This window comes from Parvimonas parva (assembly GCF_016552165.1).
Classification (GTDB): Bacteria; Bacillota; Clostridia; order Tissierellales; family Peptoniphilaceae; genus Parvimonas; species Parvimonas parva.
Map to the genome: position 1 here is coordinate 1 of NZ_JACVDA010000002.1, position 57671 is coordinate 57671.

Sequence of the window (57671 nt, forward strand, 5' to 3'; positions counted from 1 at the left end):
TTTTTGTCAATTACTATTATACCTCTTTGAGATGTTTTTTTCTATTCTTACTGGCTAACTTAATTTTACAATATGGGGTTCTTTCAAAATCTCTTTTTACATCTTTTATTATTGGAGTTCCGAATGTCCAAACGGCACATTCAAAGTGTAGGTATAGACTTCTGTAATCTAAGTTTATGCTACCTATTACTACAAATTCATCATCGCAAACAAAGTTTTTTGCGTGAATAAATCCTTTTTCAAACTCATAAATTTTTACTCCATTGTCAATAAGTCTTTTGTAAAAAGAACGTGTTAGTAGATGTACATATTTTTTATCTGGAATATGTGGAGTTATTATTCTAACGTCAACTCCGGTTTTTGCTGCGCTTATTAGTGCGTTTTCCATTTCCCAAGTTATGATTAGATAAGGCGTTGTAATGTAAATATATCTATTTGCACGTCTAATCATATTTAAGTACATATTTTCACTTGTGGACTCTTCGATTGGGGTTTCTGAAAATGGAATTACAACTCCAAGTTCTTCTTTTATATTTGAATTTTTTTCAATATCTTTTTTATCATACAAATTATTTAAATCTGTATTTTCTCCTGTCGAGTAATCCCAGAGAGATATGAACATATTTATAAAAGAGGCAACGGCATGTCCTTCAAGCTTTAATACAGAATCTTTCCAGTAACCGTATTTTTCGATTACATTTATATATTCATCAGCTATATTTATTCCACCGGTATAAGCTATTTTTCCATCTATTATAGTCATTTTTCTATGTGTTCGGTTATTGTGTTTTGGCAAAATAATTCCATGTATTTGATTAAATTCTACAATTTTTATTCCGTAGCTTTTCATTTCTTCTATTTTTTTGTTGGATAGAGTAAAAATACTTCCAACATCATCTAAAATTATTTTTACATCTAATCCTTTTTCAGCTTTTTCTTTTAAAATTTTTAAAATAGAATCTAAGAAAAAACCTTCAGAAATTATAAAGTATTCCATAAAAACAAATTTTTTTGCACTCTTTAAGTCATTCAAATATTCTTCAAAACTTTTTTCCCCCGATGAAAAATATTTTGTCTTAGTATTAAAGAATACCGGACTACCGGTAGCCGTATTTACATATTTTGCTTGTCTATATACATTCATATCAGAGTCATTTAAGTTTTCTATATCATAATCTTTTGTTAAATCCATTGAGTCTTTGAACTTTATAGAAAAGTTAAAAAGTCTTTTTTTAACTGATTTCAAAAGACGTTTTTCCCCAAAAGTTAGATATATCATACCGCCTAAGAAAGGCAGAGCGATAGAAATTAATATCCAAGTTATCTTAAAAGCAGGATTTATATTATCATTTATGATTATAAATGTAAAAATCATACCAACAATTAAATTTAAACCATACAAATAAATAAAATATTTATTAAAATATAGTAAAAATATAATTAAAAGAGTTAGTTGTATTAAAAACATACAAGTTATAAAGAAAATCCTACTAAAAATAAAATTAAAAAATTTTTTCATTTTTTCTCCTAAATTATAATAAAGGTAAACAAAAAGTACATTTTAAAATGTACTTGATTTTTGGCGTTCCCGGGGGGAATCGAACCCTCAACGGTCCCTTAGGAGGGGACTGTTATATCCATTTAACTACGAGAACATACTAAAGAAAGCTTATGAGCTTTCTTTTAATTTTTTAAATTCTTCTCTTTCCATTTTTGAAAAGATGCAACCACAATAATCTTGTCGATACATTCCAAACATTAATGAAAGTTCTACACTTCTTTTATATCCATTTCTTTTTTTAAAATCAGATGGAAGGTGCTTTACTCCGATTTCTTCAGCAACTTTTTGTCCGATTTCGTTTAAAATTTGTGAATTTTTATGTGGACTTATAGTAAGTGTTGTCGTGAAGTAGTCAAAATTTTCTGATTTTGCTAAAATTCCTGCCTCTCTAAGTCTTAATTCATAACAATTATGGCAACGGATTGAGCCTTCTCTCATCTTTTCCATTCCCTTAACTGTTCTGTAAAATCTATCTACATCATATTTTCCAACGACCATATTTATTGGATATTTTCCTTTTATTTTTTCGATAAGTTTTCTTTGTTCTTCAACTCTGAAAAAATATTCTTCCTTTGGATAAATATTCGGATTGTAGTAAAAAATTGTAATTCTAAAATAGTTAGACAAATATTCAAGGCAATAGCTACTACAAGGTCCACAACAGGAATGTAGTAGAAGTGTTGGAGCATATTCTTTTTTTTCGTTTTCTTTTATTATATTGTCCAACAATAGTTGATAATTTTCTTTCATATCTGCCTCCTTATGAATTTATTTTATCATAACTGTTATGAAAAATCAAATATTTTTAATGTTGACAATAATATATATGTGCAGTATAATGTACATAAGGAGATGGTTTTATGATTAATACAACTATAACAAATTTTAGAAAAAATTTATTTTCTTATGTTGAAAGTGCTGTTGAGTATAATGATATTTTAAATATAAGTACAAAAAATGGAAATGCGATTTTAATAAATGAAGAAGAGTATAGAGGTTTGATTGAAACTTTATATTTAATTTCTAATCCTGAAAGTAAAGAAAAATTAGATTATGCGATAGATTTGAAAGCGGAAGATTGTGAAGAATTTTCTTGGGAATAGTTATGGAATATAGGATACTTATAAGTAAAAAGGTAAAGAAAGATGTTGAGTTAATAAAATCTTTGCCAAACTTAAAGAAAAATGTGGATAATCTTTTAAAATTGATTTCAAAAAATCCATTTCAAACCCCGCCGACTTATGAAAAATTTGTTGGAAACTACAAAGGAATGTATTCCAGAAGAATAAATAGACAACATAGACTGGTTTACAAAGTTGAAGAAGAAAGTAAAGCTGTAATTATTGTAAGTTTTTGGAATCATTACGAATTTTAAATGAATGGAGAGAACTATGAGAAATATTATGCTCACTTTAAGTTATGATGGTAGTTTGTTTTTTGGTTTTCAAAAGCAAGATGATGTTGTAACTGTTCAAGGAGAGATTGAAAAGGCTTTGAAAAAAATTACCGGAGAAGATATAAATATTATTTCTGCCGGAAGAACGGACAGGGGTGTTCATTCTTTAAGGCATATTATAAATTTTCATACTGAAAGTAGTGTTGGAGTTTTAAATTTTAAAACTGCTTTGAATCACTTTTTGCCTATGGGTGTTAGAGTTTTGGATTCTAAAGAGGTTTCAAAAGATTTTCATGCAAGATTTGATGCAAAGATGAAAACTTATAAATACATTTTAAATTTAGACGAAGTTATGGACCCGATTTATTATAATTACAAGGCGAATTTTCCTTATCCATTAGATATTGAAAAAATGCAAAGAGCAAAGGAAAATTTTATCGGAAGAAAGAGTTTTAAATCTTTTATGGGGCCTAGAACGGACAATACCAATCCTGTTAGGGAGATTAAGTCTTTTGAAATCTACAAAGAAAATAATGATGTAATTTTTTTGATTAAGGGTCAAAGTTTTATCAGAAATCAAGTTAGAATAATGGTTGGAACTCTTGTAGATATCGGAAGAGGTATGATTTGTGAAAATGAACTTAAAAATATTTTAAAAAGTGAGGACAGAACAAAGGCGGGAGTTACTTTAAGTCCTAATGGTCTTTACTTAATGGAGATTTTGTATGACGAATTTTAAAGATTTAGATTTTTTAGTTGAAAGTTTAAGAAAAGTAGATAATGGAAAAAATCATATTTTTATTACAGGAAATATAAAAGTTGGGAAAACTACACTTTTAAAAGCCTTTATAGAAAAATATTACAAGGATTCAAAAATTGATGGAATTATGACCGAACTTGTTATAACTGATTTATTTAGAATTGAGCTTTTTAGATATGGAACTGATGAAAGATTTGTAATCGGAGAAAGAAAAAACGAAATGGAATTTTTTGATGATGTTTTTTTGAAAAAAAGTTTTGAGTTTATGGAAGATTTTAAAGATAATGATATTTTAATTTTTGATGAAATTGGAAATAAGGAATTACACTTAAGAGAATATTCAAAAAAATTGCTTTCTCTTTTTGAAAAAAATCGTATTTTTGCAGTATTAAAAAAAGCGGGTAATCCAATTTTTGAAAATTTAAAAAACCTTAATAATTTTGTGATTTTTGATTTGGATAAGTTTTATGAATAGAGATAAATATTTTATGAGCCTTGCTTTAAAAGAGGCAAAGAAGGCTTATGATAATGGAGAAGTACCGGTCGGTTGTGTCATTGTAAAAGATGATAAAGTAATTGCAAGAGGGCGTAATAGGGTTTTAAGTAAAAAAAGTGGAGTTTATCACGCAGAGATTGTTGCGATTAACAAAGCTGGACAAAAACTAGGAGATTTCAGACTTGAAGATACGGAGCTTTTTGTAACTCTTGAGCCTTGTTGTATGTGTGCCGGTGCGATTGTAAATAGCCGGATAAAGAGAGTTGTCATCGGGGCAATGGATATTAAGCGTGGCTTTTGTGGCTCAATTGAAAATGTATTGGATAGACAGGAACTTAATCACAGGTCGATAGTTGAAACAGGAGTTTTGGAAAAGGAATGTTTGGATATTTTACAAGATTTTTTCAAAAATTTGAGGAGTGAAAAGAAAAGTAAATGAAATTAGTTGTTTGTTTGGATAAGAATAATGGAATTAGTTTTTTTGGTAAAAGACAAAGTCAAGATGAATTGCAAAGAAAAAATCTTTTTGAATTGATTGGAAATTCAAAACTTTTCTTAACAGAAAATAGTTTTGACTTATATCAAGACTTTGAATTTAACTTTGAAATTATTTCTGAAAAAACTGAAATTTTAGAAGATTCTGTTTTTTTGTATGAAGGAGAAGAATTAGAAAGATTTTTACCTTTTGTTGATGAGATAATTTGTTATTTTTGGAATAGAGATTATCCTTTTGATGAAACTTTTGAAGAATTTTTAAAGCCAAATTGGAAAGAAAAGGAAAGTTTTGAGTTTGAAGGAAAAAGCCACGAAAAGATAACTAGAAAGATATTTAAAAGGGAGAACAATAATGAGTAGAAAAGACAAAAATTTATTATTTAGAATAGCCATTTTTGTTGTTATAATATTAGGAACATTTGTCTATCGTAATTACATAAAAAAAGAAATTAAGGAAACCAAAGTAACTAATATAGTTGGGCTTGATATAAATAATTTACCTGAATATAAAGGAAAGCCGTATGTAGTTATAAATAACAACGAGCCGAATTTTGAAAAAAGTGAACTTGTTACAAAGTCTTTTGAAAAATATTCAGAGCTTGACAGCTTAAAAAGATGTGGAGTTGCTGATTCTATCATTGGCAAAGATTTGATGCCAACTTCAAAAAGAGAAAATATTTCTTCAGTTAAGCCTAGTGGTTGGAAATCTATAAAATACAATGGAATTGACGGTGGCAGTTTGTATAACCGTTGCCATTTGATTGGTTTTCAACTTGCAGGAGAAAATGCAAACAAAAGAAATCTTATAACCGGAACAAGATACTTGAATACGAAAGGAATGTTGCCTTTTGAAAATATGGTTGCAGACTATGTGAAAGAAAAAAATCATCATGTCAGATACAGAGTAACTCCAATTTTCGTGGGAAATGAACTCGTTGCAAGAGGTGTACAAATGGAGGCAATTTCTATTGAAGATAATGGAAAAGCAGTTAAATTTAATGTATATTGTTTTAATGTTCAACCAAATATAGAAATAGATTACAAAACAGGAAATCCAAGAAAGAAATAAGTTTTAGGAGATTTTTATGAAAAATTTTAAAAAATATTTAGTTCTTCTATTTTGTTTGACTTTACTTTCAGCTTGTAGAAGAGATAAGATTGTACTTCCAAAACCGCCTGATTTAGATTATATTAAAGTTGTAAGAGTTACGAACAAAATAGATGAAAAAGAAATTTTGAAAATCGAAAATCAAGAAGAAATAAAAAATTTTGTAGATGAAATTTCAGGAGCAACAAAAACTAAAGAACAATCCATTCAAGATGAGCCTATAAATGTGGATATGTATTTTAAAGTTGAATTTTATCACAAAGTTTCTAAAGATAATCCGTCAAAATTATATATTTATAAAACTAAAAAATATACAGAAAAAGAATATATTTACTTTGAACAACCTTACAGGGGAATATTTAAAAAGAATTCAAACGACTTAAAATTTATTAAAGGATTACAGTAAAACGAAAAAAATTTAAACAACTATTTGATTAATAGTTGCTTTTTTATTTGTAATTATGTAAAATATATTTGAACGATTTTTTTCTTGATTTAGTTTTAAACAATTAACGCAAATAAAAAATTGTTCATGTTGAAAAAGGAGGGATTTTAAATGATTGAATTCAAAAATGTATCAAAAGTTTTTTCTAAAGGTGTTAAGGCTGTTGATAATGTTAGTTTCAAGATTGACGAGGGAGAAATTTTTGGATTTCTAGGTCCAAATGGGGCAGGAAAGAGTACAAGTTTAAAAATGTTAGTTGGAATTTTAGAACAAACTGAAGGTAAAATTACAGTTAACGGAGTTGATACTCTTGAAAATTCTATAAAAGTTAAGGAAATGATTAGTTATGTTCCTGACAATCCGGATATTTATACAAAAATGACAGGGATAAAATATTTGAATTTTATTGCTGATATTTATGGTATAGATGAAAAGGCTAGAAAAGAAAAAATTGAAGAGTACAATAAAAAGCTAGAACTTGGAGATGCTATTTACAGTACGATAGAAAGTTATTCACATGGTATGCGTCAAAAATTGGTTTTAATTGGTGCGTTAATCACTTCTCCTAAGGTTTTAATTCTTGATGAGCCTATGGTTGGTCTTGATGTAAAAACTTCTTTCAACTTAAAAACTATTTTGAGAGAATTTGCTGATAGTGGAAATACTGTAATTTTTTCAACTCATGTTATGGAAGTTGCAGAAAAAATTTGTGATAAGTTAGTCATAATAAATAAAGGAAAAATTGCATTTTGTGGTAAATTATCTGAATTAAAGACTGAAGAAAATTCAAATGAAGATTTAGAAAAAATCTTCTTGGAGTTGACAGATAATGAATAAATCTAAATTATGGACTTTAATTAAATATTTTGTTTCCATAGATTTTTTTGCAATTTTATCTATAAAGCAAAATTTGAAACTTAAAGGTAAAAAGTCAGCTGGTTTTCAAGGAATAATGTCTGTATTATTTATATTTGGCTTATTTGTTTGGGGAGCTCCTCAACTTGGTAAATTTTTTGCCGGATATTTAAAGACAGATGTAGGTAGTGCATACTTAACAACTTTTTCTGTTGGAATATTTGTTGTAACTGTATTTTTGTCTTTGGCAACGGCATTTGTTTTTATTGAAAAGAATAATGAAACTGAAATATTATTGTCTTTACCAGTTTCGGGTAGCGATATATTTTTATCAAGAATATACTCTTTAGCAATTACATTTTTCATATCATTCTTTTTGATTTTTATAATTGCATTTGGTATAACAGGTTATACACTTGGTAAGAGTATTGAGTTTTATATCTTTACATTCTTAGGATTGTTTTTACTTAATCTACAAGCGATTCTTTTTACAGGTGTTATAATAATTATTTTTGGTAAATTGGTAAGGACAAGTAAAATATTCAATAGATTTTTGAAATTAATCTATGGAGTATTTGCACTTGGTTTATTTGGGGCTTATATGGTATTTACACAAACTGTATCAAATCCATCTTTGGGACTTACAGTTACAGAAATGCTTAAAAATTTTGAAGGTAAATTATCTAAAGTGTTCTTCTTTGTAATGTGGATAAAAAAAATAATTCTTTCAAATGATATAGTTACGTCAATTACAAACTTAGGAATTGGTTTAGTTATCTGTTTGGCACTTTCGTTTGTTTTGAAATTTTTTGCACAAAGAAACTATCTTGAAATTTTAAGAAGTGTAAATGTGGTTGCAAAAGAAAGTAAAGCAGTTATCGAAAAGAGAAAGAAACAAGGAGTTTCACAAGGAAGACAATATAAATTTATAGTATTATTCAAAAAAGAATTTTACGAAATAATAACAACACCAACATATTTTATGCAAATAGTTATAATAGATATAATGTTAGTTGTTGGAGCTTGTATTGGAGTATTTTATGGAATTTCAGAGAAAGACCAAATAAATATGGCTTTGAATCTATTTTTAGCTAATGTATCTATTGGATATATGGTTTCTGCTGCATTTGGAGTTGGTGCTATATTTGGACTTTTCTGTGGACTTTCTTCACTTACGACAAGCTCTGTTTCAAGAGAGGGAAAATCTTTTTGGATATTGGCAAGTGCACCGATAAATGTTAATACACATATACTTCCAAGAATATTTGCTTGTCAAGCATTACATTTTGTAACAGTTTTTGTTATTGTGGTGCTTTCTATGTTGATTTATGTTTTTAATCCTCTTTGCTATATAGCAGTTTTACTTGGAATGGCTTTAACATTATTCACAAGTGGAAGTTTGAATATGATTTTAGGATTGATAAATCCATATTTTGATTGGAAAACACCAAAAGAGGCGTTAAATGGTGGCGCTGGTGGAATAAATGTATTTGTTTCAATCTTAATAAATTATGGACTATATGCCTTAATAATATTTTTAACAGTTAAACTTTCCCAATGGAATTACGAATTACCTTATATAGTTCTAGCAAATGTTGTTATAATTTCAATATCAACAGTAATTTCTTATCTAATAGATGTGAAACTATTTAAAAGATTATTAAAAAGATTATAAAAAAATGTAAAAAAATAGCGACTTTCACAGTCGCTGTTTTTATGTCGTAATATTATTCTCCTTGTAATGTTATTGCAAATTGAGGAATTAATTGTTTTTTTCTTGAAACTACATTTTTTAATATGCAAGAGCTTTCTCCTGCCTCTACATTAAATGATTTTTCAACTAATTCCTTGCTATCTTTTCCGAAGTAGATTAATCTTGTATTTTTATCTAAAATATTTGTAATCATAAAGAATATCATATCTAAATTTTGTTCTTTTCTAAATTTTTGAAGATATTCACTTAATTTTTCAGAAATAACTTTTTCTTCATCATAGTTCATTGAATTTATTTGTCCAACTCCAAATGACACATCTTGAATCGTAAATTTCTTAAAGTCTTGTTTTGAAATTTCTTCAGCACTTTTTTGAGTAAGGTCGCTACCAGCTCTAAACATATTAAAAGCATATTCTTCAAGATTTATTTTAGAAATTTCTGCAAGTTTTTTAGCCGTTTGCTCATCAAGTGCTGTACAAGTTGGAGAACGGAAAAGAAGTGTATCGGAAATTATTGCCGAACACATTAAACCTGCTATTTCTCTTGGAATTTCTACATTGTTTTCTACAAACATTTGGTAGATTATAGTTGAAGTACAACCAACGGGTTGATTTCTGAAATAAGCTGGCGCCACTGTTTCTAAGGTTCCAATTCTATGGTGGTCAATAATTTCTAAAATTTCAGCCTCTTCGATATTTTTAACCGCTTGAGAAACCTCGTTATGGTCCACAATTATAACCTTTTTTCTTTTTGGGGAGATTAAATTTCTTCTTGAAATCATACCGATATATGTTCCGTCATCTTTTAAAATAGGGAAATCTCGGCGTCTGTTTTTAGTAATTATGTCTTTTATGTTGTTTGTAAAGTCGTCTAGTTTAAAAGTTATTAAATTCTTTTTTTGCTTAAAAAAACTAACAGGAATACTTTGATGAATCAAACGTGCAACAGTAAAAGTGTCAAAATTTGTTGTTATAATCAAACAATTTCTATCTTTTGCAAGATTTGTGATAGTTTTTGAAACTTTTGCACCCTCGCAGATGATTATACAAGATGCACCCATTTCAATGGCACAAAGTTGTGATTCATATCTATTTCCTGTTATTACAACATCATATTTTTCTATATATTCTTCCATAAGGTCAGGGTTTGCAGTTGCAATAAAAACTTTTCCTTTTTCTATAATTTGATTTACATCGCCGGTTATCAAAGTTCCGTTGATTGTTTCGATTACATTTTCATAAGGTGTTCTTGCAGTAGCAAGTGTATTTGATTCGTAAATATTCATATATGAAGTTGCAATGTCCTCAAGTGTAATTATTCCGTCCAATTTGTTATCTTTATCTGTAACAACAAGAGTTGCTTTGAACTTATCTTCCATAATATTCCATGCTTTTTTTAATGAAATATTTTCTGATATTCCATCTACAGAAGAAATCTCCAAGTCCTTGACTTGCGTTCCAACATCAGTGATTAGGTCCGGAACTTTACAATTAAAATGTTTTAATACAAAACTTGTTTCTTCATTGATTTCTCCGGCTCTCATTGGTATGTAGTTCGAATTTTCTATTTTATTCTTTAAATATGCATAAGAAATTGCAGAACAGATTGAGTCGGTATCCGGATTTCTATGACCGATTATAAAGACATTTTCTTTTTTATCCAAAGTAGCTCCTCCTAAATTTATACTAATTAGTGTTTAGTATTATAATATACAGTATGGTAACAAAATTTGATAAAATTGTCAATAATTTTTTATGCTAAAAAAATAGAACCAAAAGGTTCTAATTTTTCTTTGACATTTCAATTGTTTGTTTTAATAAATCATTTTTTAATTCCCACAAATCTTTAGAAAGGTCAACTTTGTAGATATGTGGATTGTCAAATCTTTTAAATTCTTCCCAAAGGCTTTCAACTTCACTTTCACAATATTTTTTAACTTCTTCAATATCGGGTAAATCGTAAATTAATTTTCCTTTATTAAAAATTTGTTTTAACATAGGTCTTAAAATATAATCTTCGTAAGTTGTAGTTTTCCAAGTATAGATTGGGTGGAAAATTGAAATAGGTTTTGTTTCATCAATTTTTTCGTCAAACAATGTAATTAAATCAGCCTCAGCTTTATTTGTTTTTCTATCGTAAATTCTGTATAGATTTTTAAAGCCCGGTGTTGTAATCTTATCAACATTTTCTGAAACTTTTATCTTAGGAATAATTTTTCCGTCTTCTTCAACTGCAACTAATTTATAAACGCCACCAAAAACCGGGTGAGTCTTTGAAGTTATAAGTCTTTCTCCGATACCGAATGAATCAATCTTTGCGTCTTGATGTAACAAATCTCTAATTGTATATTCATCAAGAGAATTTGAAACGACTATTTGTGCATCTTCATAGCCTGCATCATCTAACATTTTTCTTGCTTGTTTTGAAAGATAAGCCAAGTCGCCACTATCAAGTCTAATTCCTTTCGGTCTGATTCCCATTGGTTTTAAAACTTCATCAAAAGTTTTTATTGCATTTGGAATACCTGATTTTAAAGTGTTATATGTATCAACAAGTATAACACAGTTGTTAGGAAAAGACTTTGCAAATGCTTTAAAAGCATCAAGTTCGGTATCAAACATTTGTACCCAAGCGTGGGCCATAGTACCAAGAACAGGAATGTCAAATAATTTTCCCGTTAAAACATTTGAAGTTCCACAAAGACCTGCAATGTATGAAGCTTTTGCTCCATAAACTGCAGCGTCAATTCCATGAGCACGTCTTGCTCCGAATTCCATAACAGCTCGTCCTTTTGCGGCTCTCTTTATTCTATTTGATTTTGTTGCGATTAGACTTTCGTGATTGATGATTAATAAAGCAATAGTTTCGATTAATTGAGCTTGAACGGCAGGGCCTCTAACAGTCATTATCGGTTCTTTAGGGAAGATTACGCTACCTTCAGGAACAGACCAAATATCACATTCAAACTTAAAATTCTTCAAAAAATTCAAAAACTTATCATCAAAAGTATTTAAAGATTTAAAATATTCAATATCTTCATCATTAAATTTCATTGAATTAAGAATTTCAACCAAATGCTCTAAGCCTGAAAAAATTGCATAACTTGCATTATCAGGATTACTTCTGTAAAAAATATCAAAATATGTAATTTTGTTGTCCAATTTTTCGTTGAAATACCCTTGAGCCATAGTATATTCATAAAAATCTGATAAAATAGAAATATTATACTCATTAAAATTTCTCTTCACAATACACCTCCATAAATGTATTAAATACTTATTAATAAGTATATCACAAAAATTTTATATTTTAAAGGTTAAAAATACATCTTTTATTTTATTTAAAACTACCATAATTAAATTGTAACAATATAAATCGAATTATAAATTTATATAAGATAAGGTTATTATTTGTAAAAAACTTTTAAAATTTAAAAATTGTATTAATATTGTTACCATATTAGCTATTGTTTGTGCAATAAGATAATATTTTAATAGAAAAGGTCGATTTTTAGTCGATCTTTTTATTTATAAATTTGTAAATAAAAATTATTCTTATTTGTATAGATTATTTTTTGTTTTTGTGTTACAATATAGAGGCGTTAGAAACATTTTAAATTTTCTAATTTCAAAATTTTTTCAAATAGGGGGTAATAATATGAAAAATATTTTAAAAAAATTTTTTGGTTTAGCTTTAGCCGGGGTAGTATTTTTAACCGGTTGTAGTGCAAAAACTGAAAATAAAAAAGGAGAAGATAATTCTAAAAATAAATTAAAAGTTGTAACGACAATTTTTCCAGAATATGATATAACAAGAGCTATTGCAGGGGATAAAATTGATTTACAATTAATGATAAAGCCGGGAGTTGATGTTCATTCATTCAGTCCAACTCCACAAGATATAAAAACTGTTGAAAATGCAGATGTTTTTATCTATGGTGGTACTTCTCATGATAAATGGGTTGAAACTTTGACAAAGAGTGTTGATATGAAAGATAAAAAAGTTGTAAAACTTACAGATGGTATTCAACAACTTGAAGAAGAAACTGTCGAAGGAATGAAACATGAACATCATCACGAAGGAGAAGAACATTCTCATAAGCATAAAGAACATGAAACTTGTACAGAATGTGAAGATGAAGAAAAGCATGACCATGATCACGAACATGACCATGACCATGATCACGAACATGACCATAAAGACGGTGAACATCATCACCATCATCATGGTAATGGAGAAGAAGTTGAGTTGGACCCACATTTTTGGACTTCTCCAACAAATGCCATTGCAATGGTAAAATCTATTACAAATAGTCTTATAGAAAAAGATTCTGCAAATGCAAGTTTTTACAAAGAAAATGCAGAAAAATATATTAAACAATTAGAAGAAGTTAATAAGGAATTGAAAGATGTTGTTGCTAATGCAAAAATCAAAAAAGTTGTTATTGCCGACAGATTTCCATTCAGATATTTGTTCAACGATTTAGGTTTAGAATATCGTGCATTATTCTCAGGTTGTAGTGTTGAATCAACTGCAAGTGCCGGACAAATAAAGAAAATGGTTGATTATGTAAAGGAAAATAAAATTCCGGTTGTTTACCATATAGAAATGGGTAAAGGAGAAATGGCTCAAACTGTTGCAAAGGACTCAGGTGCTAAAGTTAAACTTTTACACTCAATTCATACTGTAACAAAAGATGAATTTGATAAGGGTGTAACTTATATTGACCTTATGAAACAAAATGTTGAGGCACTAAAAGAAGGACTTAATTAATGAAAGAAAAAATTTTAACTTGTGAGAATTTAGAAATTTCTTACAAGAATAATAAGATAATTGAAAATCTTAGTTTTTCCGTTGATGAGGGAGATTTCTTCCTCATCTTAGGAAAAAATGGAGTTGGGAAATCTACTTTGTTGAAAGGAATTTTAGGTTTAAAAAATATTTCTTCAGGAAATATCGTGAAAAATTTTAAAGTTTGTGGATATATGTCCCAAGAAGTTTTATTAAAAAAAGAATTCCCATCAACAATATGGGAATTTGTTTTATCTTCAAGAGCTGTCTATTCGAAATTTTTTTACAGTTCAAAAGATAAGGATATAGTTAAGGAAAACTTAAAAAAATTAAATCTTTGGGAAATTAAAGATAAGAGCATAAGTGCATTGTCTATTGGACAAAGACAAAGAGTTTTGCTTTGCAGATGCCTTTGTGTTTCTGAAAAAATTATTTTTTTGGACGAACCTACAAATTCTTTAGATATAAATGTTAGAAAAATGTTATATGAAGTTTTAGAAAAATTGAATAAAGAGGGACTTACTGTCGTTATGATAAGTCATGACGAAGAGGCTTTTAAATATTCTAACAAGGCTTTGATTTTAGGAAAAGAAAATAAAGTCATAGACAATGTTTTGGAAAGTTTTGAAAAGGGGGAAATAAAATTTGATTAGTTTAATTTCAGAAATGTTAAGTTATCCCTTTATGGTAAAAGCTATTTTCGTCGGACTTTTGATTTCCATAAGTTCTGCACTTCTTGGAATAACTTTAGTTTTAAAAAGATATTCAATGATAGGTGTTGGGCTTTCAAACGTTTCATTTGCAGCACTTTCAATAGCACTTTCATTTGACATTTCTCCGATAGAATTTTCTATGCCAATAGTTATAATAGCCGGAGTTATCCTTTTGAAATACGGCGAAAAATATAAGATAAGTAGCGATACTGCTATTGCTCTTTTGAGTTGTGTTTCCGTTTCAATCGGGGTAACTTTTACTGCAATAACTAAGGGACTTAATGTTGACGTTTGTAATTACTTATTCGGTAGCATACTTATTATGAAAAAAAGTGATATGTATATCAGTTTCGTGCTTGGAATAGTAGTTTTAATTTCTTATATTTTATTGTATAATAAAATATATACCATTACTATTGATGAGGACTTTGCAAAGGCTAGCGGAGTAAATGTAAATTTATACAACACTTTAGTTACAATTTTGATTTCTGTAACCATAGTTATAGGAATGAAATTTATGGGAAGTATGTTAATCTCTTGCTTGATTATATTCCCTGCGATGACATCAATGAGGCTTTTCAAAAGCTATAAAGTCGTTGTCATCTCTTCGGTTATAATTTCAGCAATAGCACTATTCATAGGAATAACTTTATCGTATATATACTCAACACCGACAGGTGCAAGTGTAGTGCTGGTTAATTTAGTTTTATTTATCTTAGCCAGTATAGTAGGGAGGTTTATTCATGAATAAAAAAATATTTAGCTTAGCTTTATCTTGCTTATTACTTTGTTCTTGTTCAAAAGAGAATAGTAACAATAATTCTAAATTTGTGAAAAACAAAGAAAATAAAAATGATATACAAAGTGCTGTAAAAAAAGACCCTGAAAATGCAGGAACAGATAAAAATCAAAATCCTGATGATTATAAAATTGAAAGACATCAAAATAAAGACAATTCAAAAGATGAATATGTAAAACCGGAAAAAAAAGATGAACTTACAAAAGAACAACTGAACGAAAAAAGAGATGCTGAATCTAAAGACGGAATAATAAATATTTCTGACGGAATTTTTTTAGCTCTTGTAAATGATATTTATATAAATAAAGATGAATATGTTGGTAAAAAAGTTAGAATATCCGGACAAAATAGTAGATTTGAAGATAAAGATACAGGAGAAGTGATTTATGCAATTTTGCGTGAAGGACCCGGTTGTTGTTACAATGACAGCGTAATTGGTTTTGAGTATATTACAGATGGAAAATATCCTGAGCCACAAAAATGGTATGAAATGGTTGGAGAGGTAATAATCGATAATTATAAAAGCGGAAAAGTTGTAAAACTTAAACTAATAGACATAAAAGAAATAGAACCAAAGGGAAAAATAATTCATTTTCAAAATTAATTATATTTTATATTAAATTGAAAGGTAGTACATAGACCTAAAATGAGGTCGTTACTACCTTTTTTCATTCTCAATATCTTCTTTGTTTTAGAGATGCTTAATTTTTTCATCTGCCATTAAATTTTTTTCTTCTATGTTTTTCATTTTCTCGTTTTCTTTCTTTTTATTTTTGAGTAAAGAAAAAACAGCAAACTGAATTTGATTTACTGTTTCATATATCTATTTTTTATTTGAAGCTATTTTCTATTAAAAATTGCACTTGTCCTAATGGAATATTAAATAGGATACCGTAAATAGACATTCCAAGTAGCAATACTGCAACAACTATGCCTATTTTATAAAGACATCTGTTACTAACTTTAGATTTTTTTACTTTTATATTGATATAGCTATATATGAGAAACACTGAAAATATAAAAGTCAAAATATAATTTGGTAACATACTCATTATACTTTACCTTTTAGTTGCAAAATTTACTCCAAAACTCAACCCAGTCACTGTGTTCTTCTCTTTGGTCAATGTAAGTGAATGTTTCTTCGTCATACCAATCGTGATTTACTATATCGTCAATAGTCTTAGGAACAAAAAAGTTGAAAAATTCTTTCTTGAATGAGTTTCCGTATTGTAGATAATAGGAACCTACCATCTTGGTGAAATTAGTTTTCTTTACATCTTGTGGTCTATAAAGAAGTTCTTCACCAACCTGAGTTAAATCAGGGCTTACCTCAAGAAAAACTAAACTTAAATCGCTTTTTTTATAGCCAAGTATAAAACTTCTGTACTTATAGGAAACAGTACGAAGTACCGCAAAATTAGCTCCACCTATATCTTCTGAATAAGCATAGATTATTTTATATTCTGAGCCATTATCTACTTTACTATCAAAGATTTCTCTCATCAACGACTTGTTTCCATCACTTCTTGCTTTATCTAGTTCAACTTCTTTTTTTCCTCCAAACAGTCCGAATAAACCCATTTTTCTATTCCTCCAATTACTTTGTTTTTAAGTATAACTATACTTTACTTTATTATACTACTTTTTAGTTGTTTTTTCTATCACTTTTTATCTGGCGTCAATTATTTTTTCGTTTTTTCATATTGTAGGAGTAGTCAACCTATTTATTGTTTATTAATTCTTTTTAGAATGTATTACCTTAAACAGCTTATCTTGAAATGTTTCTTTACTTTTTTTATCAAAATATATCTCTGTTACAAAGGGCTTTCCGTTTATCTTCTTTGTTAAAATATCATCAGGCCTTTTATGTTCTTCTGTCTGTATTTCTTTAATATCTGTTTTCTCATTTTCTGCCATTTAGTTCCTCCTTTTGACTTGTACAAAAAAGATTTCCTGTAATTAGGAAACCTCCTTCGCTTGGGTGATATTTAGTTTTAGGTTGTTATTGTAGTTTCTTCTTTGCTCTAAATTCATCTAAAATTTATTTAGATAAGTTTTTTTAAGGTAATTTAAGGCGAAATATGATATAATAAGAATTACAATAGATTAATCTAAAATAAAAATTTTATTTCACCATAATTTACTTTAATTTTGTTATCATAATGGAATTATGGTATACTATTGTAAAAAGAAAAAAATAAAAAAGGAAGAATATATGGTATTAGAAAATTTATATTTAATAGTTGCAATAACTGAAAAGAGTAACGCAATAGGGAAAGATAATAATTTATTATACTTCTTAAAGGAAGATATGAATTTCTTTAAGGAAAAAACTTGTGGAAATTCAATAATTTGTGGAAGAAAAACTTTTGAAGGCTTTAAAATAAAGCCTCTTCCAAAAAGAAAAAATATTGTGTTGACAAAGAGTGATTTTTCTTTTGATGGGGTATCAGTATTTAAAAGTATAGAAATTTTAATTGATTTTGTTAAAAACAATCCGAATGAAAAGTTTTTTGTTTGTGGAGGAATGAGTATTTATAAGCAATTAATTGATTTTTGTTCGAAGATGTATATTACAAAATATGAAGAAAAAGAAATAGTAGATGCAGACAGTCATTTTCCTAAAATTGATGAAGAGATTTGGAAAGTTACTGAAAAAATTAATGGGGAAAGTGAAAATCCAAAATTAGCTTTCTATACTTATGAAAGGATATAAGATTATGAAAGATAAAGGTGTAATTGTAAAGAAAAAGAAAAAACAAAGTAAGGGGCAAAAATGGTTTTGGAACATATTATTTGTAATATGTTTGGGACTTTTTATTTATTCAGCAGGAAATGTAATTAAAGACTATTATGGATCATATAAAGCAGGACAAAACTTATCCAGTTTAAAAAAATCTGTTTTTAAAGAAGATTTAGCTAATGCTAATGAAAAAAATACAACTGTTAAAAAAGTTGTAAATTTAGAAGAACTTAAAAAGTTAAACTCCGATTCAATCGGTTGGTTGGAAGTTCCAGATACTAATATTGATGAGCCTTTGGTTCAAGGTAAGGACAATGATTACTATCTTTGGAGAGATTTTGATAAAAAAACTTATCCTGTAACAGGTACTTTGTTCTTGGATATGTATAATAAACCTGATTTTTCAGATAGAATTAGTTATATTTTTGGACATAATGTTTGGGATAAAACTAAATTTTATGCATTGCAAAAATTTGAAGACAAATCATTTTTAGAAAGTCATAAAACATTTTATCTTTATACGGAAAAAGGAAAAATGGAATATGAAGTCTTAGGAGTTGATTTAGTCGATCCAAATACGCCTTTGTATGAGCTAACATCAAAGAGAAATGAAGATGTAAATGCAATGAAAAAAGAATTAACTAAACATATTCCAAAAGAAGAAGTTGATAAAATTGATGAAAATACAAAACTTTTAATGCTTGTAACTTGTAAGACACCAAATGATAATTCAGCAAGAAGAATTTTATTTGCAAAGTTAAAAGAGAAGTAAATTTTTAAGGAGATTTTACATCTCCTTTATTTTTTTTGTGAAAAATTGTAAATTTTAAGGATTTATAGTATAATTTGTATTGACATTATAATTTTTGGTTTTAATATAGAGGAGAATTATGGACAAGATAAGTGTTATTGTACCTGTATATAATGTAGAAAAATATGTGAAAAAATGTTTGGAGTCAATTTCGAATCAAACATATAAAAATATAGAGATTATTATAGTTAATGATGGAGCTACAGATAATAGCGAAAATATTTGTAAAGAATTTGTAGAAAAAGAAAATAGAGCAAAACTTTACACTAAAGAAAATGGCGGATTATCCAGTGCAAGAAATCATGGAATGCAATTTGCTACAGGAAAATATGTATTATTTATAGATTCCGACGATTATATTGCAGAGGGAATGGTTGAAGAACTTTATAAAAATATAAAAGCTGAAGATGCTGATGTATCCGTTTGTGGGGTTTATAATGTTTATTCCGACAATCAATCTCCACAGTGTAAGGAAGAAATCTATTTTTGTTGTGAAAAGGACAGATTCTTAAAGGAATATTTTATCGGAGAAAAAATTCCCGGCACCATTTGTAATAAACTTATCACTTATGAAATTGCAAGTAAGATTTCATTTCCTGTAGGTAAGATATATGAAGATGCTTTTTATCAATTTGAGCTTGTAAAATATGCTAAGAAATATGTTATAACTACAAAGCCTTATTATTATTATTTTCACAGAGAAAATAGTATTACAACAAAGCCGTATACTATAAAAAATATGAATTGCATAGAAATTTATTCTAATTTTTATGACTATATAAATAAAGAAGTTCCTTCTCTTTTGGAATATGCTTTCTTTAGACTTTCCTATGCCCATTTTATGGTTTTTGATAAAATGTTAATGAGTAAGGATTATAAAGAAATTAAAGAATATAGAGAAGTTTTAGGATTTTTCAAGAAAAACTTTTGGAGAATTTTTAAAAATAAAAATTTCAGAAAAGGTAGAAGAATAGCTGTATTAATGTTAAAATTAAATGTTAAATTATACAGATTTTTACTTTTAAAAGACTTGAAGAAAAAAGGAGTAAATGCTTAATGGAAACAAAATATCTTTCTATGGATGAAATAAAATCCATAGAGCTTGAAATTTTGAAATATGTTCATGATTTTTGTGTTAAAAATGATATAAAATATTTTATAAATTACGGAACGTTGATTGGAGCAGTAAGACATAAAGGATTTATTCCTTGGGATGACGATATAGATATTTGTATGTTTAGAAAAGACTATGAAAAGTTTATAGATTTATTTTCAAAAGATGATGGAATTTATAAAATTTTATCTTTGGAACTAAATGACAAATATTATAATAACTTTATTAAAGTTGTAAATTCAAAGACTAGAATTGAAGATGGAAGAAATTATAAGACTTATGATTCAGGAATTTTTATTGATATTTTTCCTATGGATTTCTTCGATGATTTAAGTATAATTGAAAAGATATATAAGTTAGAAAGTTTTAAACTTCTATCTTTTTCGAAAAAAGAAAATATTCAATATGGTGATAGTAAATTAAAGGATTTTATTAGGAGATTTTTCTGGACAGTTTTAAAACCAGTTTCACCTAGATATTTTGCTAAGAAAATCAAGAAAATTGTTGAAGCAAATGCTAAAGATAGAGGGAAATATTTAGGGCTTATAGGTTGCTCAAAGTGGAAATATGTTGATATGTTTGACTATAATCCTTTTGAAGAATTAATAGAGCTTGATTTTGAAGATTGTCATTTTTTTGCACCGAAGAAATATGATGAAATTTTGAGAAAATATTATGGAGATTATATGGAATTTCCACCTGTTGAAAAGAGAGTATATCCTCATGAAATTAAAGCTTATTATATAGATTAGGAGATTAAGATGAAAGAGAGACTTACAGTTGATGAGCTAAAAAATTATGAATTAAATATTTTAAAGTTCATCGACTATGTTTGTAAAAAGTATAATATAAAATATTTTGTAAGTTATGGAACATTACTTGGAGCGGTAAGACATAAGGGCTTTATTCCTTGGGATGATGACATAGATGTTGCAATGTATAGAGAAGATTATGAAAAATTTCAAAGAGCTGTAATTGAAGAAAATAATGAAAGATATACAATTTTATCCAAGGACAACAGTGATTGGTATTTTCAAAACTTTTTTGTGGTTATAGATAAGCACACTCTGTTGGAAGATAGTGTAAAGAGAAATAGAAAAGACAGCAATGTTTTTGTTGATGTATTTCCGATTGATAAATTTAATGACTTAAATTTTGTTAAAAAAGCACATTTGATGGTAACTTTGAAACATATTTGCTTCATAAAGAAAAAATATATAATTCATAAAGATAGCAGAATAAAAGATTTTTGTAGAGTTGTCTTCTGGTATTTGTTGGCATTTGTAAATCCGAGATATTTTACAAAGAAAATTGAAAAATTAGTTGAAAAATATGTTGATAAAAATGGAATTTATGAGGGTGCTATTGGGCTTGATAAAACCGGAATGAAGGAGGTTTTTGAAACAGGAACTTATGAAGAATTAATAGAATTGCCTTTTGAAGATATGATGGTACCTGCTCCTAAAAATTATGATAAGATTTTAACTCAATTTTATGGAGATTATATGCAAAAACCTTCAGATGCGGAAATTGAATATAAATCACATCTATTAGATGCTTTTAGAATAAAATAAGGGAGAAATAATTTTAGATATGGCAAAAAATATAAAAGTTAATGCTTTAGCTAGTATTTTGGTTAGAGTTTTTAATATTCTGTTTCCTCTGATTACGGGGCCATACCTTGCCAGAATTTTGAGTAAGGAAGCCTATGGGGAATTTAATGTTGCGAATTCTATATTGAATTTGTTTATTCCATTTGCTGCATTTGGAATATACAGTTATGGAATACGTTCAATAAGCAGGGTTAAAAATAATATTAAAGAAATAAGCAAGAATTTTACTGTTCTTTTTTCTATAAATGTAATAAGTTCTTTAAGTATTGGAATTTTGTATATTGGATATATGTTTTTAAATGTAGATTCCAATATGTACATGTTGTATATTGCACTTAGTATTCAAATTTTTACTCAATTTGTATCGATAGAGTGGATGAATGAGGCATTTGAAAACTATGGATTTATTCTCTTTAAGACATTATTTATCCGTGTGCTTATGCTTGTTTCGATTTTTGCATTTGTAAAAAAAGCAGATGATATAGTAAACTATGCTTTCATTTTATCAATTACAAATCTTATAAACTATTTAATTAGTTTTTATTATATAAAAAGAAAAGTAAAATTTGTAAAAATTGAATTAAAAGATATTCTTATCCATATAAAGCCTTTAATCGGAATGTTACTTTTAGCCAACTCATATATGTTATATACTGCGTTGGATAGAGCTGTGCTTTCATTATTGGATGCAAAGATTTCAGTTTCCTACTATACCTTTGCATTATCGATAGCTCAACTAATAACGAGTGTAGTTTATTCTATAATAGTGGTAAGTATTCCAAGACTTTCATACTATTATGGGAATGGCGACGAAAAAAATTATACGGAATTGTTAAATCAAGTTGCCAAGACATTTTTATTCTTGGTAATTCCTATGGGGATAGGATTAAGTTGCGTTTCTGACGAAGTAATGCTGATATATGCAGGAGAAAAATATTTGGAAGCAGGTTTTATTTTAAAACTGTTTTCACTCAGAATTGTTATGTGGGCATTGGATCAACTTCTTGCAAATCAAGTTTTATTTGTAAGAGGATATGAAAAAAACATAACGGCATTTTACTTTATAGGGGGATTTCTAAACTTAATTTTAAATATAGTTTTATTGAAATTAAAAGTTGTCCAAGCTGAATATTTTGTTTATACAACTTTATTTTCAGAAATTGTAGTATTGATTATTCAAGTTTACTTTATAACTAAGAGAAATATTATTTCTATAAACGGGATATTAAAATCTTATGTGAAATATGTACTGTGTTCCATTCCTTTTTTTGCAATAACTTATGGAATAAATCATACTCTAAAATATTCATTGGCATTGAATTTACAATTATTTACCAGATTACTTGCAATAATTGTATCTTGTGTACTATATTATTTCATAATTATGTTAATTACAAAGGACAAAATTTTATTTGTTACAATTGATGGAATAAAAAGTAAGTTTAGAGTTATAAAATATAAATTAAAAGCAAAAAAATATAAAGGATAATAAATTAAAAAATAATATTATTTTATAATAAGAAAGTTCTAAAATTTTTAAATCTTTAGGACTTTTTTATTGTTCATTTATTTATAATATGGTATAATTTATGAACAAACTGTTAGGAGGTATTTATGTTAACATTACAACAATTTGATATTTTAAATTTATTTTTTAAAAATCAAGATAAAAAATATACTCAAAGAGAAATTTCAGATATTACAGAAATTTCTTTAGGAAAAGTTAACGAAACTTTAAAAGAATTAAAAGATAATAAATTTTTAGATGAAGATTTAAAAATAACAGATGCAGGATTTGAGGCATTAGAGCCATATAAGGTTGATAATGCAATTATTATGGCTGCCGGAATGAGTTCAAGATTTGCACCTCTTTGCTATGAGAGTCCAAAGGGTCTTTTGAATGTAAAGGGAGAAAAATTAATTGAAAGAGAAATTTTACAGTTAAGGGAAGCCGAAATTGAAGATATTACTTTAGTTGTAGGATATATGAAAGAAAAGATGTTTTATTTGGCGGAAAAATTTGGTATAGATATTGTTGTAAATGCAGATTATTACAGATTTAATAATACTTCATCATTAATTTTAGTTACTGAAAAGTTAAAAAATACTTATATTTGTTCTTCAGATAATTATTTTCCAAAAAATCCTTTTGAAAAATATGTTTATAGGGCGTATTATTCTGCAGTTTATCAAGAAGGAGAAAGCGACGAATACTTTGCAGAATGTGATAAAAAAGGGAGAATTACTGGAATAACAATTGGTGGAAAAGATGATTGGATAATGTTGGGTCATGTATTTTTTGATAGAGAATTTAGCGATAGATTTGTAAAACTTTTAAAAGCAGAATATCATGAACAGACAGTTAGAGAAAATTTGTGGGAAACTTTTTATATGCGTCATTTAAAAGAATTGGATAATATGTATATTAAAAAATATGATGCAGAGGATATAAAAGAGTTTGATTCATTAGAAGAATTAAGAATTTTTGATGAAAAATATGTAACTAATTCCGACTCTAAAATTTTCCAAAATATTTGTGGAGTTTTAAAATGTAATGAAGAAGAAATAAAGGATATTAAACCTATTAAAACGGGAATGACAAAAACTTCTTTTAAATTTAGTCAAAATGGTAAGTCTTATGTATATAGACATCGCAGTCCTGAAACTGAGCTTATTATAAATAGAAAAAGTGAATTTGATTCAATGAAAATTGCTAAAGAACTTGGATTAGACGATACTTATATTTATATGGATAGTGAAAAAGGCTGGAAAATTTCAAATTATATTGAAGATGTAAGAAGCCTTGACTATGAAGATAAAGAAAATGTAAGAAGAGCAATTTCAATGTTAAAAAAATTACACACAAGTGGGCGTAAAACAGATTTTGAATTCAATATTTTTGATGAAATCGAAAACTTTAAGTTAAAAATAAAAAATTCACATCGTGATGATTTTGAAGATATGAATTTAATGAATGATAAAATTTATAAGTTGAAAGAATTTTTGGATAAAGATAATGTTAAGAATTGTCTTTGCCATTGCAATAGTTATAACTTGAATTTTTTAATGGATAAAAATGATGGAATGTATTTAATTGACTGGGAATATTCTGCAATGTCTGACCCTGCCGGAGATATTGGTTGTTTCATAACTTGTTCAAAATATTCTTTTGACGAATCAATAGAGATAATAAAGGAATATTTTGACGGAAATCCTACTGATGAAGAGTTAAGACATTATGTTGCTTATGTTGCAGTTAGTTCGTTCTATTGGTTCTTATGGGCAATTAATCAGGAAATTCAAGGAAAGAGTATTGGGGAATATTTGTATATTTGGTATAACCATACAAAAGAATATGCAGATTATGCCTTTAAATTATATGAACAAAGATAGAAATGATTTAGAAATAATTTAAAAATATTAAAGGCAATCTTTTTAAAAGGTTGTCTTTTTTGTTGGTATTTTTTGGTATTGATTATGTATTGTTGTTGAAAAAAAGTATTGTTTATGGTATCATAAGTTGTTAGTGGGTGATAAATTTTGAATGAAAAAATAATTGATATAAAAAATTTAAGATATGAATATTTAAGTGATGATAATAAAAAAAGTATTGGTTTGGACGGAATTAGTTTTTCTGTAAACAAAGGGGAATTAATTTCTATTTTAGGTCATAACGGAAGTGGCAAGTCAACTTTGGCAAAACTTTTGAATGCACAATTTGTTCCGACAGATGGAGAGATTGAAATTTTTGGAATTAATACTAAAGATGAAGAAAAAATTTGGGATATTAGACAAAAATGTGCTATGGTTTTTCAAAATCCTGATAATCAGCTCGTAGCAACCGTTGTTGAAGAAGATGTTGCTTTCGGCCCCGAGAACTTGGGTATTGACCCTGTTGAAATAAGACAGAGGGTTGATGAGGCTTTAAAAATTGTTGAGATGGGGGATTATAAAAAACACTCACCACATATGCTTTCAGGGGGACAAAAGCAAAGGATAGCGATAGCAGGAGTTCTTTCTATGAAACCTGAAGTTATAATTTTTGACGAATCAACGGCGATGCTTGACCCAATTGGAAGAAAAGATATTATAGATACTATTTTGAAATTGAATAAGGAAGAAAATAAAACTATTTTATATATAACTCATTATATGGAGGAGGCTGTTTTGGCTGATAGAGTTATTGTACTTAACGAGGGAAAGATTGAATTTGATGATAGTCCTAAAAAAGTTTTTTCAAATGTTGAGCGTTTAAGAGAGCTTGGACTTTCCGTTCCACAAGTTACAGAACTTTCTTATCTTTTGAAAAATGAAGGAATAGAAATTCCAACCGATATTTTGACTAATGATGAAATGATAGAATTTTTGGAGAAAAAATTAAAATAATGGATATAAATTTTAAAAATGTAAGTTTTATCTATGGAGAAAAAACTCCTTTTGAAAAACTTGCTTTAGATAATATAGATTTGACAATAAAATCAGGAGAATTTGTTGGAATTATAGGACATACAGGAAGTGGTAAGTCAACTTTGATTCAACATTTTAATGGAATATTAAAGCCGACAACCGGAGATGTTTTTATTGGCGATATGAATACGAAAGATAAAGAACTTGCAAAGAGTGGTTTGAGATATAAGATAGGGCTTGTTTTTCAATATCCTGAATATCAACTTTTTGAAGAAACTATAGAAAAAGATATTGCTTTTGGCCCCAAAAATATGGGACTTAGTGAAGAAGAGGTTACAGCAAGAGTTAAAGAGGCAATGGAGATTGTTGGACTCGACTATGAAACTAAAAAGGATAAATCTCCTTTTGAAATTTCTGGAGGACAAAAGAGAAGAGTTGCAATAGCAGGAATATTGGCGATGAAACCGGATATTTTAATTTTAGATGAACCGACTGCTGGTCTTGATCCAAAAGGTCGTGATGAGTTATTTTCTCAAATTAAAAACCTTTATGAAAAAAATAATATTACGATAGTTTTGATTTCTCATAGTATGGAAGATGTTGCAAAACTTGTAAATAGAATAATCATAATGAAAAATGGAAAAATTCATTTAGATAAGAATACAAAAGAGGCTTTTAGTGATGTTGATGATTTAAAAGAAGTAGGACTTAATGTTCCACAGATTACAGAACTTATGGATACTTTAAGAAAAAAAGGTCATCATTTTAGCAAAAATATTTTGACGGTCGATGAGGCTTTTGAAGAAATAAAAAGAGAATTGAGGAAAAATTAATGGTAAAAAATATATCAATAGGTCGTTTTTTTCCAGGAGATAGTATTATTCACAGACTTGACCCCAGACTTAAATTATATTTTATTTTTATGTTTATAGTTTCTATATTTTTTATAAAAAGTTTTTTAGTTTTTATACCACTTGCGATTTTTTTGTTTTCAATTATAAAAATTGCAAAACTGCCTGTATTGATGGTCTTAAAGGGATTAAGGGGAATTTTTTACATTGTTTTGTTTACTGTAATTTTGAATGTAATTTTAACACCTGGAGAAATTTTATTTAGAATATGGATTATAAATATAACCAAAGAGGGAATTAAATTAAGTGCTTTTATGAGTGTTAGAATAATACTTTTGGTTATTGGAACAAGTCTTTTGACTTTAACTACAAGTCCTATTGTACTTACAGACGCTTTGGAATATGTTATGAAACCTTTTGAAAAAATTAAGTTTCCTGCGCATTCTGTTGCGATGATGATGACAATAGCTCTTAGATTTATACCGACAATTTTAGATGAAATGGATAAGATAACAAAGGCACAAACAGCAAGAGGGGCAGACTTTGAAACGGGAAGTATAATTACCAGAGCAAAAAGTTTGATTCCATTACTTGTACCACTTTTTGTAAACGCATTAAAACGTGCTGATGAGCTTGCAGTAGCTATGGAGGCAAGATGTTACAGAGGTGGAGAGGGAAGAACTAGAATGAATGTTTTAAGATACACAAGGACAGATTATTTAGTTATGGCATTTATAACCATAATTTTTGGACTTGTTATTGCATCAAGGTTTTTCTTAAATATTTGGATTTTTAATTAATAGAAAAGGAAAATAAAATGAGTTTTGATGGAATTTTTACAAAAGCAGTTGTTGATGAAATAACACCACTTTTGTTAAATGGAAAAATAAATAAAATCAATCAACCGGATAAAAATGAAATAAATATACAAATTTATAACAAGGAAAATTATAAATTGTTGCTTTCTTGTGCGAATAATCTTTCAAGGATTCATTTGAGTGAAAAAAACAAAAAAAATCCTATAACGGCATATAATTTCTGTATGTTACTTAGAAAACATTTAGTTGGTGGAACGATAAAAAATATTTACCAACATAAAATGGATAGGGTTGTTTGCTTTGAAATCGAAAATTTGAATGAGTTAAAGGAGCTTAATAAAAAACTTTTAATCATTGAAATAATGGGAAAACACTCAAATATAATTTTGGTGGATAAAGAAAGTAATAAGATTATAGATTCTATAAAACATATAGATTCAAGACAAAGTAGTATCAGAGAGGTTTTTCCGAATAAGGACTATTTCTTTGTTAAGGACGAAAAAGAAAATATTTTAGAAGAAAATTACAGATTGCCATCAGAAATTTTAAAAAATTCTGAGCCGATTTCTATGAAGAAATTTTTTTACACTAATTATTTAGGTTTTTCTCCGACTATTTCTTATGAATTACTAAATAATTCTAATATTGATATGGATATAAATTCTGTAAATCTTAGCGAAGATGATATTCAAAAACTTGATGAAAATTTTAAAATTTTAGTTGAAAATATAAAAAATAAAAAATATTTTCCAATTTTAATTCAAGATGAAGTTAAGAATAATAAAGATTTTTACTGCTTTGATTTAAATTTATATAAAAATAAAGAAAGTGTTTCAAATATCTCTAATCTTGTAGAAAATTTTTATCACAACAATTCTTTAAGAGATAGGATAAATCAAAAGGCATCAGGATTTAAAAAAGTTTTAACTACAAAATTAAACAGACTTTCAAACAAATATTCAGCAATGAATGATGAACTTTTGAATAATAAGAGTAAAGAGGACTTGAAAATTTTCGCCGATTTACTTTCCATAAATATTTATAAAATGGAAAAAGGTATGAAAAAAATCGTACTTGAAAATATTTATGATAATATGAATGAAGTTGAAATTTCTCTTGACGAAAAAAAATCTCCAAGAGAAAATATCGAAAGTTATTATAAGAAATATAAAAAGCTAAAAACAGCTGATGAAATTATAAAACAAGAATTACCGAAAATAGAAACAGAAATTGCATACATAAAGCAAATTTTAGAAACTATTGAGATAATCACAGAATTAAATGAGCTTTCTGAAATAGAAGAAGAATTGATTTCTTTAGGATATGTTAAGAAGAGCAAAAAGAATAAACAAAAACTTGAAAAGTCAAAACCTTATGTTTTTGAAACAAAATCCGGAGCACTAATTTATGTTGGAAAAAACAATTTGCAAAATGAAAATCTAACATTAAAGTTTGCAAACAAAAATGATATATTTTTCCACGCACAAGACGTTCCAGGTAGCCATGTAATCCTAAGAGGAGCAAACTTGACAGAAGATGACTATAAAATTGCAGGCTTTTTAGCTGGATATTACAGCTACTTCAAAAACGAAGGCTATGCAAATGTAGATTACACAGAAAAAAAACATATCAGAAAAGCAAAGGGAACAGGACTTGGAATGGTCTATTATGACAATTTCAAAACATTATTCATAGACTTCAAAGACAAATTATTTGACGAATACAAAAAGTAGAGCAACGAAAGTTGTTCTTTTTTTATAGATATTTGTTTCAAAAAAATATAATATATGCGAAAGTATTTTGTTTTGGATAAAAAATATTAATGAAAAAGGCGAAATAGAATAGGGGTTATCAAGCCCCTTTTTTATTGTTTAATTTAGGTTTTCAATAGGTTACCATTAAATAAAAATTTATATAGTTTTTATAAAAATATATTAATAAATAAAAACGCAAATAAAAAACCACTATTTTAAACATTTTGCGTTTAAATAGTGGTTTATTTTGTTTGGTGGAGATGGTGGGTGTCGAACCCACGTCCGAAAAAGCATTCATATCACTTTCTCCGAATACAGTCAATTTTAAATTTCCCAATAACCTATAAATTAACAAACTCAGTTAGAGGTATCTTATAAATACAATTACAACTCTAAGAACTTTTGTAAAGGTTGCCCACGAATTTAATGATAGAGTTTAGACTTTTGTGGGGAAAGAATAAACTCCAAATAGCTGACTTACGCAGCTAATGCAAAATTATTATTTTCTGCGTTTATATTTAATTTACCACTTTTTATGTTGGTTGGATACAACAATTCGCTTATAATACTGCAACTTCCCCGTCGAAGCCAGTTCATCCCCATAATTAAAAAAATAGCAACATAGCTATTTTTATTATACCCATATTTTGTGATTATGTCAAATTTGAAATATATTTATTGATTTAATTTTTTAAATATTTTTGAAATTAATACAAAAATTGTAATTACTGAAATAATCGCAAGGATAAGTAAAATTATTGTTAGTGTATCTTGATATAATCTTCTATATTTTTTGAAAAATTCAAAAACTCTGAATATAAAAAAGAAAATTATTCCTATATTTATAACTAAGAAATATTTTGTCTTTTTTGTTAATAGTATTATTATAAATATAAATATAAAAATTAGAGAAATAACTAACAAAAAGTTTTTAAATATTGTTGGATTATGCATATATGGTTGATCTTCTGGATAACTACCTGCTGATAATTCTAGAGTTATTAGGTAGAATAAAAATATTAAAAAACTAAATATCGTATAAATTTTTTCTTTTATAATTTTCATATAGTCAATCCTACTTTCCATTATATTATAATTAATTATAATATAATGTTGCTATTTTGTAAATATTTCAGGTTTTTAAATTTATGTCTGAATACATTATAATTCTATTGACAATTTATATATATATATATATATAATAGTTATGAATATTTTATTTAGGAGGATTTTGTTATGGAAAAACAAAAAGTAGATATGTATATAATGAGTAATGCAAAATATTTTGATTCTTCATCAATACCATTTATCAGACAAAGATTAGAATCAATGAGTGATGAAAGTTTTATGATGCTTCAATCTATTGAACTTAAAGATCCAACTACATTATTGATTATATCAATTTTAGTTGGGGGATTAGGAGTAGATAGATTCATGTTAGGAGATATTGGAATGGGAGTTTTAAAACTTTTAACAGGTGGATGTTGTGGAATTTTAACCATTATAGATTGGTTTTCAATTTCTAAAAAAACCAAGGCATATAATTTAAATAAATTCAATTCAGTATTATAGTATATGAAAAAAGAAAATTTTAAGATATTTGTTTTTGTTTTACTTGTTATATTAATTATTAATTTTTTAAATATAAGGGTTTGTGTTTTTTATAATATTTTTGGAATTCCTTGTCCTGCTTGTGGGATGACTAGAGCTTTTAATAGAATTTTTATGTTAAAGATTAAAGAAAGTTTTGATTATAATTTATTAGGTGTGCCTTTATTCATAATTATAAATTCTTATTTAATAATTAACTTTTATTCAATTTTGAAAAATACAGATGAAATAAACATTTATTTTGAAAAATTTTTTCAAAAATATAAAACTGCATTGATTATTATTTCTGCAGTTATTGTTATTCTAAATTGGATTAGAAATTTATATAATCCGTTGTTATATTAAATTAGAAATTTACTAAGATTTGCTTAGTAAATTTTTTTGTGTAAAATTATTAAATTTTCGTAACAAAGTGTTGTAAAAATTTTTTATATGGTTTACAATATACAGACAAATAAAAAAGAAAAATTTTTAAGGAGAGAAAGATGTTAAAATCAATGACCGGTTATGGTAGAAGTGAGTTTATTGATGAAAATTATGATTTATCTTTTGAAATGAAGTCTGTTAATCATAAGTTTTTGGATATTCAAGTTAAGCTACCATATTTTTTAAATTTTTGTGAAGAAGATATTAAAAAAGTTGTAAGAGGAAAGTTGTCGAGAGGTCGTGTAGATATTTTTATAAGAGGAAAGCAAAAATTTTCTGAAGGTAATTCCAGTTTGGAGGTTAATTATAATTTAGCGGGTGCTTACTTTGAGGCTTATAAAAATATTTCTGAAAATCTTGGAATTGATGCTTCTGTCGGTATCGGACATATTATTCGTAATGAAAATGTTGTTGAAGTTAAGACTTCTGATATTGATGAGGAATTTTTGAAAAAAAATGTTTTGTCTGCTGTTGAAAAGGCAGTTGATGAGCTTGTTGCTATGAGAACTGTTGAGGGAGAAAACTTAAAGAATGATTTAAGTGAAAATCTTTTAGCTTTTGAAAATAACTTGGAAGGCATTAAAGAAAGAAAAGAAGATGTTTTAAATAATCAAATCGAAAGATTAAAGTCAAAACTTGGAGAGTTTTCAAGTGAATTGTCCGAAAGTGAACTTAACAGATTAAATCTTGAAGTAATTTTTTATACTGATAAGCTTGATATAAGTGAAGAGATTACAAGACTTAATTCACATATTCAAAATTTTAAAAAGTTTTTAGGTCTTGAAACTCAAGTTGGTAAAAAGATTGAATTTTTACTTCAAGAGATGAATAGGGAGATTAATACGATAGCAAGTAAGTCAAATAATTATGCGATTTCTACTTATGTTATCGAAATGAAGGTCATTATAGAAAAACTTAGAGAACAAATTCAAAATGTTGAATAGTTTTGGAGGTAGTATGAAAAAGGGATTTTTAATGGTTGTTTCCGGCCCTTCAGGAGTTGGAAAGGGTACTATTTGTGATATTTTGTTAAGAGATAATGAAGATATTAAGTATTCAATTTCTGCTACAAGTAGAAATAAACGCCCTATGGAAGAGCATGGAAAAAATTATTTTTTCATTTCAAGTGATGAGTTTGAAAAAATGATTGAGGAAGAAAAACTTTTAGAATATGCAAAAGTTCATGGTAATTATTATGGAACGCCGAAAGATTTTGTTTTAAATTCAATCGATAATGGTGATGTAGTAATTTTGGAAATTGATGTTCAAGGTGCTTTGCAGGTTAAGAAAAATTATCCTGACGCAGTTTTAGTTTTTGTTTTGCCACCTGATTTTGAGGAGCTTAAAAGACGACTTGTAGAACGTGGAACTGAAGACGAAGAAACTGTAAATTTAAGAATGAATAATGCAAAAAAAGAAGTTGAATTTTTGAATGAATATAATTATTCCATTGTGAATGAATATGTAGATGATAGTGTAGAAAAAATGAAGGCTATTATTCAAGCTGAAAGATTAAAAATAAAAAAATAGGAGGAATGAGATATGATAAATCCATCATTTAAAGAATTAGAAAAAATTGATAAGAGTAGATATGCATTAGTTGTAATGACTAGCAAGAGGGCTAGAAGAATTGTAAACGGCTCTAAAAATTTAATGGAAACAGATGCACAAAAACCGATTACTCAAGCACTTCAAGAAATTGTAGCTGAAAAGGTAACTAAAAAAGAAAAGGAAGATTAAGATGAAAAAAAATATTTTAGTTGGAGTAACTTCGGGAATTGCTATTTATAAGTCTTTGGACTTGGTTAGTATGCTGGTTAAGGCAGGTTATGAAGTTAATGTTGTTATGACTGAAAACGCAACTAAACTTATAAATCCTTTGATTTTTGAAACGATTAGTCAAAACAAAGTGTATAGTGATGTTTTTGAAAGAGATATGGATAGTGAAGTTAAACATATTAAACTTGCAAAAGAGGCTGATTGCTTTGTAATTGCACCTCTTACTGCAAATACTATGGCTAAACTTACTTATGGAATTGCTGATAATTTAATTACAAATATTGCTCTTGCTCATACTAAAAAGATGATTTTAGTACCTGCAATGAATGTTAATATGTATGAAAATCCTATTACTCAAAAAAATATTAAGACTTTGAGTGAAAGACATATTGTTTTAAGTCCTGACTATGGTCGTCTTGCTTGTGGCGATTATGGTAAAGGTAAATTTCCTAAAGCTGAAAAGATTTTTGAAGAAATTGAAAGTTATTTTGTGAAAAAAGATTTGCTTGGGAAAAATATTTTAATTGGAAATGGTGCAACTGTTGAAGATATTGACCCTGTTAGATATATTTCAAATTATAGTAGTGGTAAAATGGGAAATGAACTTGCTCTTTGTGCTAAAAGGCGTGGAGCTAATGTTAAGGTAGTTTGTGGAAAAGTTTCAAGCGATTATAAAAATTTTGGAATAGAATATATTGATGTAAAGACAAATGAAGAAATGTTTAATTCTTTGAAAGAAAATTTTGAAGAAACAGACATTTTAATTATGCCTGCTGCACCGGTTGATTTTAAAGTTAAAAACAAAAAAGATTTTAAGATAAAAAAGACTTCAAAGTATGAAAATATTGAGCTTGAGGACAATATCGATATTTTAAAAACTATTGCAAAGGATAAAAAATCACAATATGTTGTCGGATTTGCTGCAGAAACAAATTCAGTAAAGGACTATGCTATATCAAAGCTTGAAAATAAAAATTTGGATATGATAGTTGCAAATGATATTTCTGTAAAAGATAGAGGTTTTGGCTCTGATTTCAACAAGGTTAGTATAATTACAAAAGATTCTGAAGTTGAAACTGAACTTTTGACTAAGAGAGAAATTGCAGATAAAATTTTAGATGCTATTTTGGAGAAAATATGTTAGCAGAAGTTGTTGTTAAATCTTTTTTACTTTCAAGAGCTGAAAATATTTTTACTTATAGAGTTCCAAAAGAGCTTGAGGGAGAAATAAGTGCAGGAAAAAGAGTGATTGTTCCTTTTGGAAAAGGAAATAAGGGAACGGTCGGTCTTGTCTTGAATATTTTAGAAAAAAAAGATTTTCAAACCGATATAAAAATAAAAGAAATTTACAGAGTTTTAGACGAAAAAGAGATTGTGAGTAAAACTCAGATTGAACTTGCAAAATTTATGAGCGAAAAATACATTACAAATCTTTCTTATTGTCTAAATTGTGTTTTACCTCCGGGAGATTGGAGTAAAATCGAGGAATTTTTTATTTTAAATAAAGAGAAAAATTTTGAACTTTCAAAAGATGAAATGGAATTTTTTTCTAAGAAAAGAAATATTTTAGAAATTCGTGAGTTTTACAATGATGAAAAGATAAATTCTTTAATCAAAAATGAAATTTTAGTAAAAAAGTACAAATATAACAACTCAGAAAATAAATTTTTAGAAAAATTTGTTAAACTAAATGAAGAATTTGATTTTTCAAAAATTCGTAAAAATGCAGTAAAACAATTAGAACTTATAAATTTTTTAAAAGGAAAAGATTTTGTAAGTGTTAAAAATTTAAGAGAAAATAATTTTTCAAAACAAGTTATAGACTCAATGCTTTTGATGAATGCTCTTATTTTAACTGAAAATAAAGTTTATAAAAATTCTGTTGAAAAAACAAGTAGCTATAAAAAATTAAAGTTAAATAAGGCACAACAAGAAGTTTTAGATAGTATTTTAAGTTCTAAAAATGATAAATTTTTAATACACGGAATAACAGGAAGTGGAAAGACTGAAATATATTTACAACTTGTTGAAAAAATGTTAGAGCAAGGAAAGAGTAGTATAATTTTAGTTCCTGAAATAAGTCTTACTCCACAAACTATTGAAAGATTTTCCGGACGTTTTGGAAATGATATTGCAATTATTCACTCAAGACTTACAATGGTTGAAAAACTTAATCAATGGAAACAAATTCAAGATAAGGATATAAAAATTGTTGTTGGGGCAAGGTCTGCGATTTTTTCTCCTATAAAAAACTTAGGGCTTGTGATAATTGATGAGGAACATGAGTCAAGTTATATAAGCGATCAAAATCCAAAATATTATACTCACGAAGTGGCAGAATATTTAGTCGGATTATCCGGAGCAAAACTTGTTTTAGGTTCTGCAACACCGTCCGTTAATATTTATGAACTTGCGAAAAAAGGGGAATTTAAACTTTTAGAGCTAAAAAATAGAGCAACAAGAAATTCACTACCTAAAGTTGAAATTGTAGATATGCGTGAAGAACTTTTACTTGGAAATAAAAGTATTTTGAGTAACAGCCTTTACGAAGAAATACAAAAAACTTTGGATAGGAAAGAGCAGGTAATTTTGTTTTTAAATAAACGTGGCAGAAGTTCTTTTGTGTTTTGTAGAAGTTGTGGCTATGTTTTGAAATGTGATTATTGTGATATTTCAATGACTTACCACAAAGACAATCGAAAAGATATTTGCATTTGCCATATGTGTGGAAGAACGAAACAAAAGCCTAAGATTTGTCCAAGCTGTTTTAAACAATCCATAAAAGAATTTGGTTTTGGAACGGAGGCTTTGGAAGAATATATTAAAAATACCTTTAAAGATGCAAAAGTTCATAGGATAGATTCGGACACTTCAAAGGAAAAAGGTGCTTATGAAGAAGTTTACCAAAAAATGAAAAACAAAGAAATTGATATTTTGATTGGTACACAGATGATTTCAAAAGGGCTGGACTTTCCGAATGTAACTTTGGTTGGAGTTGTTCTTGCAGATATTAGTTTGAATATTCCATCTTTCAGGTCAGCAGAAAAAACTTTCCAACTTTTAACTCAGGTTGCAGGACGTTCAGGTCGTGGAGAAAGACAAGGAAAAGTTGTAATTCAAACCTACAAGCCAAGTCATTACTCGGTGGTTAATTCTTCAGAGCATAATTATGAAGAATTTTTCAAAGAAGAAATAAATTTTAGAAGAAGTTTTCTCTATCCACCAAAGGCTAATATAATAAATTTTCAATTTAGAAGCAAAAGTGTCGAAAATTGTATGGAAGAATTAAAAAAAATTAGAGATTTGATTTTTGAAAGATTTAAAGAAGAAATAAATTTAAAAAATATAATTATTCTAGGGCCTAATCCAGATGCGATAAAATGGGTAAATATGGTATATAGATATAATTTGACAATAAAAGTTCTAAAAGACGAAGATGTATTTAGACAATTTTTAATGGAATTAATTTTTAATAAAAAGTATTCATTTAATACTGAAAAAAATGGAAAATTAATTTTGACAATAGATTAAGGAGGAAAAATGGCATTAAGAAATGTTAGAATTGATGGCGATCCTGTTCTTAGAAAAAAGGCAAGGAAAGTCGAAGTTATAGATGATAAAATAAAAAATCTACTAGAAGATATGGTAGAAACTATGTATGTTTCAGATGGAGTTGGACTTGCATGTCCTCAAATTGGAATTTTAAAAAGACTTGTAACAATTGATGTTGGAGATGAACATGGACTTTTAAAAATGATAAATCCTGAAATTTTAGAAGTTTCCGGAGAACAAGTTGGACCTGAAGGTTGTCTTTCAATTCCCGATGTGAGAGGTTTTGTAAAAAGACCTGAAAAAGTAAAATTCAAATATACAGATATTGATGGAAACGAACAAATTATAGATGCAACAGGTCTTTTAGCCGTTTGTGTGTGTCATGAGATTGACCATTTGAATGGAGTTCTATTTACAGACTTGAGCTTAGAGGGCGAAGAGGCTGAAATGTACGAAAAACTATATTACGGTGAGGAAGAATAATGAAAAAAATAATTTTTATGGGAACTCCTGATTTTGCAGTTCCACCTTTGGAAGTTTTGAATGAAAATTTTGAAATTTCTTTAGTTGTTTCTCAAAAAGATAAACTTAGAAACAGAAAAAAATTATTACCGACACCAGTAAAGCAAAAGGCATTAGAGCTGGGTCTTGAAGTTATAACACCGGATAGTGTAAAAAGTGATGAATTTTTTGAAATTGTAAAAAAAATAAATCCGGATTTCATTGTTGTAGTTGCTTTCGGACAAATAATTGACAAGCGATTAATTGACTTTATGCAAGGAAAAATTTTAAATATTCACGCCTCAATTTTGCCTGAGCTTAGAGGCTCTGCACCGATAAACTGGGCTATTGTGAATGGTTTAGAAAAAACCGGCGTTAGCATTATGTCAATTGACGTTGGACTTGATACAGGAGATGTTTTAGATATTGAAGAAACTGAAATTTCTGATTTAGATAATCTTGAAACACTTTATGAAAGACTTTCAAAAATGGGTTCCACTTTGATTGTTGAAACTATGAATGACTTTGAAAATAAATATAAAAATAGAATTAAGCAGGGAGATAATTTTTCCTATGCTCCGATGATTAAAAAGGAAATGGGAAAATTAAACTTTAATGATACTTCAAGAAATATTTTTAACAAAATAAGAGGTTTTTATAATTGGCCAAGTACATTTTGTAAATATATGGGAGAGAATATAAAAGTTCATAGAGCTGAAATTGGAACAGAAAGTCCTGATATAGAGGTTGGAACAATTTTTAAAACTTCAAAAGATGCAATTTTTGTTAAAACAGTTGACGGTAGCATAAAACTTTTGGAAATTCAATTTGCTGGAAAGAAAAGAGTTTTAGTTAAAGACTATCTTCGTGGAAATTCTATAAAAGTTGGAGAAATTTTAAGCTAATGAGAAAAATTGCAGTTGAAATTCTTTGTGAAATCAAAGATGAAAATTCAAACTCTACAAATTTATTGAATAAAAATGCAAAAAATATTTCTGAATTGGATAGTAAATTTTTAAGAGAAATAGTTTATGGAACATTGGAAAATCGGATTTATTTAGACTATATAATCAAAAAACTTTGCAAACTTAGAATAAAAAAATTCAATCCATATATTTTAAATATTTTACGAATTTCAATCTATCAAATTTTATTTATGGATAAAATTCCGGAATTTGCAATAATAAATGAGGCAGTTAATCTAACAAAAACTTTTAAATTAAAGAAGTTTTCGTCCTTTGTAAACGGCTCACTTAGAAACTTTTTAAGAAATAAAGAAGATTTTACAAAAATAGAAACAGAAAATTTAGAAGAAAAATTTGCTATAAAATATTCTACGAACATTGATGTTGTAAAAATTTTACTTGAAGATTATGGAAAAGATGAAACTTTGAAAATTCTTGAAAGCTCTATGGATAGACCACATTTTGCGATAAGAATATCATCTTTTGAAAAAAGTGAAGAGGAAGTTATTTCAGATTTAAAAAATTTTGGATATAAACTAAAAAAATCGGATATTTCAAAATTAACATACTTTGTAGAAAATCCAACCAATATATTGGAAACAGAAAGTTTTAGAAATGGAGATTTTACAGTTCAAGACGTTGGAAGTATTTTGACAGGAGAAGTTTTAGCTCCAAAAGAGAATTCAAAAGTTTTGGATATTTGTTCGGCTCCCGGTGGAAAAACTTGTCATCTCGCTTTTCAAATGAAAAATACCGGAGAAATTTTTGCCAACGATATTGTAAAAAGCAAATTAATAAAGATAGAAGAGAATTGTAAAAGACTTAATATAAAAAATGTAAAATTATTAAATTTTGACGCATCAGTTTATAAAGAAGAACTTAAAGAACAATTTGACTATATACTATGTGATGTAATCTGCTCCGGAGTTGGCGTTATGGACAGAAAGCCTGAAATAAAATTATTTAGAAGTAGAGAAACAATCGAAGAAATAATTTCTTTACAAAGAAAAATTTTTGACAATGTAGTCGAATATCTAAAAGTCGGTGGAGAAATAGTTTATAGCACTTGTTCAGTTTTAAAATGTGAAAATGAAGAAAATGTAAAATATTTCTTAGACAAACATAAAAATTTGAAGATAAAAGAAGTAAAATTTTTAGAAAAAGAAGAAAAATTTATAAAATTATTACCTGAAAAACAAAAACATAACGGATTTTTTATAGTTAAGTTTTATAAAGAAGGATAAAAGATTGAGGTTAAAACTTCAGTCTTTTTTTATTGAAATAAGATTTTATATGATGTATAATAAATTTAATTGATTTTGTAAATTGTATAAAGGAGAGATAAAATGTAGAGATTATTAAATTTTGGGTTTAAAATTTAATATATGTGAGGTAGAGATGAAAAATTTTAAAGATAAGCTGTTTTGTTTGAAAGGTTATTACTTTTTTTCAAGCTTAGTTTTTTATGCTCCTGTGGCGCTTTTGATTAGAACTTCCAGAGGTGTAAGCATTTCAGAATTTTTTATTTTGCAGGCGATTTTGTCTTTTGGTATTTTTATCTTTGAAATTCCTTTTGGAATAATTACAGATAAAATCGGCTATAAAAATTCTATAATTATTTCACATTTCTCTATGTTATTAGCTAGGATAATACTTTTGTTTTCTTTTAGCTTTGAGTTTTTTGTGCTTGAAGCTATACTTGAGGCAGTTGGCTTTGCTTTTGCTTCGGGAACTATAATTGGTTATGAATATGAAATTATAGGTGAGGAAAATTTTGCAGTGAAATCTTCTGTTCTTGGTAATTACTCAACTGTTGGCTTTATAGCTTCAACGATAAGTTTTTACTTTATGAATAAATATTTCGGACAAAATTTTCTAATAATTTTTACAATTATTTCAACTTTTATTTCTTTTTTATTCACATTGTTTTTAGAAAAAGAAAAAAGTTTTGAAAAAGATGATACCAAATTGAATTTCAAAAGTATTTTAAATAAATATTTAATCATTTTTATGTTGTTTAACGGAATGATTAGCATAACATTTATTTTGATAAATTTCTTTTATGTAGTCATTTTACAAAATATAAATTTAAGTGAAAACTATATGACTTTCGTTATTTTGTTATATTCTGTAATCGGACTTTTGAGTCCCAAAATTATAAAAATTTTTGGAGAAGTCAAACTAAAAAGAAATTTGTTTATATTTTTGACTATGAGTTCTGTTTTACTCATATCGTTAATTTTAATAAAAAATATTTTTGTTATATTGCCAATGACTTTTTTACCAATGTTAATTGGAATTGTTGAAACATATTTTTCAAAGGTTGAAAATCGATATGTAGATAGTTTGAATGACAAAAACAGAGCAACGATTTTATCTACTTTCAGTATGGGAGCGAATGTTGTTGACTTCGGATTTTTATTTGTTTCAGCAAAACTAGCTGAGAATAGTTTAAATTATAGTTTTATTTTTGTTAGTATATTACTTTTGATATTTGGATTATTTTTTGCTGTAACAAAATTCATAGAAGAATAGAGAAATGTTAAAGGAGCTTTTTATAAAGCTCCTTTATTGTTCCCATATGTTTATTATTTTTATTTAGTAAAAACTATAATTTCCGGATATCATATCAACAACAGCATAAGGATTTAAATTATATTTTTCAATATAATTACTTATTATAGAAAATCGAGGTCTTCTTCCTTCTAATTGTTGTTGTTTAAAAGTTTGTTTTTTATTTACGTGTACATCATAAAGTTCGTCAATTGGAATTCTATACAAATACAATTTATCTTCATCTTGATCTAACCTTGCAAATTCTAAAATATCAAATTCACTTGTTGGACCAAAACTTGTTAAATCACTATTAAAATTTGAACTTCCTTTTATTTGAACTTTTAAATCCATATTTTCAGTGAAAGCATCTTCTGACCCTGCTCCCAAACTATGATAATAATTATTAACATAGCAAACTATAAATTCTGAAAATACTTCATGAAAGTTTACACCTCTAGAATATAAACTTTTTATATTATTATTTAAATTTTTCCATAAAGGATATTGAGATATAATTTTTTTATACTCTGTTTCTGTTATTTTTTTCATAATACTCCTTTTGTATGGGAACGATATAATATTATCAGAAAAATAATATATTTACAAAGCGGCACGCCGCTTTATTTTTTTTTTATTTTTTGATATAATATATAATAATTAATAGTAGAGGGTGTGATATTATGTATAGAGTGGCTAGTTTATTTGCTGGTGTTGGAGGAATAGATTTAGGATTTGAAATGACTAAACAATTTAAAACTGTTTGGGCAAATGAATATGATAAAAATGCGATATTAACATATTTAGAAAATTTTTCTACAATTTTATGTGAAAAAGATATTAGAGAAGTTGATATAGATGAAATACCTGATATAGATATATTATTATCAGGATTTCCTTGTACTGCATTTAGTGTCGCTGGATATAGAAAAGGATTTGAAGATGAAAATACAGGGGACTTGTTTTTTGAAACTCTTAGAATTATTAAAGCAAAAAAACCAAAAGTGATTTTTCTTGAAAATGTTAAGAATTTAGTTAGTCATGATAACGGAAAAACTTTTATAATTATCAAAGATGCATTAGAAAAGAATGGGTATAACATTAAATATCAAGTATTAAATGCTAAAGACTATGGTGATATACCACAAAATAGAGAAAGGATATATATCGTAGGATTTAGAGATGAAATAGCTTTTCAGAATTTTGAGTTTCCTTTTCCGATAAAATTAAAAAAGAGTATTAGTGATATGCTAGAACCCGATATTAAAGATTCCATTTTTTATTATTCAAGAGATAAAAATAAATTCTATGATATTCTAGAAAGAGACATGGTAAAAAATAATACTATATATCAGTGGAGAAGGCGTTATGTAAGAGAAAATAAAAGTAATGTTTGTCCTACATTAACTGCTAATATGGGAACAGGAGGACATAATGTTCCGTTAATAAGGACAGATAGAGGAATTAGAAAATTAACTCCTAGAGAATGTTTTAATTTTCAAGGGTATCCAATTGAATATAAATTGCCTAAAATTGCAAATTCTCATCTGTATAAACAAGCAGGTAATTCGGTAGTAGTTCCGGTGATTAATAGAATAGCTATAAATATACTTAATGCATTAGAAAATAGTAATAGTTTATTTGAAAATAAAGTAATGAGTTATCTAAAGAGTAAAGGTATTGTATCATATGATGATTTTATTAATTTAATAGAGAAATGTTAAAGGAGCTTTGAAAAAAGCTCCTTTTAAAATTATTCTTTACATGCAGGGTCTTTGCTTGCTTTATCTTTTGACAAGTCTCCAACTTTTTTATATTCTACATCTTTTGATTTAGGATCTCCAATTTGAACTGGAAGTTTGTCATCCATTTGCCATTGATTCCAACCGCCATCATATAAACTCGCGTTTAATCCATTTTCATGAGCAAGTAAAAATGCAACAGAGCCTCTCCAACCAGTTCCACAATAGAAACTCATTTGTTTATCAGTAGAAATTCCTTGTTCTTCCCACATTTTTTTGATTTCAGAAAAATCTTTATATTTTCCGTCAGAATTAATATAGAAATCCATTGAATCCTTATCATGACCTGCTTTTCCCCATAAAGCACCTTTAGGTTCTCCAGCTCTAGGTATATAAGTATAACCACTTTCTTTTCCTAACCATTCATTTTCACTTCTAATTGAAATTAATTGGAAATTATTGTCTTTTCCAAGTTTTTCTTTAACAGTTTCTATTGAAGTTATATATTCTGGGTGAGCAGGAACCTTTGTTTTGAATTCTTTAACAGGAGTAGGTTTAGTTTCTTCTTTTTCTACCGGGTAGTTTTTATCTGTCCAGCTTTTTAAACCACCATTTAAAATTTTTACATTTTCAACTCCTGCATATAGATATGCTGTGGCAACTCTAGCACATCCTGTATTTTGTCCATAAAGAATAACGGTAGTATCTTTATCTATTCCATAATTTAATAAACTTTTTTCTAATTCTTCAGGGCTTCTTAAATTCCACACAGGTTCTTTTTCAACAGTATCTGTGTTTATATGAATTGCACCTTTTATATGATTTTTTAAATAGTCAGGACTTTTATCAACTTCTCCCCAAGAAACTTCGGCTATTACAAAGTTTTTTACGTCTTTCACTTTTCCATCAAGAACGTCTTTAACATAGTTTGCATCAACAAAGACAGTTTCTTTTGAAACTTTTTTCGCAGTTGATTTTTTTTCTTCTTTCTTTTCGGTTTGCTTTACATCTGTTTTCTTTTCGTCTTCTTTTTTTGAACAAGCACAAAAAACTCCAAGTACCAAACATAAAACTAACAGTTTTTTTAAATGTTTTTTCATTACACACTCTCCTAAATTTATTACAATTAAAAATTACAAATAAGTTATTTTTTTATCATAATAATAAAATTTATAATTATTAATTGTTTTTTTATTATACAATAAAATAAAAACTTTGTAAATAGAGGAGTTTTTAAATTTTCAATTTTAATAAAAGTATTAATATGTCTTTTATTATTAACATAATAATATCACCCTTCGGCTATACTTTGTATCGGATGGAGACATGAGAACCTTGTTGTTTCACAATAAAAATCTCACTATTGTATAAAAAGTGAGATTATGATTTATAATTTATTCCTTGATATGAATTTTTTTGTTTTAATATTTTTCCAACTTCACCAATTGTTTTAATTTTATCTTTTGACCATAAGGGAGCGATTAATTTTGTTTTGTCGCCGTCGCCTGTTAGTCTGTGAATTATGATTTCTTTATCTAAATTTTCTATTGCCATAATTAAAGCATCTACATATTCATTCCAAGTCAAAACTTTGAATTTATTTTGTAAATAATCTTCATACAATTCACAATCATTTTGAATGAAAAGGCTGTGAATTTTAATTCCCCAAGGTTTTTGTGAGTTTACATAGTCGATAGTATTTTTAAAATCCTTTTGGTTTTCGTTTGGCAGACCGAAAATTATATGAAAAATAGTTTTTATATTTAATTCTTTTAATTTTTTTACACAATTTTCAAAAGTTTCCGTACTGTATCCAATATTCATATTATTTCTTGTTTTTTCATTTGAGCTTTGTAATCCAAGTTCAATCCAAACTTCAATTTTTTCATTCAGTTCTGCAAGCAAATTATATATTTCTTCATTAAAACAATCAGCCCTTGTTGCTATTGACAATACTTTTACACTCGGGAAATTTATCGCCTCATAATACATTTGTCTAAGCTGTTCTATTGGTAAAAATGTATTTGTATAGCTTTGAAAGTATGCGATATATCCTTTATCGACATTTTTATCTTTTAAAAATTTTATCTGAGCATTTAACTGTTCTGTTATGGATTTTCGTTTTGTTGTAAATTCACCACTTCCGTTTTCAGAGCAAAATTTACAACCACTTTTACCATTTTTTCTATTCGGACAAGAAAACCCTCCGTCAATGGAGAGTTTTAAAAGTTTTGAGCCAAATTTTTCCTTTAGATAAGAACTTAAAGTGTTATATCTTTCCATATTATCTCTTTCTTAATTGTTCCTTTTGTTCTAAGACATGTCTTTTTAACTCATCTAAATATTCTATTTCATCATTTGAAAAATCAACATTTTTCAAGAATCTTCCTGCACCTTTTATTACCATTAATTCAGGATTTTCAGGATTTATTACATCTAATCTTGTTCTGTCGGTTATTAATTCAACAAAGCCGGGAATTAATGATGAGCCACCTGTTAGAATCAATCCCTTTTCAAAAAGGTCTGCAATCAATTCCGGTGGAGTTTTTTCTAAAGTTTCAGTTATTGCATTTAAAATTTTATTTAAAGTCATTCCAATTGCATGTGAAATATCTGAACTATTTACAAAAATATGCATAGGAAGTCCGTTCATTACATTTCTTCCCTTTACTTCATACATTTCTCCGTCGCTAGTTGGATAAGCAGTTGCAATGGAAAGTTTTATAATTTCAGCAGTATTTTCTCCAATCAACATATTATATCTTGTACGAATAAAGTCTGCGATTGCTTCGTCAACTGTGTTTCCGCCAATACTTAAACTTTTTGCAATTATAATTTCTCCATTTGAAATTACAGAAATATCTGTCTTTCCTGCTCCAATATCCACAACCATAGTTCCTGAAGGGTCATTTATATTTATGCCACAACCTATTGCTGCAGCGATTGTTTGTTCCAAGAGTACAACATTGTTTGCTCCGGCAAGTTTAACTGCTTGAGTTATTGCTCTTTTTTGTACTTGAGTTAATTCACTTGCAATACAAACTAAAACATTCGGTCTAAAAAAGTTTTTTCCAATAGATTTTTTAATTGCTCTTTTTATGATTGCTTCTGTTACGTTAAAATCTACAATATTTCCGGCGACTAAAGGTCTTTTTGCAACTACATTACCGGGAACACGTCCTAATAATTTTTTTGCAGTTTCTCCGTAAGAAATTATTTTATTTTTATATGTATCCATAGTAACTATTGATGGCTCGTTTACTATTACACCTTTATTTTCTACGAAAGTCGTTACTTTTGATGTTCCAAAATCAATAGCAAGAGTTTTTCTAAAATATTTCATAATATCTCCTAATATAATTTTTATTTTACTTATGTTAATTATTTAATTTAAAGCACATTTTACATTATGCTATTATAATTTTACACTAAAATTAGTATATAGTAAAGTAGGAGTTTAATTATTAAAAAAATTTGATAAATTTGTTGTAGTGTAGTAAAATAAGAATGATAAAATTAATAATATGGAGGACTTTTATGTTTAGAATGAAAAACAAACTTAATAGTTTATATAATGCAAATAAAGAGGTTAAGTTTGCTCTTATCGGAGCTGGAAAGATGGGTAAAGGACTTGTTAATCAACTTTCAAGAGTTAAAGGTTTAACAAGCGCCGTTGTAATTGATGAAAAGCCTGAAAAAGCTATGGACGCTCTTCTTTCTTCCGGAATTAGAAAGTCGGATATAACTACAAGTGATAATATAAAAATAATAGAAAATTCTATAAAAAATGGAATGTATGTAGTTTCTGATGACTATTCCATTGCTTGTAAATTACAAGATATTAAAGGAGTTGTTGACGCAACGGGTAATCCTCCTTTTGGTGCCGTTCTTGCGATGGAGGCAATCGAAAATAGAAAACATACAATTATGTTAAATGTTGAATGTGATGCTGTTATTGGACCTTATTTATACAATTTAGCCAAAAAGAAAAATGTAATTTATACCGGTTCTGCCGGAGATGAACCGGGTGCAATTATGGAGCTTGCAGACTTTGTTTTAGGTGCAGGTTTTAAACTTCTTGCTGTCGGTAAAGGAAAGAACAATCCACTTAATTATTATATTACTGAAGATGATGTTAGAGAAGAGGCCATTTCAAAAGGTCTTTATCCAAAAATGCTTGCAGGTTTTATTGACGGAACAAATACAATGATTGAATTGACAAGTGCAGCTAATGCTTTGGGTTTTGTTCCTGATGTTATTGGTTGTCATGGGCCAACAACTACACCGAATGAGCTTGGAAAATTATTTTCTTTAAAAGAACAAGGTGGAATTTTAAATAACTATAAAACGGTAGATTTTGCTTTTGGAGTTGCTCCGGGAGTTTATGCAATAGTTACAAGTGATAGTGATGAAGTACATGACCTAATGAAGTATTTAAAAATGGGTGAAGGACCTAACTATGCAATTTACAGACCATATCACTTAACAAGTTTAGAAACACCGATTACAATTTACAATGCAATCGTTGAAAAAGAGTCAACTATTGTTCCTGCTTGTGGACAAGTTTCAGATACTGTTACAGTTGCAAAAAGAGATTTGAAAGCTGGAGAAATTTTAGAGGGAATTGGTGGAAAGTCTGTTTTTGGTACAATAACAAGCCATGCAGACCAAAAAAATAGAAATCTTTTACCGATTGCTATGATTACTAAGAAAACAAAATTAAAAGTTGATGTAAAAAAAGATGAGCTTATAACTCTGGATATGGTTGAGCTTGACGAGGAACATATCATTACAAAACTTAGAAGAAAACAAGATAAATTAGGTCTTTAGGAGAAGGTATGAAAATAATTTCTCGGTATAAAAATAAAATTGCTATCGGCATTTCTGTTGTAGCAGTTATTATTTTAATTATATTTTTGACTGTGAAATTTGGAGGAGGCTCGAATAAAGAAGTAGCCTTTGATTTTTCAAAACCATATACAAAAATTGAATTTATAAAAGATGAAATGTATATTTTTGAAAAAAATAAATTTTCACGCTTTAATAAAAATGGAAAATTAAAAACAGAAAAAGAAATTTCAAACAATGGGAAAATTAGGGTTTCTAACGATATTATATATTCTCTTATGCCTAATGAAATAATTATGTATAGTAAAAATTTTGATGAGATAAAAAAAATATCTTTAGAGAAAGAAAGTCAAGATTTTTTTATTGAAAATAATAAATTGATTTTGATAAATAATGCAAGTTTTAAAATTTTTGACGAAACTTTAACTGAAATATATTCAAATGATGATGTTCAAAGTCCGGGGTATGTTAAATTTTCAAAGGACAATAACAACTTTGTATATACAGATTATGTTAAGTCGGAAAATTCAATAAAATCGAGATTTCACATTTTAAAATTGAAAGACAAGTCAACTATTTGTGATTTCACTTTTTTTAATGAATTTATAATTGATTTTGGATTTGTAAATAATTCTGACGATAAGATTTACGTTGTTACGAATGAAAAATTATATCTTTTTGAAAAAAATATTATAAAAAATCAATATTATATAAAAAATTTAAAGGATATTATCTATGATTCCGAAAAGATTTATTTGATTTCAAACGATATAAAAGTTTTTAATGCGAAAGATTTAAAACTTGAAAAGGAAATTGCTATTGAAGGAGAATATATAAATGCTCATAATTTATCAGAAAATATTTTGTTGGTAAAAAAAAATGGGTATGTATTAGTTGACAAAAATAGTTTTAATCTAAAAGAGTTTCCTGCTGAAATCGTAGATTCAGTTGATAGTGAAAATTCTGCATATTTGATATTAAAAGATAGATATAAGAAAATAAAGTAGGAGGTGTTTATTTTGAACGAAAAGTATTTATTATTAACTTTTAATTCAGTTAATCATACAATGCAAATAGAAAAAGAACTTAAGAACTTAGAAAAGAAATTTAAAACAATTCCAACGCCTAGAGAAGTTAGTCGTTCTTGTGGACTTGCGATATTACTTGACCCAAGCGAACTTGTGACTGTAAAATCATTGAAAGAGGACGGGAAAAATGTTGATTACATTTGGTCTTTTGAAAAGACACAAGATAGAGGAAATGTAATAACGGAGATAAATATTAATGAATAAATTTTTTAAAAATTTTATTTATTCGGAGTCGCTTAAAAGTTTAATTATAAAAATAATTTTATCAGTCATAGTTTTTTTGATTGCTAAAATTATTATTTATATTTTTAAAAAAGCTCTAAAGAATTTAGTTAAAACTTATAAATCGAATGATTTTAGAAATTCTAAAAAAGTAAATTCAATTGTTTCCATATCATCAAGTGTTTTGAAATATATAATTTATTTTATTGTAATTGTGATTATACTTAGTATTTTTAATGTAAATACATTGTCCTTAATTGCAACTGCTGGAGTTGGTGGTATCATCATTGCCTTTGGAGTTCAAAGCATTATCAAAGACCTTTTTAGTGGGATTTTTATTTTACTTGACGACCAATATAATATCGGTGATGATGTAATTATAAATGATATTGCCGGAAATGTTATTACTATAAATATGAGAAATACACAGATACAAGGTTATGATGGAAGTATAAATACCATTTCAAATGGAAGTATTACTACTGTTACAAATTTAAGTAAAAATAACCAAAGATCTATTGTTACTTTCTGTTTTCCAACTGATGTGGATATTGAAAAAGTTAAGAAAATAATAAGCGATTTTTCAACTGAATTTCCAGAAAAACATAAAAGTGTAATCAAAGCTCCTGTATTTTTCGGAGTTACAGAAATGGAAAGTTATTATATAAAAATAGCTGTTGTTCTTTGGAGCAAACAGTCAACACAATGGCAAAATGAAAAAATTTTAAGAGAAGAATTATACAAAAAATTTAAAGAAAAAAATATTGAATTTTTAAAGTTCGAAAAGGGTGATAAAATTGTATAAATATCAAGTATCAGACATTGTTGTATTAAAAAAAGAGCATCCTTGCGGAACAAATAGATGGCAAATTTTACGAACCGGCATTGATATAAAATTAAAATGTTTGGGATGTGAAAGAGAAGTTTGGGTTAAGAGAATTGACTTTGAAAAAAGACTTAGAAAAGTTGAAATAGACGGAAAGCTTTATAAAGTTGCAAATCTTTAAAGGAGGTAGTTATGGATTTTTTAGAATTAGCAAAAAATAGATATTCTGTTAGAGAATTTTCTGGTAAAAAGGTTGAAAAAGAAAAGATTTTAAAAATTTTAGAATCTGCAAAAATTGCACCGACTGCAAAAAATAAACAACCGATAAAAATTTATTATTGTACAGATGATGAAAAGCTAAAACTTTTAAATGAATCATCTCCTTGTGAATACAACGCACAACTTATGTTTGTAATAACTTACAATTTGGACGAATGTTGGTACAACGAACATAGTGGCATACCAAGTGGAATAGTAGATGCGACAATAGTTGCAACACAAATGGTATTAGAGGCTGAGGACTTAGGCTTAGGCTCAGTTTATATTGGAGCTTTTGACCCTGAAATAGTTACTAAAAATTTTGAAATTCCTGAAAAAAATAAAATTGCCATGCTTTTATTTATGGGATATAAAGGAGAAAATGCTATGCCTTCTCCAATGCACGAAGAATACAAAAAAGACGAAGAATTATTTGAAGAATTAAAAATTAGATAATCAGGGGATTATATGGATAAAATATTAGAAGATTTATTTTCTTTACAAGATATTGAATATAAAAATTTTAATGCAAAACTTATTCCTACAGTAGATAAAGACTTAATAATCGGAGTTAGAACGCCTGATTTAAGAAATTATGCAAAAAAATTATTTAAAGAAGATGAAAAACGAAGCTTTAAGTTTTTAAATAGTCTTCCACATAAATATTATGAAGAAAATAATTTACATGGATTTTTAATTGAGCAAATAAAAGATTTTGATTTAGCTATGGAATATACAGAAAATTTTATTCCTTTTATAGATAATTGGGCGACTTGCGATTCTTTTTGTCCGAAAGTTTTTAAAAAATATGTAAATGAAACTTATGAAAAAATTTTACTTTGGATAAAGTCTGATAAAACTTATGTTGTTCGATATGGAATAGGACTTTTGCTTTCAAATTATTTAGATGAAAATTTTAAAGAGGAACATTTAAAAATTGTTTCAAAGATTAGGTCTGAAGAATATTATATAAATATGATGATTGCTTGGTATTTTGCCACTGCTCTAACTAAACAACAGAAGTATGCTATCAAGTTTATAGAAAATAAAAAACTTGACGATTGGACTCACAACAAAGCAATTCAAAAAGCAATAGAGAGTAGAAGAATAACTGATGAACAAAAAATATATTTAAGAAGTTTAAAAGTTAAGATAATGAGATAAAAAGAGCGAACGCTCTTTTTTTGTTGGACTTGACGAAAATATTTTAATGTTATAAAATTAGATATTATGTATATTGTTGGAGGATTAATGGAAAATCTAAGTACGGTTATCGAAAGATTGAAAAAATTACAACAAAATTTATCAGAAATCGGTGATTCACTTTGACATTTCAAAGTTAGAGGAGACTTATAGAGATTTAGAGGCTCAAACTTTAAAAGAAGATTTCTGGAATGATTCTAAAAGTGCAAAGTCAATTCTTGATAAAATGAAAAGTTTAAAATTTAAAATTGAAACTTTTACTTGTTTAAGTCAAAAAATTTCGGATTCAATAGAATTTTTAGAAATTTTATCTGATGAGGAGTTTATGGAGTATGAGAAAGAAGTTTTAAAAAATATTAAAAATATTGAAAAAGAATATTTTGCATTAAAGTTAGATACTCTAATGGTTGGAGAATATGATTCAAACAATGCTATTTTGGAAATTCATGCAGGAGCAGGGGGAACTGACGCTCAGGACTGGACAGAAATGTTACAACGTTTATATACGAGGTGGATTAGCAATAAGGGTTTTTCATTTTCCATTTTGGATTATAATTCCGATACTGAAGGGGGAATTAAGTCTGTTACTTTAAAGGTTGATGGAGAAAATGCTTATGGCTTTTTAAAGGGAGAAAAGGGCGTTCATAGGCTTGTTAGGATTTCTCCTTATGATTCATCAAATAAAAGGCATACAAGTTTTGCAAGTGTCGATGTATTTCCGGAGATTGAAGAGATTACAGATGTTGAGATAAATCCGAAAGATTTACGGATTGATACTTTCCGTTCAGGTGGAGCGGGTGGCCAGCATGTAAATAAAACGGATTCGGCTGTTAGGATAACTCATATTCCAACGGGATTAACCGTTTCTTGTCAATCCGAAAGAAGTCAAATGTTTAATAAGGATACGGCTATGAGGCAACTTGTTGCTAAACTTTTGATAATAAAACAAGAAGAAAATAGAGAAAAGATAGAGGATATTCAGGGTAAATATTCACAAATAGCTTGGGGCTCACAGATAAGGTCTTATGTTTTTCAGCCTTATACTCTTGTTAAGGACCATAGAACAGGTTATGAAACAGGAAATGTGGAGTCTGTTATAAATGGGAATATTGATGAATTTATAAATCAATATTTATGTGAATTGATTAAAAAAAGTAGGTGATTTTATGAAAAGAGAAAAAATAACTAGAGCAGTTGCTCTTATATTAGCTTTATTAATGTTAGCCGGAGTTTTTCCAACTGTTATAGGATTATTTAGATAATGTTGGTTGTTGATATAAAGTATAACAAGTCAAAGGAAGTTTTTGAAGTGATTTTTGAAGATGAAACAAAACTTCTTTTGAATTATAATATTTTTGAAAAATATAAAGTTTCTGTTGATATGGACTTTTCGGAAACAGAAATTTTGGAGATGAAATATTTTTCAGATATTGAAAGAGCAAAGTCAAGAGCGATAAATTATATTTCCGGAAAATTAAAGACAAAATATGAAGTTAGATTAAAACTTAGAGAAAATGAATTTTCAAATGAAGTAATAGATGAAGTTTTAGAAATTTTAGAAAATGAAGAATATTTGAATGACAGGCTTTATTGTGAAATTTTCATCGAGGATAAAAAAAGATTAAACGGTTATGGAAAAAATAAAATAAAATCTTTATTAATTCAAAAGGGAATTTCAAAAAGCATTTTTGAAGACTTTTTAGATAACTTTGAATATGAAGATGAATTTGATAATGCTGTTAAAATGGGTATAAAAAAGTTGAATCTATTGGCAAATGAAGAAGATAAATTTAAGAAAAAGCAGAAAATTATAAATTATTTAGCTTATAGAGGCTTTAGTTTTGATGTAATAAATGATGTTTTAAAGGAAATTTTGTGATGACTTTTGTTTATATTGTAGAGTGTAAGGACGGGAATTTTTACACCGGTTATACAACTGATTTAAAAGGACGGATTGAAAAGCATAATTTGGGACTTGGTGCAAAATACACAAGGGGAAGAACTCCTGTAAAACTTATTTATTTTGAAGTTTTTGAAACAAAGTCTGAGGCGCTTAAAAGAGAGATTAAGATAAAAAAATTAACTAGAATACAAAAAGAAAAATTAGTATTAAATTTTGATAAGAGTAAATTTTCTACTTATATGGAAGGTGATTTTAATGGTAATTAACGAAAATTTATATGAGAAATATAACAATTTAAGAGAAAATTTAGCAGAATTATTACTTTTAAAAGAGGAAATTATTTCAATTAGAAATGATTTAGTTTTAGAGGACGAAGAAAAGTTTAAACTTTTATATAAAAAAAATATAGAAAGTCTTGTAGAGGTGCAAAAACATTTAGAAAGAGATGTTATGAATCTTTTCAGGGCAAATGAAATTTTAAAAACACTTGAATTTTCAAATAATTTTGTCGATGTTAGTCAAGTATATACAATTATAAATTCTGAAAATAATAATAGCAAAAAGTTTAATTCAAACGAAGTTAAAAATTTTGTTGGACTTTTTGATGAACTTGATATTGAGGAAAACAAAAATTGTGATGATGTTTTTAAAGCTATTGCAAAGGAAATATCTCCACATACAAATAGTGAAAATTGGGATAGAGAGCTTTGGAAACAGACTTTAAAGGCAAAGGCTGACGACAGCAAAAGAACTATGAATAAGATTTTTAAGACAATCGAAGAGAAAAGATTGAATAAAAGTCCGATAGATTTTAATATTGATGAATATTCTAAAAATATTAGGACTTTGGAAAATAATTTAGAGTTTTTAGAAAGAGAAGTTAGAAATCTTGGAGAGTCTTGTAAAGATACTCTTGATGAGAAAAAAGTAAAAAAGATGACTAAATTGTTAAAAAAGGTTGAGAATAAAAAAGTTGAAATCAATCATTCAATAGAAATTTTGACAAAAATTAGAAATGGTTTAGTTGACGGCTTTATAGCATCTTTACCTGCAAATAAAAACGGAATGTTAAATTAGGAGGAGAATATGGAATTAAAATACGAAATTACAGAAGAATTAGGAGTTTTATCTGAAAATGAAAAAGGCTGGAGAAAAGAATTAAACTTAGTTAGCTGGAATGAAAGAGACGCTAAGTACGACATAAGAGATTGGAACCCAAGCCACGAAAGAATGTCTAAAGGAGTAACTCTTACAAAAGAAGAAGCTGAGGCTCTTTATGAAATTTTAAAAGAAGAATTTGGAGAATAATGTGAAAAAACTTTTTGGAAAATTTATTTTAGGTCTTTCTAAAGTTTTAGATGTAATTTTGGGAGGACTTGTAAATATTTTATCTTACATTGTAAATTTACTTAGCAGTTTATCTGTATTTTTAGTAATACTTGGAATTGGATTTTTAGCCTTAGGCTCATTTATAATTCCGTTTATACTTATAATTTTACTTGCAAGTCCGTTTTTCTGGGCAGTAATTTTTGTTTTTTTCATCGTGCCGTTTTTGGGAAAGAAATTTATTTCATTTTTAAGGTATGTTAATTATTCATTATGTGAATATTTGAATGATTACGGAAACTTTTTAATGGGAAATAACAAAAACTATTCATCTTTTAGAGAATATAAAAGAAAGTACGAAAGAGCACAAGAAGAACAAAGACAAAGAGAACGTGAAGAAAGACAAAGACGTGAAAGAGAAGAATGGGAAAGACGATTTAATTCATTTAATGAATATTTTTCACAAGGTGGTTTCTATACGAACTATCAAGGTCAAGGTTATCAAGGCTATCAAAATTATAACGGAGCCTACTCCGACCCGTACAGCGACTTTAAAAATAAATTTGAAAAGTCTTGTGATGAGTTGGAATTTAATACCTATGATATAGATTTTTACCAAGTTAAGTTGCAATACAGAAAACTTGCTAAAAAATATCACCCTGATTTGAATAGAGATGTTGACACAACAGAAAAATTTCAACAAATTAATTCAGCTTTTGAATTCTTAACAGAAGAAAATATAAAAAGATATAATCAAATGAAAAGATAGCAAAAATAACTGCTATCTTTTTTAAATTCATAAAATGTGGTAAAATAAATGTATCTTAAAAAAATTTTGGAGGTAGTTATGAATATAGTAGAACGTTTTGTTGAATATGCAAAAATTGATACGCAATCAAATCCTAAGTCTGCGACTGTTCCTTCAACAGAAAAGCAAAAAAACTTGGGAAATTTACTTGTTAAACAGTTAAAAGAAATGGGAATTGAAAATGCTCATATTGATGAAAAGGGTTATGTTTATGCACATTTAAAATCAAATGTAGAAAAAAATCTTAAAAAAGTCGGTTTTATTGCACATATGGATACTGCAACAGAACTTACCGGAGCAAATGTAAATCCACAATTTGTTGATTACAAGGGTGGAGATATAAAGTTAAATGATGAAGTAACTATGACTGTAAAGGAATTTCCTTGTTTAAATGAAGTTGTTGGAGAAAGACTTATAACAACTGACGGAAATACTTTGTTGGGTGCTGATGATAAATCAGGTATTGCAATTATTATGGATATGGTTCAAAAAATTATTTCAGAAAATTTACCACATGGGGATATTTCAATAGGTTTTACTCCTGATGAAGAAATCGGTCGTGGAGCAGACTGTTTTGACGTTAAAAAATTCGGTGCAGACTTTGCATATACAATAGACGGTGGACCTATCGGAGAACTTGAGTATGAAAGTTTTAATGCTTGTAGTGCTGTTGTGGATATTAAAGGAAAGAATGTTCACCCGGGTTCTGCAAAAGATATTATGAGAAATTCACTTATGGTTGCTCATAATCTTTTATCTATGTTACCTGCAAATGAAAGACCTGAACATACTGAAGGTTATGACGGATTTTATCATTTATTAGAAATGAATGGAGATACAGAAAATACTCATATGGAATTTATCATAAGAGATTTTGATAGAGAAAAATTTGAAAATAAAAAAGAATATATGAGAAAAATTGTTGAAGTTTTAAATTTTAAATATGATAATTCAATTAGTTTAGAACTTAAAGATTCTTATTACAATATGAGAGAAAAATTAGAAGACAGAATGGATATAATTGATCTTGCTTACAATTCAATGGTTGAGATTGGAATAACTCCAAAAATTCAAGCAATTAGAGGAGGTACTGACGGTTCAAGACTTTCATTTATGGGACTTCCTTGTCCAAATATTTTTGCAGGTGGATTTAACTTCCACGGAAGATATGAGTTCGTTCCTGTTTCATATATGGAAAAAGGCTCAGAATTACTTGTAAAAATTGTAGAAAATATTGTTAAAGGAGAATAGTATGAATTTAAAACCGGAAAGAGTTTTTCATTATTTTAGAGAGCTTTCAAACATTCCTCACGAATCACATAATGAAAAAGCTATATCAGAATATATTTATAATTTTGGTAAAAGTTTAGGACTTGAAACAAAACAAGACGATATTTTAAATGTTTATATAAGAAAACCTGCTACAAAGGGTTATGAAGATAAACCCGGAATAATTTTACAAGGACATATGGATATGGTTTGTGAAAAAGCTACAAGTTCAAATCATAATTTTGCAACAGATAAGATTGAATGGGTGCTAAAGGACGATTTGCTTTTTGCTAATGATACAACATTGGGTGCTGATGACGGTATTGCAGTTGCAATGGCAATGGCAATTTTGGAAGATGAAACTCTAGTTCATCCTGAACTTGAAGTGCTTATAACGGTTACTGAAGAAACTACAATGGCAGGGGCTTTAGGACTTGAAAAAGGACTTTTAAAAGGAAAATATCTTTTTAATATAGACTCTGAAGAAGAAGGAATTTTAACTCTTGGCTCAGCAGGAGGAACTCTATTTAAAACTAATTTGGAATTAAAATTTGAAAATAGGGAAGTAGAGCTTGTTAAACTTCATTTTGACGGATTTTTGGGTGGACATTCAGGAATGGAAATCGGAAAAAATAGAAGAAATATGATTAAAACAATCGCTGAATTTATAAAAGAAACAGGACTTTCTGTTTTAAGTATCGACTGTGGAAATAAAGATAATGCAATTCCTAGAGTTGGAGAAATTGTAATCGAAAATTCTCCAAAATTAGATGAAGTAATTGCTAAATTTGTAGAAAAATATAATGGTGAAGAACAATTGACAATAGACAAAAAGGAAGTTTTTGTAGGAAAAGTTTTAACAAATGCTTTAAAAGACACATTGGTTGAAATTTTAGAAAAATTACCAACAGGAGTAAATACAAAAGATGAAACAGGTATCATAAGTTCTTCAAACCTTGCAATTGTTCAAACCGTCCAAGATGAAATTTTAATTCGTGATTCAATTCGTTCATCATCACTTAGTATCTTAGAAGAAATGAAAACAGCATTTGCTAAAATTTCTGAAAAATTAGGATTGAATTATGAATTTTCAGGTGGTTATCCATCTTGGGAAAAGAAAGAAAATTCAACATTACAAAAATTTGCAAACAAAGTTTATAAAGACTTAACAGGAAAAGAATTTGAAAATATTATAGTTCATGCAGGACTTGAATGTGGAGCAATCTATGAAAAATATCCAAATCTTGAATTAATTTCATTTGGACCTGATATAAGAGGAGCACATACTCCAAAAGAAAATCTTTCAATTTCATCAACTAAAAGAGTTTATGACTTTACACTAAAACTAATCGAAGAAATTGCAAAAAATTAATTTTAAACATTCAAACGGAATAGGGATATTCCGTTTTTTGTGTAAAAAATCTAAAAAACATACCATTTTTGTCATTCTGAGCGAAACGTGAAGTCGAAGAATCTCAAAATTTATTGACAAAAACATTTACCTAAGACACAAAATATGGTACAATATATGAGTATGGAGGTGAGAT

63 protein-coding genes, 1 tRNA gene and 1 other RNA gene are annotated in these 57671 nt (G+C 27.6%); 52 read left to right on the forward strand and 13 right to left on the reverse strand.

Annotated features, from left to right (window positions below; genetic code table 11):
* Nucleotides 1–16 precede the first annotated feature (16 nt).
* The 3 genes from cls to IBJ83_RS00590 all read right to left on the reverse strand — a co-directional run bounded on the left by cls (nt 17) and on the right by IBJ83_RS00590 (nt 2311).
* On the reverse strand, nt 17–1519 hold the full coding sequence (cls, locus tag IBJ83_RS00580; RefSeq protein WP_231698818.1) for a cardiolipin synthase: 1503 nt from the start codon (nt 1517–1519) through the stop codon (nt 17–19).
* Between the two features lie 61 nt (nt 1520–1580).
* Nucleotides 1581–1655 (reverse strand) — tRNA-Arg (locus tag IBJ83_RS00585).
* A 14-nt stretch (nt 1656–1669) separates the two neighbouring features.
* A complete protein-coding gene (locus tag IBJ83_RS00590) occupies nt 1670–2311 on the reverse strand; it encodes an epoxyqueuosine reductase QueH (protein ID WP_201274932.1) in 642 nt (213 codons plus the stop codon).
* Nucleotides 2312–2421: 110 nt separating this feature from the next.
* On the opposite strand from IBJ83_RS00590, the gene IBJ83_RS00595 reads away from it, so the two are divergent.
* The 10 genes from IBJ83_RS00595 (at nt 2422) to IBJ83_RS08355 (ending at nt 8791) form a co-directional block, all read left to right on the forward strand.
* Complete coding sequence (locus tag IBJ83_RS00595) at nt 2422–2664, forward strand: type II toxin-antitoxin system Phd/YefM family antitoxin (RefSeq protein ID WP_201274933.1); 243 nt, start codon at nt 2422–2424, stop codon at nt 2662–2664.
* Between the two features lie 2 nt (nt 2665–2666).
* A complete protein-coding gene (locus IBJ83_RS00600) occupies nt 2667–2936 on the forward strand; it encodes a Txe/YoeB family addiction module toxin (RefSeq protein ID WP_201274934.1) in 270 nt (89 codons plus the stop codon).
* A gap of 16 nt (nt 2937–2952) precedes the next feature.
* Nucleotides 2953–3696 carry a tRNA pseudouridine(38-40) synthase TruA gene (truA, locus tag IBJ83_RS00605; protein WP_201274935.1) on the forward strand — a complete coding sequence of 248 codons (744 nt, stop codon included), beginning with the start codon at nt 2953–2955 and terminating at the stop codon, nt 3694–3696.
* On the forward strand, nt 3683–4192 hold the full coding sequence (locus IBJ83_RS00610; RefSeq protein ID WP_201274936.1) for a nucleoside-triphosphatase: 510 nt from the start codon (nt 3683–3685) through the stop codon (nt 4190–4192). Before truA ends, IBJ83_RS00610 begins: the two co-directional genes overlap by 14 nt.
* Complete coding sequence (gene tadA, locus IBJ83_RS00615) at nt 4185–4652, forward strand: tRNA adenosine(34) deaminase TadA (RefSeq protein WP_201274937.1); 468 nt, start codon at nt 4185–4187, stop codon at nt 4650–4652. Before IBJ83_RS00610 ends, tadA begins: the two co-directional genes overlap by 8 nt.
* Nucleotides 4649–5068 (forward strand): hypothetical protein, encoded by a 420-nt coding sequence (locus tag IBJ83_RS00620; protein ID WP_201274938.1) that lies wholly within the window; start codon nt 4649–4651, stop codon nt 5066–5068. The genes tadA and IBJ83_RS00620 overlap by 4 nt, the downstream gene beginning before the upstream one ends.
* Nucleotides 5061–5777: a DNA/RNA non-specific endonuclease gene (locus IBJ83_RS00625; RefSeq protein WP_201274939.1), complete on the forward strand. Its 717-nt coding sequence runs from the start codon at nt 5061–5063 to the stop codon at nt 5775–5777. Before IBJ83_RS00620 ends, IBJ83_RS00625 begins: the two co-directional genes overlap by 8 nt.
* Before the next feature lie 16 nt (nt 5778–5793).
* Complete coding sequence (locus IBJ83_RS00630) at nt 5794–6222, forward strand: DUF5301 domain-containing protein (protein ID WP_201274940.1); 429 nt, start codon at nt 5794–5796, stop codon at nt 6220–6222.
* Between the two features lie 150 nt (nt 6223–6372).
* Nucleotides 6373–7098, forward strand: a complete 726-nt coding sequence (locus tag IBJ83_RS00635; RefSeq protein ID WP_201274941.1) for an ABC transporter ATP-binding protein — start codon at nt 6373–6375, stop codon at nt 7096–7098.
* Nucleotides 7091–8791, forward strand: a complete 1701-nt coding sequence (locus IBJ83_RS08355) for a hypothetical protein (protein ID WP_231698819.1) — start codon at nt 7091–7093, stop codon at nt 8789–8791. Before IBJ83_RS00635 ends, IBJ83_RS08355 begins: the two co-directional genes overlap by 8 nt.
* A 52-nt stretch (nt 8792–8843) precedes the next feature.
* Here IBJ83_RS08355 and IBJ83_RS00650 read toward each other — a convergent pair whose 3' ends face one another.
* A complete protein-coding gene (locus IBJ83_RS00650; protein WP_201274943.1) occupies nt 8844–10493 on the reverse strand; it encodes a putative manganese-dependent inorganic diphosphatase in 1650 nt (549 codons plus the stop codon).
* 118 nt (nt 10494–10611) lie between these two features.
* Nucleotides 10612–12018 (reverse strand): nicotinate phosphoribosyltransferase, encoded by a 1407-nt coding sequence (locus IBJ83_RS00655; protein WP_231698829.1) that lies wholly within the window; start codon nt 12016–12018, stop codon nt 10612–10614.
* A 469-nt stretch (nt 12019–12487) separates the two neighbouring features.
* Between IBJ83_RS00655 and IBJ83_RS00660 the strand changes: the two genes are divergently transcribed.
* From IBJ83_RS00660 to IBJ83_RS00675, 4 genes are read left to right on the forward strand one after another with little or no spacing between them, the layout of a single operon-like run.
* A complete protein-coding gene (locus tag IBJ83_RS00660; protein ID WP_201274945.1) occupies nt 12488–13603 on the forward strand; it encodes a metal ABC transporter substrate-binding protein in 1116 nt (371 codons plus the stop codon).
* A complete protein-coding gene (locus IBJ83_RS00665; RefSeq protein ID WP_082713893.1) occupies nt 13603–14274 on the forward strand; it encodes a metal ABC transporter ATP-binding protein in 672 nt (223 codons plus the stop codon). Before IBJ83_RS00660 ends, IBJ83_RS00665 begins: the two co-directional genes overlap by 1 nt.
* The gene (locus IBJ83_RS00670; protein ID WP_201274946.1) at nt 14267–15085 is read left to right on the forward strand and encodes a metal ABC transporter permease; all 819 of its coding nucleotides are present in this window, start codon (nt 14267–14269) and stop codon (nt 15083–15085) included. Before IBJ83_RS00665 ends, IBJ83_RS00670 begins: the two co-directional genes overlap by 8 nt.
* Nucleotides 15078–15737 carry a TIGR03943 family putative permease subunit gene (locus IBJ83_RS00675; protein ID WP_201274947.1) on the forward strand — a complete coding sequence of 220 codons (660 nt, stop codon included), beginning with the start codon at nt 15078–15080 and terminating at the stop codon, nt 15735–15737. The genes IBJ83_RS00670 and IBJ83_RS00675 overlap by 8 nt, the downstream gene beginning before the upstream one ends.
* A gap of 461 nt (nt 15738–16198) precedes the next feature.
* On the opposite strand, the gene IBJ83_RS00680 is transcribed toward IBJ83_RS00675, so the two are convergent.
* Both IBJ83_RS00680 and IBJ83_RS00685 read right to left on the reverse strand, forming a co-directional pair.
* Nucleotides 16199–16714, reverse strand: a complete 516-nt coding sequence (locus tag IBJ83_RS00680) for a hypothetical protein (RefSeq protein ID WP_201274948.1) — start codon at nt 16712–16714, stop codon at nt 16199–16201.
* 153 nt (nt 16715–16867) lie between these two features.
* Nucleotides 16868–17050, reverse strand: a complete 183-nt coding sequence (locus IBJ83_RS00685; RefSeq protein ID WP_201274949.1) for a hypothetical protein — start codon at nt 17048–17050, stop codon at nt 16868–16870.
* A gap of 298 nt (nt 17051–17348) precedes the next feature.
* Here IBJ83_RS00685 and IBJ83_RS00690 point away from each other — a divergent pair, with 298 nt between their 5' ends.
* The 11 genes from IBJ83_RS00690 to IBJ83_RS00740 all read left to right on the forward strand — a co-directional run bounded on the left by IBJ83_RS00690 (nt 17349) and on the right by IBJ83_RS00740 (nt 29223).
* Nucleotides 17349–17849 (forward strand): dihydrofolate reductase, encoded by a 501-nt coding sequence (locus tag IBJ83_RS00690; RefSeq protein ID WP_201274950.1) that lies wholly within the window; start codon nt 17349–17351, stop codon nt 17847–17849.
* 4 nt (nt 17850–17853) lie between these two features.
* Nucleotides 17854–18648 (forward strand): class B sortase, encoded by a 795-nt coding sequence (gene srtB, locus IBJ83_RS00695; RefSeq protein ID WP_201274951.1) that lies wholly within the window; start codon nt 17854–17856, stop codon nt 18646–18648.
* Between the two features lie 118 nt (nt 18649–18766).
* On the forward strand, nt 18767–19744 hold the full coding sequence (locus IBJ83_RS00700; protein WP_201274952.1) for a glycosyltransferase family 2 protein: 978 nt from the start codon (nt 18767–18769) through the stop codon (nt 19742–19744).
* A complete protein-coding gene (locus IBJ83_RS00705) occupies nt 19744–20553 on the forward strand; it encodes a LicD family protein (RefSeq protein ID WP_201274953.1) in 810 nt (269 codons plus the stop codon). Before IBJ83_RS00700 ends, IBJ83_RS00705 begins: the two co-directional genes overlap by 1 nt.
* A 9-nt stretch (nt 20554–20562) precedes the next feature.
* The gene (locus IBJ83_RS00710; RefSeq protein WP_201274954.1) at nt 20563–21375 is read left to right on the forward strand and encodes a LicD family protein; all 813 of its coding nucleotides are present in this window, start codon (nt 20563–20565) and stop codon (nt 21373–21375) included.
* Between the two features lie 19 nt (nt 21376–21394).
* Complete coding sequence (locus IBJ83_RS00715; protein ID WP_068473124.1) at nt 21395–22903, forward strand: oligosaccharide flippase family protein; 1509 nt, start codon at nt 21395–21397, stop codon at nt 22901–22903.
* A gap of 125 nt (nt 22904–23028) precedes the next feature.
* Entirely contained in the window at nt 23029–24807 is a 1779-nt protein-coding gene (locus IBJ83_RS00720; RefSeq protein WP_201274955.1) for an NTP transferase domain-containing protein, read from the forward strand.
* Nucleotides 24808–24954: 147 nt separating this feature from the next.
* Nucleotides 24955–25800 (forward strand): energy-coupling factor transporter ATPase, encoded by an 846-nt coding sequence (locus tag IBJ83_RS00725; protein WP_201274956.1) that lies wholly within the window; start codon nt 24955–24957, stop codon nt 25798–25800.
* Entirely contained in the window at nt 25800–26654 is an 855-nt protein-coding gene (locus IBJ83_RS00730) for an energy-coupling factor transporter ATPase (RefSeq protein WP_201274957.1), read from the forward strand. Before IBJ83_RS00725 ends, IBJ83_RS00730 begins: the two co-directional genes overlap by 1 nt.
* Nucleotides 26654–27472: an energy-coupling factor transporter transmembrane component T family protein gene (locus IBJ83_RS00735; protein WP_201274958.1), complete on the forward strand. Its 819-nt coding sequence runs from the start codon at nt 26654–26656 to the stop codon at nt 27470–27472. The genes IBJ83_RS00730 and IBJ83_RS00735 overlap by 1 nt, the downstream gene beginning before the upstream one ends.
* 17 nt (nt 27473–27489) lie before the next feature.
* A complete protein-coding gene (locus IBJ83_RS00740; RefSeq protein WP_201274959.1) occupies nt 27490–29223 on the forward strand; it encodes an Rqc2 family fibronectin-binding protein in 1734 nt (577 codons plus the stop codon).
* Nucleotides 29224–29496: 273 nt separating this feature from the next.
* On the opposite strand, the gene ssrA is transcribed toward IBJ83_RS00740, so the two are convergent.
* Nucleotides 29497–29845: a transfer-messenger RNA gene (gene ssrA, locus IBJ83_RS00745) on the reverse strand.
* A gap of 74 nt (nt 29846–29919) precedes the next feature.
* Nucleotides 29920–30309: a hypothetical protein gene (locus IBJ83_RS00750; RefSeq protein ID WP_201274960.1), complete on the reverse strand. Its 390-nt coding sequence runs from the start codon at nt 30307–30309 to the stop codon at nt 29920–29922.
* 171 nt (nt 30310–30480) lie between these two features.
* Between IBJ83_RS00750 and IBJ83_RS00755 the strand changes: the two genes are divergently transcribed.
* From IBJ83_RS00755 to IBJ83_RS00805, 11 genes are all read left to right on the forward strand, one after another.
* Nucleotides 30481–30816 carry a TM2 domain-containing protein gene (locus IBJ83_RS00755; protein ID WP_201274961.1) on the forward strand — a complete coding sequence of 112 codons (336 nt, stop codon included), beginning with the start codon at nt 30481–30483 and terminating at the stop codon, nt 30814–30816.
* Between the two features lie 3 nt (nt 30817–30819).
* Nucleotides 30820–31200 carry a DUF2752 domain-containing protein gene (locus IBJ83_RS00760; RefSeq protein WP_201274962.1) on the forward strand — a complete coding sequence of 127 codons (381 nt, stop codon included), beginning with the start codon at nt 30820–30822 and terminating at the stop codon, nt 31198–31200.
* Nucleotides 31201–31340: 140 nt separating this feature from the next.
* Nucleotides 31341–32225 (forward strand): YicC/YloC family endoribonuclease, encoded by an 885-nt coding sequence (locus IBJ83_RS00765; protein WP_201274963.1) that lies wholly within the window; start codon nt 31341–31343, stop codon nt 32223–32225.
* A gap of 13 nt (nt 32226–32238) precedes the next feature.
* On the forward strand, nt 32239–32811 hold the full coding sequence (gene gmk / locus IBJ83_RS00770) for a guanylate kinase (RefSeq protein WP_068473105.1): 573 nt from the start codon (nt 32239–32241) through the stop codon (nt 32809–32811).
* A 12-nt stretch (nt 32812–32823) separates the two neighbouring features.
* Complete coding sequence (gene rpoZ / locus IBJ83_RS00775; protein WP_068473103.1) at nt 32824–33021, forward strand: DNA-directed RNA polymerase subunit omega; 198 nt, start codon at nt 32824–32826, stop codon at nt 33019–33021.
* Nucleotide 33022: 1 nt separating this feature from the next.
* Entirely contained in the window at nt 33023–34204 is a 1182-nt protein-coding gene (gene coaBC, locus IBJ83_RS00780; protein WP_201274964.1) for a bifunctional phosphopantothenoylcysteine decarboxylase/phosphopantothenate--cysteine ligase CoaBC, read from the forward strand.
* A complete protein-coding gene (gene priA / locus IBJ83_RS00785) occupies nt 34198–36591 on the forward strand; it encodes a primosomal protein N' (RefSeq protein WP_201274965.1) in 2394 nt (797 codons plus the stop codon). Before coaBC ends, priA begins: the two co-directional genes overlap by 7 nt.
* 9 nt (nt 36592–36600) lie before the next feature.
* Nucleotides 36601–37095, forward strand: a complete 495-nt coding sequence (gene def / locus IBJ83_RS00790; RefSeq protein ID WP_201274966.1) for a peptide deformylase — start codon at nt 36601–36603, stop codon at nt 37093–37095.
* Entirely contained in the window at nt 37095–38018 is a 924-nt protein-coding gene (gene fmt, locus IBJ83_RS00795) for a methionyl-tRNA formyltransferase (protein WP_201274967.1), read from the forward strand. Before def ends, fmt begins: the two co-directional genes overlap by 1 nt.
* Complete coding sequence (rsmB, locus tag IBJ83_RS00800; RefSeq protein WP_201274968.1) at nt 38018–39322, forward strand: 16S rRNA (cytosine(967)-C(5))-methyltransferase RsmB; 1305 nt, start codon at nt 38018–38020, stop codon at nt 39320–39322. Before fmt ends, rsmB begins: the two co-directional genes overlap by 1 nt.
* Nucleotides 39323–39476: 154 nt before the next feature.
* Nucleotides 39477–40613 carry an MFS transporter gene (locus IBJ83_RS00805; protein ID WP_201274969.1) on the forward strand — a complete coding sequence of 379 codons (1137 nt, stop codon included), beginning with the start codon at nt 39477–39479 and terminating at the stop codon, nt 40611–40613.
* Between the two features lie 63 nt (nt 40614–40676).
* Here IBJ83_RS00805 and IBJ83_RS00810 read toward each other — a convergent pair whose 3' ends face one another.
* A complete protein-coding gene (locus IBJ83_RS00810) occupies nt 40677–41183 on the reverse strand; it encodes a Bsp6I family type II restriction endonuclease (RefSeq protein WP_057257257.1) in 507 nt (168 codons plus the stop codon).
* A 131-nt stretch (nt 41184–41314) separates the two neighbouring features.
* Here IBJ83_RS00810 and dcm point away from each other — a divergent pair, with 131 nt between their 5' ends.
* Entirely contained in the window at nt 41315–42355 is a 1041-nt protein-coding gene (gene dcm / locus IBJ83_RS00815; RefSeq protein ID WP_231698820.1) for a DNA cytosine methyltransferase, read from the forward strand.
* Nucleotides 42356–42384: 29 nt separating this feature from the next.
* Here dcm and IBJ83_RS00820 read toward each other — a convergent pair whose 3' ends face one another.
* The 3 genes from IBJ83_RS00820 to mreB form a co-directional block, all read right to left on the reverse strand.
* The gene (locus IBJ83_RS00820; RefSeq protein WP_201274970.1) at nt 42385–43473 is read right to left on the reverse strand and encodes a sulfurtransferase; all 1089 of its coding nucleotides are present in this window, start codon (nt 43471–43473) and stop codon (nt 42385–42387) included.
* Nucleotides 43474–43753: 280 nt separating this feature from the next.
* Nucleotides 43754–44656: a TIGR01212 family radical SAM protein gene (locus IBJ83_RS00825; RefSeq protein ID WP_201274971.1), complete on the reverse strand. Its 903-nt coding sequence runs from the start codon at nt 44654–44656 to the stop codon at nt 43754–43756.
* Nucleotide 44657: 1 nt separating this feature from the next.
* Entirely contained in the window at nt 44658–45716 is a 1059-nt protein-coding gene (mreB, locus tag IBJ83_RS00830) for a rod shape-determining protein (protein WP_201274972.1), read from the reverse strand.
* A gap of 194 nt (nt 45717–45910) precedes the next feature.
* Here mreB and IBJ83_RS00835 point away from each other — a divergent pair, with 194 nt between their 5' ends.
* The 15 genes from IBJ83_RS00835 (at nt 45911) to pepD (ending at nt 57496) form a co-directional block, all read left to right on the forward strand.
* A complete protein-coding gene (locus tag IBJ83_RS00835; protein WP_201274973.1) occupies nt 45911–47203 on the forward strand; it encodes an NAD(P)H-dependent oxidoreductase in 1293 nt (430 codons plus the stop codon).
* An 8-nt stretch (nt 47204–47211) separates the two neighbouring features.
* Complete coding sequence (locus IBJ83_RS00840) at nt 47212–48228, forward strand: hypothetical protein (RefSeq protein ID WP_201274974.1); 1017 nt, start codon at nt 47212–47214, stop codon at nt 48226–48228.
* 3 nt (nt 48229–48231) lie between these two features.
* Nucleotides 48232–48513 carry a DUF3343 domain-containing protein gene (locus tag IBJ83_RS00845; protein ID WP_308578099.1) on the forward strand — a complete coding sequence of 94 codons (282 nt, stop codon included), beginning with the start codon at nt 48232–48234 and terminating at the stop codon, nt 48511–48513.
* Nucleotides 48506–49336: a mechanosensitive ion channel family protein gene (locus IBJ83_RS00850; RefSeq protein ID WP_201274975.1), complete on the forward strand. Its 831-nt coding sequence runs from the start codon at nt 48506–48508 to the stop codon at nt 49334–49336. The genes IBJ83_RS00845 and IBJ83_RS00850 overlap by 8 nt, the downstream gene beginning before the upstream one ends.
* The gene (locus IBJ83_RS00855; protein WP_068473066.1) at nt 49329–49538 is read left to right on the forward strand and encodes a DUF951 domain-containing protein; all 210 of its coding nucleotides are present in this window, start codon (nt 49329–49331) and stop codon (nt 49536–49538) included. The genes IBJ83_RS00850 and IBJ83_RS00855 overlap by 8 nt, the downstream gene beginning before the upstream one ends.
* 11 nt (nt 49539–49549) lie before the next feature.
* On the forward strand, nt 49550–50071 hold the full coding sequence (locus IBJ83_RS00860) for a nitroreductase family protein (RefSeq protein ID WP_201274976.1): 522 nt from the start codon (nt 49550–49552) through the stop codon (nt 50069–50071).
* Nucleotides 50072–50083: 12 nt separating this feature from the next.
* A complete protein-coding gene (locus IBJ83_RS00865; RefSeq protein ID WP_201274977.1) occupies nt 50084–50779 on the forward strand; it encodes a DNA alkylation repair protein in 696 nt (231 codons plus the stop codon).
* 87 nt (nt 50780–50866) lie between these two features.
* A protein-coding gene (gene prfB / locus IBJ83_RS00870) for a peptide chain release factor 2 (RefSeq protein ID WP_201274978.1) occupies nt 50867–51980 on the forward strand; the annotation gives its coding sequence in 2 pieces (ribosomal slippage) (nt 50867–50941 and nt 50943–51980; 1113 coding nt in all).
* Nucleotides 51981–52079: 99 nt separating this feature from the next.
* Nucleotides 52080–52697, forward strand: a complete 618-nt coding sequence (locus IBJ83_RS00875; RefSeq protein WP_201274979.1) for a regulatory protein RecX — start codon at nt 52080–52082, stop codon at nt 52695–52697.
* Nucleotides 52697–52987, forward strand: a complete 291-nt coding sequence (locus IBJ83_RS00880) for a GIY-YIG nuclease family protein (RefSeq protein WP_068473053.1) — start codon at nt 52697–52699, stop codon at nt 52985–52987. The genes IBJ83_RS00875 and IBJ83_RS00880 overlap by 1 nt, the downstream gene beginning before the upstream one ends.
* Nucleotides 52977–53798 carry a hypothetical protein gene (locus IBJ83_RS00885; RefSeq protein ID WP_068473050.1) on the forward strand — a complete coding sequence of 274 codons (822 nt, stop codon included), beginning with the start codon at nt 52977–52979 and terminating at the stop codon, nt 53796–53798. The genes IBJ83_RS00880 and IBJ83_RS00885 overlap by 11 nt, the downstream gene beginning before the upstream one ends.
* 9 nt (nt 53799–53807) lie before the next feature.
* Nucleotides 53808–54029 (forward strand): YdbC family protein, encoded by a 222-nt coding sequence (locus IBJ83_RS00890; RefSeq protein WP_068473047.1) that lies wholly within the window; start codon nt 53808–53810, stop codon nt 54027–54029.
* A 1-nt stretch (nt 54030) separates the two neighbouring features.
* A complete protein-coding gene (locus IBJ83_RS00895; RefSeq protein ID WP_068473045.1) occupies nt 54031–54816 on the forward strand; it encodes a J domain-containing protein in 786 nt (261 codons plus the stop codon).
* A 78-nt stretch (nt 54817–54894) separates the two neighbouring features.
* Nucleotides 54895–56106 carry a peptidase T gene (pepT, locus tag IBJ83_RS00900; RefSeq protein WP_201274980.1) on the forward strand — a complete coding sequence of 404 codons (1212 nt, stop codon included), beginning with the start codon at nt 54895–54897 and terminating at the stop codon, nt 56104–56106.
* A 1-nt stretch (nt 56107) separates the two neighbouring features.
* Nucleotides 56108–57496, forward strand: a complete 1389-nt coding sequence (gene pepD, locus IBJ83_RS00905; protein ID WP_201274981.1) for a beta-Ala-His dipeptidase — start codon at nt 56108–56110, stop codon at nt 57494–57496.
* The last annotated feature ends 175 nt before the right edge of the window (nt 57497–57671 follow it).

What these genes read in the sequence shown, in the direction of transcription:
- cls (WP_231698818.1), bottom strand. Translation starts at nt 1,519, where the DNA reads ATGAAAAAATTTTTTAATTTTATTTTTAGTAGGATTTTCTTTATAACT.
- IBJ83_RS00590 (WP_201274932.1), bottom strand. Translation starts at nt 2,311, where the DNA reads ATGAAAGAAAATTATCAACTATTGTTGGACAATATAATAAAAGAAAAC.
- IBJ83_RS00595 (WP_201274933.1), top strand. Translation starts at nt 2,422, where the DNA reads ATGATTAATACAACTATAACAAATTTTAGAAAAAATTTATTTTCTTAT.
- IBJ83_RS00600 (WP_201274934.1), top strand. Translation starts at nt 2,667, where the DNA reads ATGGAATATAGGATACTTATAAGTAAAAAGGTAAAGAAAGATGTTGAG.
- truA (WP_201274935.1), top strand. Translation starts at nt 2,953, where the DNA reads ATGAGAAATATTATGCTCACTTTAAGTTATGATGGTAGTTTGTTTTTT.
- IBJ83_RS00610 (WP_201274936.1), top strand. Translation starts at nt 3,683, where the DNA reads ATGACGAATTTTAAAGATTTAGATTTTTTAGTTGAAAGTTTAAGAAAA.
- tadA (WP_201274937.1), top strand. Translation starts at nt 4,185, where the DNA reads ATGAATAGAGATAAATATTTTATGAGCCTTGCTTTAAAAGAGGCAAAG.
- IBJ83_RS00620 (WP_201274938.1), top strand. Translation starts at nt 4,649, where the DNA reads ATGAAATTAGTTGTTTGTTTGGATAAGAATAATGGAATTAGTTTTTTT.
- IBJ83_RS00625 (WP_201274939.1), top strand. Translation starts at nt 5,061, where the DNA reads ATGAGTAGAAAAGACAAAAATTTATTATTTAGAATAGCCATTTTTGTT.
- IBJ83_RS00630 (WP_201274940.1), top strand. Translation starts at nt 5,794, where the DNA reads ATGAAAAATTTTAAAAAATATTTAGTTCTTCTATTTTGTTTGACTTTA.
- IBJ83_RS00635 (WP_201274941.1), top strand. Translation starts at nt 6,373, where the DNA reads ATGATTGAATTCAAAAATGTATCAAAAGTTTTTTCTAAAGGTGTTAAG.
- IBJ83_RS08355 (WP_231698819.1), top strand. Translation starts at nt 7,091, where the DNA reads ATGAATAAATCTAAATTATGGACTTTAATTAAATATTTTGTTTCCATA.
- IBJ83_RS00655 (WP_231698829.1), bottom strand. Translation starts at nt 12,018, where the DNA reads ATGGCTCAAGGGTATTTCAACGAAAAATTGGACAACAAAATTACATAT.
- IBJ83_RS00660 (WP_201274945.1), top strand. Translation starts at nt 12,488, where the DNA reads ATGAAAAATATTTTAAAAAAATTTTTTGGTTTAGCTTTAGCCGGGGTA.
- IBJ83_RS00665 (WP_082713893.1), top strand. Translation starts at nt 13,603, where the DNA reads ATGAAAGAAAAAATTTTAACTTGTGAGAATTTAGAAATTTCTTACAAG.
- IBJ83_RS00675 (WP_201274947.1), top strand. Translation starts at nt 15,078, where the DNA reads ATGAATAAAAAAATATTTAGCTTAGCTTTATCTTGCTTATTACTTTGT.
- IBJ83_RS00680 (WP_201274948.1), bottom strand. Translation starts at nt 16,714, where the DNA reads ATGGGTTTATTCGGACTGTTTGGAGGAAAAAAAGAAGTTGAACTAGAT.
- IBJ83_RS00685 (WP_201274949.1), bottom strand. Translation starts at nt 17,050, where the DNA reads ATGGCAGAAAATGAGAAAACAGATATTAAAGAAATACAGACAGAAGAA.
- IBJ83_RS00690 (WP_201274950.1), top strand. Translation starts at nt 17,349, where the DNA reads ATGGTATTAGAAAATTTATATTTAATAGTTGCAATAACTGAAAAGAGT.
- srtB (WP_201274951.1), top strand. Translation starts at nt 17,854, where the DNA reads ATGAAAGATAAAGGTGTAATTGTAAAGAAAAAGAAAAAACAAAGTAAG.
- IBJ83_RS00700 (WP_201274952.1), top strand. Translation starts at nt 18,767, where the DNA reads ATGGACAAGATAAGTGTTATTGTACCTGTATATAATGTAGAAAAATAT.
- IBJ83_RS00705 (WP_201274953.1), top strand. Translation starts at nt 19,744, where the DNA reads ATGGAAACAAAATATCTTTCTATGGATGAAATAAAATCCATAGAGCTT.
- IBJ83_RS00710 (WP_201274954.1), top strand. Translation starts at nt 20,563, where the DNA reads ATGAAAGAGAGACTTACAGTTGATGAGCTAAAAAATTATGAATTAAAT.
- IBJ83_RS00715 (WP_068473124.1), top strand. Translation starts at nt 21,395, where the DNA reads ATGGCAAAAAATATAAAAGTTAATGCTTTAGCTAGTATTTTGGTTAGA.
- IBJ83_RS00720 (WP_201274955.1), top strand. Translation starts at nt 23,029, where the DNA reads ATGTTAACATTACAACAATTTGATATTTTAAATTTATTTTTTAAAAAT.
- IBJ83_RS00730 (WP_201274957.1), top strand. Translation starts at nt 25,800, where the DNA reads ATGGATATAAATTTTAAAAATGTAAGTTTTATCTATGGAGAAAAAACT.
- IBJ83_RS00735 (WP_201274958.1), top strand. Translation starts at nt 26,654, where the DNA reads ATGGTAAAAAATATATCAATAGGTCGTTTTTTTCCAGGAGATAGTATT.
- IBJ83_RS00740 (WP_201274959.1), top strand. Translation starts at nt 27,490, where the DNA reads ATGAGTTTTGATGGAATTTTTACAAAAGCAGTTGTTGATGAAATAACA.
- IBJ83_RS00750 (WP_201274960.1), bottom strand. Translation starts at nt 30,309, where the DNA reads ATGAAAATTATAAAAGAAAAAATTTATACGATATTTAGTTTTTTAATA.
- IBJ83_RS00755 (WP_201274961.1), top strand. Translation starts at nt 30,481, where the DNA reads ATGGAAAAACAAAAAGTAGATATGTATATAATGAGTAATGCAAAATAT.
- IBJ83_RS00760 (WP_201274962.1), top strand. Translation starts at nt 30,820, where the DNA reads ATGAAAAAAGAAAATTTTAAGATATTTGTTTTTGTTTTACTTGTTATA.
- IBJ83_RS00765 (WP_201274963.1), top strand. Translation starts at nt 31,341, where the DNA reads ATGTTAAAATCAATGACCGGTTATGGTAGAAGTGAGTTTATTGATGAA.
- gmk (WP_068473105.1), top strand. Translation starts at nt 32,239, where the DNA reads ATGAAAAAGGGATTTTTAATGGTTGTTTCCGGCCCTTCAGGAGTTGGA.
- rpoZ (WP_068473103.1), top strand. Translation starts at nt 32,824, where the DNA reads ATGATAAATCCATCATTTAAAGAATTAGAAAAAATTGATAAGAGTAGA.
- coaBC (WP_201274964.1), top strand. Translation starts at nt 33,023, where the DNA reads ATGAAAAAAAATATTTTAGTTGGAGTAACTTCGGGAATTGCTATTTAT.
- priA (WP_201274965.1), top strand. Translation starts at nt 34,198, where the DNA reads ATGTTAGCAGAAGTTGTTGTTAAATCTTTTTTACTTTCAAGAGCTGAA.
- def (WP_201274966.1), top strand. Translation starts at nt 36,601, where the DNA reads ATGGCATTAAGAAATGTTAGAATTGATGGCGATCCTGTTCTTAGAAAA.
- fmt (WP_201274967.1), top strand. Translation starts at nt 37,095, where the DNA reads ATGAAAAAAATAATTTTTATGGGAACTCCTGATTTTGCAGTTCCACCT.
- rsmB (WP_201274968.1), top strand. Translation starts at nt 38,018, where the DNA reads ATGAGAAAAATTGCAGTTGAAATTCTTTGTGAAATCAAAGATGAAAAT.
- IBJ83_RS00805 (WP_201274969.1), top strand. Translation starts at nt 39,477, where the DNA reads ATGAAAAATTTTAAAGATAAGCTGTTTTGTTTGAAAGGTTATTACTTT.
- IBJ83_RS00810 (WP_057257257.1), bottom strand. Translation starts at nt 41,183, where the DNA reads ATGAAAAAAATAACAGAAACAGAGTATAAAAAAATTATATCTCAATAT.
- dcm (WP_231698820.1), top strand. Translation starts at nt 41,315, where the DNA reads ATGTATAGAGTGGCTAGTTTATTTGCTGGTGTTGGAGGAATAGATTTA.
- IBJ83_RS00820 (WP_201274970.1), bottom strand. Translation starts at nt 43,473, where the DNA reads ATGAAAAAACATTTAAAAAAACTGTTAGTTTTATGTTTGGTACTTGGA.
- IBJ83_RS00825 (WP_201274971.1), bottom strand. Translation starts at nt 44,656, where the DNA reads ATGGAAAGATATAACACTTTAAGTTCTTATCTAAAGGAAAAATTTGGC.
- mreB (WP_201274972.1), bottom strand. Translation starts at nt 45,716, where the DNA reads ATGAAATATTTTAGAAAAACTCTTGCTATTGATTTTGGAACATCAAAA.
- IBJ83_RS00835 (WP_201274973.1), top strand. Translation starts at nt 45,911, where the DNA reads ATGTTTAGAATGAAAAACAAACTTAATAGTTTATATAATGCAAATAAA.
- IBJ83_RS00840 (WP_201274974.1), top strand. Translation starts at nt 47,212, where the DNA reads ATGAAAATAATTTCTCGGTATAAAAATAAAATTGCTATCGGCATTTCT.
- IBJ83_RS00850 (WP_201274975.1), top strand. Translation starts at nt 48,506, where the DNA reads ATGAATAAATTTTTTAAAAATTTTATTTATTCGGAGTCGCTTAAAAGT.
- IBJ83_RS00860 (WP_201274976.1), top strand. Translation starts at nt 49,550, where the DNA reads ATGGATTTTTTAGAATTAGCAAAAAATAGATATTCTGTTAGAGAATTT.
- IBJ83_RS00865 (WP_201274977.1), top strand. Translation starts at nt 50,084, where the DNA reads ATGGATAAAATATTAGAAGATTTATTTTCTTTACAAGATATTGAATAT.
- IBJ83_RS00875 (WP_201274979.1), top strand. Translation starts at nt 52,080, where the DNA reads ATGTTGGTTGTTGATATAAAGTATAACAAGTCAAAGGAAGTTTTTGAA.
- IBJ83_RS00880 (WP_068473053.1), top strand. Translation starts at nt 52,697, where the DNA reads ATGACTTTTGTTTATATTGTAGAGTGTAAGGACGGGAATTTTTACACC.
- IBJ83_RS00885 (WP_068473050.1), top strand. Translation starts at nt 52,977, where the DNA reads ATGGTAATTAACGAAAATTTATATGAGAAATATAACAATTTAAGAGAA.
- IBJ83_RS00890 (WP_068473047.1), top strand. Translation starts at nt 53,808, where the DNA reads ATGGAATTAAAATACGAAATTACAGAAGAATTAGGAGTTTTATCTGAA.
- pepT (WP_201274980.1), top strand. Translation starts at nt 54,895, where the DNA reads ATGAATATAGTAGAACGTTTTGTTGAATATGCAAAAATTGATACGCAA.
- pepD (WP_201274981.1), top strand. Translation starts at nt 56,108, where the DNA reads ATGAATTTAAAACCGGAAAGAGTTTTTCATTATTTTAGAGAGCTTTCA.